This window comes from Algoriphagus taiwanensis, from assembly GCF_036245645.1.
Classification (GTDB): Bacteria; Bacteroidota; Bacteroidia; order Cytophagales; family Cyclobacteriaceae; genus Algoriphagus; species Algoriphagus taiwanensis.
In genome coordinates this window covers 1-57,671 of sequence record NZ_BTPE01000019.1, presented here as the reverse complement: position 1 = coordinate 57,671, position 57,671 = coordinate 1, and the positions used below count along the sequence as shown (strand labels likewise).

The following is a 57,671-nucleotide window of genomic DNA, read 5'->3' as shown; positions in this document are numbered from 1 at the left end:
ATCACTATTTCCTTTTTTTCCTGAGGCCGGGGAGTAAGAATCACATAATTTCCCTTGGTTTTGAACTGCACCTCTCCCTTGAAAACCGTCTCCAAAATCTCCCGAAGTGGTCGGTCTTCAAACTTCCCCGAAAAGTTCTGCTTCACATCCAGCACAGAAGGACTGTAAGAAAAACGACATCCAGCCTCCTGCTCCACCTTTTTCAAGACCGATTCCACGGACTCCCGCTCAAAGGATATGCTTAGCTTCTTTTCCAAAAGGGGAATTTCTTGAGCCTGCACATTGAGACAAAAAATCAATCCTCCCAAGAGAAGAATCAGGCGTACCGGACGTTGAACCCATGGATTATTCACAGCCTTCACCTTGGATACGGATTTGATCGGAATCGTAAACCACCTCCAAAGATAAGGTCTCTGCAATGATGCCTAGGATGGTCTCCAAGTCCTCGTTTTCAAAAGTCACAGTCAGCCTGCAAGTGGCCAAGTTGGGAGCCAAAACGATCTTTCTCCCAAAGCCGGACTCCAAATCCTCCACGACTTGAGCCAAGGAACTTTCCTCGAAAAAGAATTGCCTGCTTCTGAAAGCAGCTACATTCGGGTTGGCGGGTTCTTTGGTGAATTTTTGCGTCTGCTTATCATAAATTCCCTTTTCACCCGCTTTCAGGTCAATCCCCTGGTCCTCCGAGAGAAAAAATCGCACTTCTCCCTCTTGGACGGATACTTCCACCGTCCCGGCCTCTTCAGATCCTTGCACATGGAAAACCGTGCCGATATCCAAAATTCTCAATTCGCCGACTTCCACCATCCATTGGACCTTTTTGGTATCGGGGATAGAAATCAGTGCTTCTCCCTTCAGTTGGATCAAGCCTTTCTTTTTCCGCTCATTGTATTCCACTTGGACTTCTGACCCCTGTTTGAGGGCCAACTCGGTCTGATCCGGCAAGATTTCGGTCCTATTTTCCTTTTCGCTTACGAAAGAAAATTCCTGAGCGGGAAGATTTTGGTAGAAAACATAAGCCAAGGCAAAAACCAAAATCAAGCCCGCTGCTATCCCCCAAGGGAGAATCAGGAAGCGGGTTTTCTTTTCATTTCCGCTGATTTTTCGCCTTACTTTTTCCCAAGCAGCATCCACATCCACCTGTACATCCTCAGAAAGCTGCGCCTTTTCAAAAATCACTCGGGCATCATCCAGATATTTTTGGTTTTCGGGAGAAAGGGCACACCAGTCCATCAGCTCAGAAACTTCCCTTTCTGAGGCTTCACCGACCAGGTACTTGCTGATCAATTCTTCAATGACTTGCTCGGGAATATTCATGGCTCCAAAAATCCTTTCATTAGTAGTGCAATCAAGGGCAAATACTCCTTGAGATATCCCCGCATCAGTTTCAGAGCCTTGCCCATCTGATTTTCAACGGTCTTGATGGAAATCCCCAGCTGATCGGCGATTTCCTGGTATTTCAGCTCTTCAAATCGACTCATGGTGAAAATCAGGCGACACTGCTCGGGAAGTTTTCCGATGGCTTGATGGATTTTACTTTCCAGTTCGCCTTCCAAGGTGAGGTGATCTGCAGGGGAAGATATAGGTTCATCCAAGGCGACCTGCTTAGCCTGATAGGCCAATTTGACCCGCTCATGCTTGAGCTCGTTCAGGCAGGAATTGCGGACCGTTCGATAGAGATAGGCCTTGAGAGAAGAGTCAATGTGGATTTCTGCTTTTTTCTCCCAAATCCCGATAAATGCAGCTTGCACCACTTCCTCCGCCCAGTCGGGGTCCTTGAGGTAAGTGCCTGCAAAACGGCATAAAGAAGGGTAATGAGTCTTGAACAGCATCTCGAAAGCAGGAATTTGGCCTGACTGAATCTGAAAAAAAACCTCCTTATCCGTGATTTGCATGGGATCAAAAAACAATCCCCGCAAGATAAGCTTTTGGTTTCTTTTTTTAGAAAAGACAACCGAGAGATGCTTTACCCCTATTGGGAGCAGTATTTTTTATTGAGTTTTTTAAAAAAATAAAGGGGGAAAATCCCCCCTTCAATTAATTCCATCCTCCACCCAAAGCCCGGTACAATTGCACATGGGACTGTAGGCGGGAAGCTTTGAGTTCTGCCAGCTCAATGGCTGATTCCAGTGCTCTACTTTGGGCGTTGATCACCTCCAGGTAATTGGCATAGCCCACAGAAAAGAGCGTATTGGAATTTTCAACCGATCGCTCCAAGACGGAGACTTCGTACTGCTTGAGCTTCAGCTGATTGTCAAAGGTCTGGATCTGATTGACCAAATCGAGGACTTCCAGATAAGCATTCAGAGTTCGCTTTTCATAATCCAAAAGGGCAATCTGCTGATCCGTACGGGCAAGTTCAAACTCCGTCTTGATCACTCTTCGGTTGAATATCGGCGCGGTCAGTCCGGCCCCAAACTGATAAATGGTAGAAGCAGGATTGAAGAAAAGCTTGGAAAAGTCAAAGGCATTGAATCCGGCCATCCCGAAGAGGGTAATGGAAGGATAAAAGGCAGCTTTGGCAGCATTGACATCAAACTTGGTAGCCTGAAGGTTGAGTTCAGCCTCTCGCACATCGGGTCGATATTGGAGCAACTGAGCAGGCAAACCTACTTCAAGCACTCTTGGCCGCTCCACCGCGCTGTCCAGCTCGATTCTTTCCAAAGGAATATCCACTGTCCCCACCAATCGGGTCATTTCGTATTCGGCGCTTTTCTGCTCTCTGAGCTTGGCCTCCAGTTGCGACTTGGAGTTGAGTACCAAGGCCTCAAACTGATCAATGGCCAGCTGATTGGCTCGTCCGCCCTCCTTCAGCTCGATGATGAGCTGAAGGGCCAGTTCTTGCAATCGGATATTTTCCTTGAGAATGTCGATTTCCGCATCGAAAGCCAACAATTGATAATAGGTCGAGGCTACTTCGGATATCAGCCAGGTCCGCACGCTTTTGGAAAATTCCTCAGAGGCGAGGTAGCGTGCCGCAGCAGCTTTTTTCCGGTTTCTCAACTTTCCCCACACATCGATTTCCCATTCGAAGTTCGCCCCGACAATAAAATCCTTGTATGGGTCAGGAATCAATTGATCTTCGGTAAGATCGGGAGAAAGGTTGGTATCGAAATTACCCACTCCATCCATGGTAAAATCCCCAAATTTACGTTGAGCCGCCCCAGCCATTCCGGAAATTTCCGGAAGCAGACCGGCCTTGGCTCTCAGAAGGGATGCTCGGGCAGCTTTGATCCGTTGCAGGGTGATGAGATTATCCTGATTGTTGGCCAAAGCACTTCCAATCAAACCCCGAAGCCGGGGATCGGAGAAGTAATTTTGCCAGGCTATCTGGGCCAAAGTGGAGGTAGAATCCGACTCTTCTTCGGAATACTGTCCGGGTAGGCGAAGGGAAGATTCCGGATCGGCAACATTATTCACAGACTTGCATCCTGAGATCAAAATCAATCCCAGGATGCTCAAAATCATTATTTTTTTCATGCGTGTACTTCTTGGCTTTGGGTGGTGATTTGGAGTCTTTTGGCTTTCTTTTCTTTGAGTCGAGTATCTATGGTCTCAAAGACCACATACAAGCCCGGAATCAGAAAGACTCCAACCAAGGTTCCGATGAGCATTCCTCCAGCTGCAGCTGTACCGATGGTTCGGTTACCGATTGCTCCTGCACCGGAAGCTAAAGTCAGCGGAATCAAACCGCAGATAAATGCAAAGGATGTCATCAGGATAGGACGCAGACGCTCCACTCCCCCATTGATCGCACTTTGCAAAATGGACAATCCTTTGGCTCGGTTTTGAATGGCGATCTCGATAATCAGGATGGCATTTTTCCCCAACAGACCAATCAACATGACCAGCGATACCTGTGCGTAGATGTCATTTTGCAAGCCTACCAGATTGAGAAAGAAATAGGAGCCAAAAATCCCCGCAGGAAGGGAAAGAATCACCGGAAGCGGGAGCATGTAACTTTCATACTGAGCAGAAAGCAACAAGTAAACAAAGACCAAACAGATCAGGAAAATATAGACTGCCTGATTTCCCGACGCAATCTGCTCCCGAGTGATCCCTGACCAATCGATGTCAAAGCCTCTTGGCAGGATTTCAAGGGCTACTTCCTCCACTGCCTTGATTGCATCACCGGAGGAAAATCCGGGTGCCGCATCTCCCGTGACCAAAGCTGAGTTGAACATGTTATACCGCGTCAACTGCTCAGGACCATAGACCCGCTCAAGACTGACAAAGTTGGAATAAGGCACCATGCATCCTTCCTTATTTTTGGCATACATGTCCAAAAGCGACTCAGGGGAGGTTCTGTATTCAGGAGAGGCCTGAATCATCACCTTGTACATCTGTCCGTAGCGGATGAAATTGGAGGCATAGTAGGAACCGATGTAGCTCTGCAGCGTCTCCATGGCATTGTCCACTGACACGCCTAATTTGGCTGCCTTGTCATGATCCACAGTCAATAAGAACTGAGGGAAAGAAGGGTCAAAATTGGTAAAGGCTCCGACGATTTCCGGACGTTCATTGAGTGCGGCGATAAATTCCTCATTGACCCGGGCCATATTGTCCAAAGTCCCTCCAGACTTGTCTTGAAGCCGCAGCTCAAATCCGGAAGCATTTCCAAAACCGGGAACCGGAGGTGGTGCCAAAAACTGAATATCTGCTCCCTTGATGTGCGAGGTCCGCTCGGAATACTCCGTCATTAGCGTATTGACATCCTTTTCCCTATCACCCCATGATGCCAAGTTGATCATGCCCATTCCATAGGAAGCACCTGCGGTTTCGGTCAGGAGGGAGTATCCGGCCAAAGTAGATACAGTCTCCACTTCCTCCAAAGGAAGTAAAGCCGCCTGTACCTGATCCATGATTTCGGAAGTTCGGTCTACTGTCGCACCCGGAGGGGTAGTCACGTTCACGTAAATCATCCCCTGATCTTCATTGGGGATAAAGCCAGTCGGAGTGATTGTCAACATGCCATAGGTAAGTCCAAAAAACAAAACCAAGGATCCGTAGGTGACCACTTTGCGGTTGGCAATTCCTTTGATAATGGTCGCATATTTCCCTGCCAAGGCTTCATAACGGGCATTGAACCCGTTGAAAAACTTTTGCAACCAGCTTTCTTTCCCTTCTCCAGCATGATGCATAGGCTTTAGCATCATGGCACAAAGGGCAGGAGAAAGTGTCAAGGCATTGATCCCCGAGATGACAATGGCAATCGCCAAGGTCAGGGAGAACTGCCGGTAGAAAATCCCCACGGGTCCGGAAAGGAAACTCACCGGGATAAACACCGCAGACATTACCAGGGTAATGGCTACGATCGCGCCGCCGATTTCTTTCATCGCTGCAATCGTGGCGTCAAAAGCATTGAGCTTGAGGTCATGCATTTTCACATGGACAGCTTCCACCACCACGATGGCGTTGTCCACCACAATCCCGATAGCCAAAACCAGAGCAAACAGCGTCAGCAAATTGATGGAAAAGCCAAAAAGCTGCATAAAAAAGAGGGTTCCAACCAAGGATACCGGTACCGCGATCGCAGGAATAAGCGTAGATCGGAAATCCTGAAGGAAAATAAATACCACGATAAATACCAGAAGAAAAGCCTCAATCAGGGTCTTCAACACCTCAAAAATCGAAGCATCCAAGAATCGGCTTACATCATAAGACACGTTGAAAGTCATTCCCGGAGGAAAGGAAGAATCCTGAAGCTCGGTCATTTTGGCTTTGATGTTGGAGATTACATCTCTCGCATTGGAGCCGGGTCTCTGCTTGATCATGATGGATGCAGAGGGCTTGCCATCCGTCATCGACACCATGGAGTATTCTAAGGCATCAAACTGAATATCTGCCACGTCTTTAAGCTTGAGCAAAGAACCGTCAGGGAGGGCCTTCAGGGTGATGTTTTCGTAGTTTTCTTCCTGATTGAACTTTCCCGTGTATTTCAATACATACTGTAAGGCCTGAGGATCTCTGTCAGAGGAAATTCCGGATTTTCCCGGAGCTGCTTCCACGTTTTGGGCACGGATGGCCTCAGTCACGTCCTGAGGAGAAAGGTCATACGCCGCCAATCGATCCGGCTTGAGCCAAACCCGCATCGCATAGTCTTTCATCCCCATGATTTCGGCTCGTCCTACACCGTCGATACGCTTCAGTTCGGGAAGGATATTGATATCGGCAAAGTTGTAAACAAACTTCTCATCCTGAGTGGTATCTGAAGTGGTCAGGTTGAGATAGAGAAGCATAGAGTTGACCTCCTTTTCTGTTTGCACCCCTGCACGGATTACTTCTTCCGGGAGTTCGTCAAGTACGGTGGCTACCCGGTTTTGGACGTTTACTGCAGCTTGGTCAGGATCGGTACCGACTTTGAATACGATATTGATCAGGGTAATCCCGTCATTGGTATTGACCGAAGTGATATATTCCATCCCTGGCACCCCGTTGATGGCTCGCTCCAAAGGCGTAGCTACCGCTTTGGCCAAAACTTCGGCATTGGCCCCGGTATATCGAGCAGTCACCGTCACCGCAGGGGGTACGATATCCGGAAATTGGGTGATCGGCAAAGAAGTCAAAGCCAGAATACCCAAGAGAGTAATAAACACAGAAATGACCGTGGAGAGTATCGGCCTCCTGATAAATAGCTCAAACATGTCGTGGAGAATTTAAGGCTTCAGATTATCGGGCGCTTAGCAAGTTTTGGTAAACGTCGGCGGCAGCAATGGACTCTGGGACCACTTTTGAACCGTCTTTCACCTGCTGAATTCCTTCAAATACAATCCGATCTCCCGGTTCAAATCCATCTGCGATGTAGTAGATATCATACCGCTGAATAGGCTTGAAGCTTCTTACTTTAACTGTGTTTTCTTTGTCCACTACATAGACGTATGTGAAATCCTGGATTTCGAAGGTTGACTTCTGAGGAATCAGGAATACCCCTTCCATCTTGGAAAGCATTTCGATCTTGCCTGAAGCCCCATGCTTAAGCAAATTGTCCGGATTGGGAAAACGAACCCTGAATCCAATAGACCCCGTGCCTGACTCGATATCTCCTTCTGTGGTCTCCAACTTGCCTTTTTGCGGATATTTTTCTCCATCAGAGAGAATCAAAGTCAGCTGCTCAGAAAAGCTATCCGCATTTCCTCCTTCAATCTTGCTTCTCATGAAGTTGAGGTATTCGTTCTCGTTTACTTTGTAGTAAGCAAAAACTGAGGAGACATCGGTAATGGAAGTCAGTAGATCGTTTTCAGTGACCAAGCTTCCGATTTTGTGAGGGATTCGGTCCACAATGCCATCGAAAGGAGCTTTCACCGTGGTGTAGGAAAGACCGGTCTGAGCTGCTTTAAGCAGAGACTCTGCCTCAGCGATTTGAGAATCCGCTATTGCCTTTTTGGATTTGGCCAGTTCCAGCTCGGAAGGAGAAATGATGTTTTTATCCACCAAGATCTGCAGCCGTTCCATTTCCACTTTTGCAGCAGTCTGTTCTGCCTTGGCACGAGCCAGTCCTGCCCTCGCGGAATTCACCATTTCATTGTACTCTGCAGAGGAGAGTTGAAAGAGCTTTTGGCCTTTGTTGACAAACTGTCCCTCGTCAACAAATATCTGGTCCACAAACCCCTCCACTTTGGAACGGACTTCGACAAACTGTATCGCCTGAATGTCTGCGATGTAAGTCTGAGGCACATCCACGGCTCTGGGCTGAAGCTCAAGCACCGGCACGCTGATGGCTTCACTTTCTTTGTTGTTTTTGGAATTTCCTTCGGTACAGGAAGCAGTAAGTCCTGCAATCAGAACCAATACTGCGAGCGAGGTCAATGGTTTAATGGCAAATGTTTTCATGGCAGAAAACACAGATGTTTTTTCAGTTTTCATGGAGTTAAGAATATAAGATGGGTCCTGTCTTCCGATCAGAAGCAGGCAAAGGGCTTAGGCAAAAAAATAATAATCAGGGCGCGTTGACCTGAATGGCAAACTGAATGAATAATTTAAAATATCGCTGAAGATGGATTTCAGAATAGGATTTAGCAATCCTACAGGTAAAAAAGACCAAACCCTTGGAAGGAGAGAGGTCGAAATTTCTTTCATTCTTGATTCGCTGGCTGGAGGACTGGGAGGCTCTGACTCGGGCCTCTGCAGGCACATGATCCGAAAAGTCAAATTCGAATACATTGTACGACTCATATCCTGTCCATGCTTGGGATTCAGGCAATGCCTTCGACGGAGCGTAGTCTTTGACAGAATAAACGCCCAAAAAAAGTAAGAAAACAACAACACCAAGTATTCTTTTCATTTTTCAGTCAAACAGGCTGTAAGCAATGATAGATTTTAGGCAATTGAAATCGAATACAAAACAAAGGCTAAACCGAGGATTGTTTCAATAAGTTTCAAAATTATCATTATCATTTTTTATATAAATGGTAAAAATGATTGATTATTTGAAAGGGTGAATTCCCAAATCCTGACAAAATCACAATAGGATCAGCGAGGATTTAGAAATCTCACATTCGGGCATTTACCGAAGATTCTACTTTGACATTCCCGTCCTCCCGGGTATGCTCATCAAAGCGTTTGGCAAACCCGGAATCCTCTGTTTTCATCCAAACATCCCAGAACGTAAAGTAAAGGCCGTAGTTGCAGCGGTATTTCAGGTGGTGCTGATCGTGATGGGTAGCGCCTACCATCCATCGGAAAAATGAATTGGACTGAGCCCCTTCCGGATACACTTCAATCCCCGAGTGGTTGATCACCGCCGTGACAGACATGGTAATCAATAGCGCGATCAAAACGAAAAAGTGCATGGGTAAAACCAGAATCAAGACGGGCAGAAAGATTGCCTGAAGGCCCGCCTCTATCGGATGGAAGGAAAAGGAAGTAAAAGAACTGGTGTAAAGACTATTGTGGTGAATGTGATGAAAGTGCCTCAGCACTTTGGGCTGATGCATCCATCGGTGAAGCCAGTAGTAATACGTTTCATGGATAAAGAGAGCCAGGAAATAGCTTATCGGAATCCAGAAAGTATCCCACCAACTCAATTGGGTGTACAGCTGGGTGAGTCCGGACTGCCAAAGAATCAACAAGACAACCCCGGCAAAAGCGAAAATCAGTCCCCCAAGGAAAGAATACCAGATTTCCTTTTTCACTTGGGGAAGGCGAACCTGCTGATGAAGCCTTCTAAAGGGCAAAGAGTCTCCCAGTTTTTTGTAAACCAACTCATGATACCCCCAGGCCAAAGCCAAGTATCTGAGAAAAATCCCTGCAAACAGGATGGAGAAGATCAAAAGAAAATTCCCTGGCTTGCTGTAATCGGGGCCTAATAACCAATCAAGATTGAAATCCATTTCTTTCCGAGTGAGTCCTCAAAATTAGCAAATTACAGGCGGGGCCATCCATCCGCTCAGCCCAATATTTTGCCAAAAGCAAGAAAATGAATCAAAAAAAGCCCAGACAAAAAATTGTCTGAGCTTTAGTAGGGTTATTGGTTCAGGAAACAGGAAAAGTCAATTTCCTCTCAAAACCTTTATTTTCAAATTAGAGCTTATTGAGCAGTGCGGGAAAAAAACATCCGGGTGATGAAGATCCCCTGACCGTCTTCGGCACCTGCATCACTTTCCACTCCACTCGTCACAAAGCGAAGATCCCAACCCTCACCCATCAATTCCATGATTCGGGCTCCAATCATGGCATCATTGCTGGCCACGTTTTGGAAGTTGATCCCACCAATGGAAAAGAAGTTGAGAAGCTTGGTCTCGTCAAATTCATCCACTTTGATATCCTGACGTCTTACTGACCCTTGGTTGGATTTGGTGCCATTGGTTCTTGATGTTCGGAAATCCTCGGTATTGATTTCTGTCATGTTTTCGATCATCCGGCTACGACCGATTCCGGCAGGGACGATGGATTCCACTACAGTGACCACCTTCCACTCGGAGATATCCTGAGCTTGGGATTGCTGAATTATGGCCAAAATGACCAAAAGAGAAAGCATTGCTTTTTTCATAGTGTAAATTGATTTGAGTTGATTTGATTTTGTACGGAAGGAAATAGGTTGTGGTGAGGCAGTTTTGAAGAAAAGATAGAAGCCCACTGGTTTTTTTGGCATATCTGAGCCAGAGAATTTTTCACCCTTCAAAAAAATAAACCACCAGCATTTTAGCGACATCTTGTCCCAAATTGATCGGGTTATGCTCCATTTTTCCATCGAAAAGCATGGAATCCCCTTCATTTAAAAGAATCTGGTGATCTCGGAATAAGTACTGAACAGAACCTGACAAGATGTATTTGTACTCGAAGGCATCCGTTTGAACAAACTCCCTGGTTGCACCAGGCTGGATTTCAAGAAGGACAATGTCGACCGTGGAAGAATTAATTTTCTTGGTGAAAATCCTGAAATAGTCATATCCCTCTGCTGCCTCTTTTTCAAACTTCTGATATTCCTCTCTTCGCTTCACCAAGATCTTTCCTTCTTTGCTGTATCCATCCAAATCATTGAAAAAATCATCCAATCCCACTTCCAGTGCTTTGATGATTTGAATGAGAACCAACAAGGATGGAATGGTTCTGCTGTTTTCAATTTGCGAAATCAGGCCCTTGGTTACTCCCGCTCTGTCTGCAATATCCTGGAGGGTTAAATTTTTTTCTTTTCTGATACTCTTCAGCTTATTGCTGATTTGGGCTATTACTTCCTGTTCCATTCCTGATTGATCACCAAAAGGGTAAACTTTCTCAAATAAACAGAAAATAATTAATCAGAAAAGTCCAGAGACTGGTGCACTACATTTTCTTTTAGAGAAAAAGAAACATTCTGACAAATACTCCATCGGATCAAAAACTCAGGGCTTTTAGCTTAAAAATTAAATGGAATTCATTCATTCATTAAAGATCCTTTACTACCTCTTCACCCAATCCAAAAGAAAGGGTCATTCCGGCGCCTCCCAAACCATTGACAACTGTTACTACCTGATCAACCTGATGAATAAATTCAGTCGTTCCATTGGTCATTTTAGGGTAGATTCCATGCCAGGCTGAGTCGATTCTCCAATCTTTAAACTGGGCAAAACTTTTCAAAAAATCCAAGATCATTTCGTTGACCTCTGTCCTGTCAAATGGAGAAAGTTCCAATCCATACTCATGACTGTCCCCGATCGTCAATTCCCCGATTCCATTTTGGGAAACCATCACGTGGATTCCCCATTGGATCAAATCGGGATATTTTTCCTCATAAACCTTTCTTAGTTCCTCCAAAGAGGGAGCAACCTGAAAGCCCTTGTAGTGAATGAAACTCAAACCTGCGCATAAGGGTGGTCCAATTCTCCAATTTTCAGGCTGCTTGACCAATCGCATCATCTGCAGCTTGCACTTGGTTATGGATATGGAATGAAAAAGCTCCGGATACAGCGTCTCAAAATCAGCGCCTGAGCAAACAAAAATCCGATCGGCTGACCAATGTTTCTGTCCTGAAAAAGCCGTATTTCCTTCAATTCTGTTCACCGCCCTTCCCCAGACAAACTCTACCCCGGGGAGGGTTTCCAAATAGTTTGCAGTTTGAAAAATAGCCTCCCGGGGATCAACAATCACTTCTTCTTCTGTCCACAAAGCTCCTTTCAATCCTCGAAGTACCGCAGCAGGACTTTTGGACTGAACTTGCTCAGGAGTAAACACCTCCGCGGATTTTAATCCCTGCATCGCCTCGCAATATTCCTCCACTACCTGCATTTCCAAATCCGTGTAGGCCAAGTGCAAAGCACCCGTTTTCTCAGCAAAAAACCCGGCTTTTTGACTCATCTCCAGCCATAATTCCCTGGATCTCATTGCCCGATCAAAAGTGACGCCCTGAGGCTGCCCTACCGGCCAAACCATTCCGAAATTCCTCACAGATGCACCTTGGGCACGTGGATGTCTTTCAATGACTGTGACAGTCCAACCTTTTGCCTGCAGGGCTCGGGTGATGGAAAGACCGACTATTCCGGCACCGATTACAATAGCTCTTTGATTATGCATGAGGAAAGGAAATTTGAAAGGAAGGTGTTCCTTTTTGTCTTTTGAGTTTTTTCTGAAAATAAATGAATGAACCTGTCATCAGGACCAAGGAAAGACACATAAACAACAGAAGCGTTCCGATGTAAAAATTCAGCCAGCTCAGGTTTTCAAAGCCTCCAAACTGCTTAAAAACCATCACCATACTACTGCCGAGATAACCAAAACTATCCACCAGATACATCAAAAAGCCCACATTTCCAGCGTATCTGAAGGTGGCAATCATCCGGTCAAAAAGTAAACTATTGAACGGAATGTAGGCCATATACACTCCTGTACCCACCAAAACCATCCAAAGAAAAGGATTTACCCAGTTCAGCTGCAATCCAAGAGTCGAGAGAATAGCCAAAGCAAATCCTGAGAGAATAATCCAGTGATTGAGGAAGAAGGCCTTCTTGTTGCTTTTGATCAGTACCAGACAGGACATCAGGACCAGAAGAAAAAGGGTGATCGGAATTTCGGTTTGGGTCAAAAGTTCGGGTGCCACCTCTACATTCATTCCCTGCCAGATTTCCACCACGAAATTATCCCGGAGATCCCGGAGCCCGGTCAGCATCATGTATACCAAAATCAACATCAGTATCCCAGGACGAAACTTTCTGAAAAGCCTTTTTCTACCCTCCTTGTCCATGGGAGGTCTGGGGCTTCGCATTTTGATATCCTCGGCACTAGGTGCAGGGGTGTGATTGAGTAGGAAAACCCCTCCCAAAAGCAAAGGAAAAAACAAGGCGCCAGTGGTAAAAGGCATCCAAAATTCCCCAATCCCCCAATTTTGCATAAAAAAAGTCCCCACAGACTTGACAAGGCCGGAGGAAAATACAAAACTGGCAGCAAGCATACTTCCCATCATCTCCGTGAATCTTCTACCCTCCATGTAATGAAAAACAATCCCCCAAATCAAACCCAAGGGAAAGCCATTGAGCACAAAGCAAAGAATATTCAAAGGAGTAGGAAGTAATGCAAATCCCAATAAAGCCAACCAAGAAACAGAAATCAGTCCGACGATAAGCCATGCCCTGCCTTGGTCTTTGAGCTCGGATATCATTTTGATTCCGTAAAACTTACTGGCCATGTAGCCAAGAGTCTGTGCCAAAATGAGCCAAACCTTCAAATCCAATCCCAAAAAATCTTCGCCTTCAAAAGTGGCTGAAGCGAAGGGCTTTCGAAAGGAGTACATGCTACTGTAAACCAAGAACCCCATCAGGGCGGTAAACACACTCATCCAAAAGGAAGAGACATGCTCCAACTTGGCCGATAAAGCAGGAATACGGTACATTTTAATCCTGATAGGCCAATTCGTAGGCTTTCACTATCTCCAAAACCTCTGAAAGGCTAGCTACCAGATGGGTAGGCCGGTGAGGAATAAGTTCTGCTTCAGAAAAGACCCCAGAAGTAAGGCCTATACTCATCAGGCATCCTGCGTTGTGACCTTCATTGACATCTACCTCGGTATCCCCAATTTTTATCACGGACTTGGGATCATTGATGCCCAGTTCGCTCATTATTTTTTGAATCATGTGGGGATATGGACGACCCTTTTCTACCTCATCGCTTGCTGCCGTGGCATCCACCAAATTCCCATTATCCCATCCGACTCTTTTCAAAATCAGGTCTGTGATATCCCGGCTAAACCCAGTATCCAAAGCAACCAGAATCCCCATACCATGCAATGCCTCAAAAACAGCCTCAGCATCCTCCACAGGACGAACCGATGGGTCCTCGGCATAAAAGTCAAGCATCCCCTGGACAAAGGAATCATGGATGGTCATGATTAGCTCTTCAGTAATCTTTTCAGGATCAGGCTCATGGATTTCCAGCAACTCCCGGATGGCCTGAGGCTTGGAATAGCCCATTTTCTCGTTGGCTTCCTGCAAAGTCACCAAAGGATATCCATGTTGGTTTAGTGCTTTTTGGAAAGATTTTGCCACGCTGTTTTCGTCGTGGATAGTTGTACCGGCCATGTCGAACACGGCCAATTTTATTCTGGACATTGAAAATTATTTTTCCGGACTGCATCAAAAAAAGAGGGATCAACTAAGGTCAACCCCACCTTTCCTTTAAATGCAAAACCAATTCAATTACTGTTTAGTAAAAATAAACATTGTCAAATATTCTTTCCTCCAGAAAACCATTATGGTTTTGTTAAACCATTGTTAAAATCCACGCCAAGCAGATGCTGAAAATCAAAAAAATTGGAAATCAGAATAGGATGACCCTTTTCATTATTCTCGAAAACTTAATCTCCTCCATTTCTCCAAAAGTAAAGATTTATTGATTTTAGTATTTGTAAACAAAAAGACAATGAATCAGCACTTTCTTAGTCTCCCGGAAAAATTGGATTTTATTTTTGGCCTTTATGAGAAATTTGGAGGACAGGATTATATCGGAGAGCCTGTTTCCCAAATTGAACACATGTGCCAGTCTGCTCAGCTCGCTGAGGAACAGGGATATGATGAGGAGGTGATTCTTGCGGCATTTTTCCATGATATCGGACATTTATTTTCCCATCTGGAGGAAACAGAATCGATGGGTGGATTTGGCGCCAAGCGGCACGAGCAGATCGGGGCCGACTGTCTTCGGAGCTTAGGCTTTCCCGAAAAAATTGCCAAACTGGTCGAAAACCATGTCCAGGCCAAAAGATATCTGACTCACAAGTATCCGGAGTATTTTGAAAAACTATCTGAGGCAAGTAGACAAACCTTAGTCTACCAAGGAGGTCCAATGAGCGAACCTGAAGCAAGGGAGTTTGAGAGGGGTCCACTTTTTGAAGCCTCACTAAAAATGAGAACCTGGGACGAAGAAGCCAAATTGGAATTCATCCCTCTCCCCGATTTGAAAAAATACCGGGAAATGGCAGAAAAAATACTGATGAAAAGATATCGTGAGATTTAAAAAATACCTGATTTTACACGATTCTGCCAGTAGACGAATATCCCTCTGATTTTTGGCTGGAAGACCGATGACAGAGGACCGAAGATGTCCAAAATTTGACCCAAACTTGACCTTCTTCCCATTAAGTAAGCTTTCGGCAAAGTTCCGTTTATCCATTTAAAAACACCCTTATTTTTGAATCCGAAAATGATCCAAAATCTCTCCTTCTAATCCAAAAACCTCCCATTCGAAGCTTTGATTGCCCATTTCCAATATCCCGAAATGATGTTTTTTGATCAACAGGTCCATTTCTGGCTTTGGAGAAATTCTCCCTTGAGGCTCCAATCCCCCTCCCGCTCCACCAACAATCAAGAAAGTAACCGGATATCCCGAAAAAGCCGTGGTCAAGCGCTCATAATCATGAGTATGTCCGGCAATCACCACGTCAATCAGCCCCTGATGAAAATAGGGTTCAAGCAGTTCCCGAATGCTTTGCTCCCCTTGGTATCCCGGCCATCCTTGCGAAAAAGGGGGCTGATGAAGAGCGATTATTTTCCAGGGTCTATTTCTCCATTCTTCAGACTTAAGAGTCGATTCCAAAAAATCTCGCTGACTTGAGCCTTCAGGGATACTAACCGGGAAAAACTCATTCGGATCCAAAGTCAAGAGGGCTGCTGGCCCCAGAAAATTCAGTCCGAAAGTAGCCTTTTCGTTTATGAAAAGGTGATCCTTCATTTGCTTGGGATTCAGATCTTCATAGTAACCATCGTAATCATGATTCCCGGGAACGGGTATTTGTACCGTTTTCATTAAAGAGACCGCATGGAGAAATCGGACATAGGACATCTCTTCCGAGCCATTATTTACCAAATCCCCAGCCCCCAGACTGAAATCCGGACTCAAATCTGAGATTTGCTTACTGATGTGATCAAAGGTATTCCAACCTCCCTGGGAATCACCCCAAACTGCCAACCGAACCTTCTCTTTTTGTTCAGGCAAAGAAAAACTAAACCTACCCTGATAAGCTTCTTGCTGAAAAAGATCAAACTCAAGCGATTTTTGATCAGTCTCTAAGGTGAAAATTCCATTTTCAGAGATTAGCACTTTTTCCTCTCCATTTGTCATCAGCAATCGGGCTTCTCCTGATTTTTCACTTACCCATCTGATGAAATAAGAACCCCTGTCTCCTAAAATCATGACCGGGGCAGTGAAAAGGATGGGGTATTGATCCAAAATTTCCAACCCTTTCTTTTGGATACTTTTTTTCAGTTCCTCATTTTTAACCAACTGGTTTTTTGAAAAAAGCAGCAAAGAGTCTCTTCTTGTTTGGGCTCCAGATTTCCAATGATCAAAATCCCTTTTCCTTGCCCAAGTCACTCTTCGCAAACCTCCAGCCATGGCATTGTTGACTACACGAATCAGGATTTTCTGCTGACCATTTTGGGAAATGGGAAAATACTCCCCATCTGTGCTTCTTGGAACTCTTTTTCCATCGATCCAAACCTGGGCTCCGTCATCAGCATCTACCCAAAGAATTCCTTCTTGCAAGTCAGTTTCTGTCCTATACCACATGGAATGATTGGGAAAAGTAAGCCTATGGGGTAGGTTGATCGCCAAAAATGAGTCAAAATCCGGTATATCCCGATGAATACCGGGAAGGGAATCCTTACCCAAATATTCCCATCCTGAATCCAGAGTTTGGATCAATCCAGTGTACCTAAACGTCTCGGAAAAAGCCTGGGCTAGGGTTGGGTCCGAAAAAAATACCTCTCCGAAAGTCGGAGAGGCAGTGTTTTGGGCTTTGGCATTCAAATTCCAAAGCGCTAGTAAACTAATCAGGTAAATAAGTTTTTTCATCGGAACATTTCCTTGATTGCAGGAGCGGCCTTTTCATTCGGGTAGTCCATTCCCAGAAGCTGAAAAATTGTCCTTGCCACCATAGCGGATTGCCATTGACCTTGGTTTTTCATTTCACCCAATGCAGGAGTATCCGGGCCAATAGCCATCATCCAGATTTCACCTGCATCATGAACAGAGGCCCCGTGGCTTTTCCAGCTGCTTTTATTTGTACCCCGCCCATGGTCAGTGGTGATGATCATAGTGGTTTTGTCCTTGTACTGAGGATCGGATTGGATCATTTCCCAGATTTCACGGATATAGGCATCTGTCTGACGGGCAGACCAGATATATTGGTCATACTTCCCTCCATGAGCCCAATCGTCCGTCTCTCCATAGGCAATGTAAATTACCTTGGGTTTGTACTTTTTGATCCCTTCCATAGCAAAGTGATGGGTAAAAGGATCCAATCTCACGCCTCCCCAAGGTCCACGGATTTCCTGCTGCATTCGATTTACAGTTTTCTCCACATCGGTAAGATCATCGCCTTCTGCCAGGTCAAATCCTGCATTGACCGGAATTCCGCTTCTCCCTTCATTGATGATGTAGGGAAAGACATCCCAGCTTCCAAAAGCCATGACCTTCCCTTTGTATTCTTCCATTTGGTTGAGATATTCCAAGAAAGTCACGTTGGGATTGTTGATTTTAGAGTTGGAATTGATCCGCTCGTCATCTGCAAACCCGCTCAATACTTCATTGTATCCTGGATAGGAAAACCACATTTTGTTTTGATTATCCACCCGGTTGCCAAAAGCACGGTTTCCGTAAATCTGCCCTTGAGTAGCAATGGTGCTCCAAAAGAATGGGAAGAGCATTTCTCTGCGCTTCATGGGATCAGGATGCCAATAATCAGCCAGTAACGAACCAGATGATTCAATCATTCCTGTATCGTCGATCATCAGAGAATCCGCGCCTTTGAACAACTCCTGCCAGCGTAAACCATCAAAAGTGATCAATACGATATTTTCAGTTTTGGTTGTTTTCTGAGCCCAAAGCGGCCCGGTCATCCAAAACATAAGAAAAAGGGGAAGAAATATTTTTTTCATAAGTAGCTAAGGATAAGCTACCGGACAAGAGTGCCCGATTGCCGTTAAGTCAAATTAAAGTAGGTAAGATTTTCTTTATTTCACATCCCACCAAACCCGGGTAGTGATCTCATCCTCTCCCTGTCTGGCAATTGCAGCCTTGTACTGATCCCCGTTCAGGGCTTGCACACTGGAAGGATACATATATCTTACCGGAACAGAATTGATAAATGCAGCTGGACCAGGAATGATCTCTGGGTAGCCTGTCCTTCTCCAATCGTACCAGCCTTCCATTCCTGAGAAGAAAAGAGCCAGCCACTTTTGGGTACCAATTTTAGAGAGCTTTTCCTCTCTGGTTCCAGTGTAGGCAACTCCCTCTTGCTGGAAATAGCTAGAATCCAATACCAGCTTCTCGGCGATTTGAGGAAGATTGATCAGTTGATATCTTCCCCGGAAATAATCCACGGAAGCATTGATTCCATTTTGATAATATTCCTCGGCAGTGCCGGTAGAAATAAAACCTCTCTCCCTTGCCTCAGCTAAAATAAACTGCAACTCGGCGTAGCTCATCAGCATGGCCTGAGCCCCGATGGGATTGGCCAAAGAAGTACAAGCAGAACAAGACCAAAGCAATCCTACTCTCGAAATAAAATTGGAACCTCCTTGGGCAGGATCACCTGAAGGAGAGTATTGAAGTGCTTCTTCATCACCCAAACCATTGGGAACCCCCTGATAATCTTCAAAATTACCAATAATTCCAGCACCGGAATTGGTCGTAGGCTGCGCATAGGCATAAATCCTCGGATCATTGAGATCCTTAAGCACATTCTCCATTTTCTCGCTCAATCGGTATTCATCAAATGAACCAGATCGGGTTGTGTAAAGCGGATGCTGGTTTGGCACATCTTGAAGGTATTGAAGTGCGGCTTGATCACTCTCTGACTCGAAAATCGGAGATTGGGAAGGATTGCTCAGGATAGCCTGCATGACTGCTGATGGATCCTGACGATCAGATAGGCGCATCAGTATTCTCAAGCGAAGGGAATTGGCGAATTTTTTCCACTTGTTGAGATTTCCATTGTAAAGAATGTCTCCATTTACCTGCTCAGAAGTAGTCCCGATCAGATTATTAGCTTCCTCCAGTTCTTTTAAGATCCCGGCATAGATTTCCTGCTGCTCATCAAATTTTGGATAATTGACGTCAGATTTAGCCTGAATCGCTTCAGAATAAGGAAGATCTCCGTAGGCATCTGTCATGAAGGAAAAAAGATTGGCCCGGATAATTTTTGCTATCGCGACATAATTTTGCTGATTGGCTTCACCGGAGATCAGAATCACATTATTCAAATCTCTCAGGGAATTATAGAATGAATTATAGGGATTTCCCTGAGGCCCCCAGTTATATCGATCCTCATTGGTAAACTGGATTTTGGCAGTTTGCTGCATGACCACATTTCCATATCCCCAAGCCCTTCCGGCTATTTCATTGGTGGTTGACCTTAAAATATTAGGAATAAGAAGGTCAGAAGATACTCTTTCCGGGCTATTGGGGTTCATATTGATTTCCTCAAAATCCTGATCACATGAGCTTATCCCCAAGACCAAGACCAGGGAAAGTCCGGCCAAATGTTTTTTACTGATTTGCATGATTTCTTTCATTTATTCGGTTTGATACGAATTAGAATTTCAGGTTAATGTTAAATCCGATGCTTCGGGTAGATGGAAAAGACATGTCTTCTACACCTGGGATAAGGGTGCCTCCACCCATAGAAAGTGTTTCTGGATCAAAATGTGGGTTTTCGGTCCAAAGTGCCAGATTTCTACCTACCAATGATATCTTCAAATCTTGGATCGGAAGTCTCCCCAAAACACTTCTAGGAATCGTGTACCCAATGGTCACTTCTCTAAGCTTAAGGAAAGTAGCATCGTACTTCGCGGCTTCCACATTGTTTCGCTCATAGTAGCGGTTATGCCAGTTTCTGGAGGTGATTTTCACCGTATTTGGTGAGAAAGAGCCATCTGCATTTTGAACGACCCCTTCACTGATGATCCCATTGCCTTCCACGCTGAGGTCATATCCGTTTTCACGCCCAAAGAGTGTTTCTTCCAATTGACCGGAAGTGGATCCGATGGTTTTGGTACGGGATACCACAATACCTCCGTATCGGAAATCCAAAAGGAACCCAAGAGAAAGGCCTTTGTAGCTGAAGGTATTTTGGAGACCGAGCATCCAATCCGGATTATAATTTCCCTGGAGCTTCAACTCAGGATCTCGTAGAGGAGTACCTGTGGTATTGTGAATGATCTGTCCAAAGAAGGGAGAATTAGGGTCTTCAACTCTCGCAAAACCCACCCCGTAGATATTGCCCATTCTTTCTCCAACCCGTGCCTGAATATTGGCTCCGTTCCTTCCGGTTAAGGTATAAGTATCCAAGCCCTCGGTCAGCTCCAACACATAGCCTCGGGTTCGGGTGAAATTGGCCATGAAGTCCCAGTTGAATCCAGAAGGAGACTGAACTGGCCGTCCACTGAGCACAACTTCAATCCCTTTGTTCTGAATTTCCCCCGCATTGATGATTCGGGATGCATAGCCAGTAGCGATATCCAGTTCAATTGGGATAATCTGATTTCTGGTCCTGTTGTCGAAATAGGTAAAATCCAATCCAAGTCTTCCGTCAAAAAAGCGGACATCCAGACCTGTTTCAAAGGAGGCAGTTCGTTCCGGTTTCAGATCGGCATTGGAAAGACGATTGGATTCTGACTTAGCCTGTATGGAGCCCCAAGCCACCGCAGGATTAAACACGTTAGTAAGGGCATAGGGATCTGTATCATTTCCGACTTCGGCATAGGCAGCTCGAACTTTCATAAAGGAGAAGAGACTAGGAAGCTCTACCATATCCGAAATGACCGCACTCAGGGTAGCAGAAGGATAGAAGTAGCTATTGTTGTCTGCTGGCAACGTACTGGACCAGTCATTTCTTCCTGTTACATCCAAAAAGAGAATGTTTTTGAAACCAATCTGACCAAACCCATAAATTGAGTTGATTCTCTTTTCAGAAGTAAACTGGTTGACCTGTAGATTTACCGCCGTATTGGTGAAGTTGTAGATTCCAGGGATCAAAAGCTGAGGAGCTACAGTTTGGACGTAGCGGTTTTCCTGTCTCATCGCATTACCTCCCAAAGCCACACTGTAAGACCAAACAGGCTTAGTAGTCTCGGAATAGGTCAAGAGAAAGTCGGAGTTTTGCTCGTTGAAGAACACATCATCTTCACGATAATTCCCTCTTGGGAAACGCTGAGTACTGAAAGCCCGTCTTCGATCACGAAGCTCGTTGTAAGTATCCAAGCCGGTTCTCAGCATCAAGCTGAGTTTAGGAGTAAACTGATAGGATATAGAAACATTTCCAAAGATTCGGTCCTTGCTTTGTCCATTGGTGTTTTCATAGACATTGAAGTAAGGATTGTCATGGTAATTGTAGTTGTAGTTGAATTGCTGTACTCCTTCCAGTCCCGGCATCCAATAATCTCTAAGATTGCGGGTATTGATCTGACGACCATACCAGATCCACAGATACATAAGGTTCTCAGTTCCGTAGGAAATATTGGGTCTGTTACCCGAGTTGGTTCTTTGATAATTGACAATGGAATTTACTTTCAACTTATCCGTCACATTGATCCCTCCGTTCAGAGCGAAGGTGTTTCTATTAAGATCAGTGTTGGGTACAATCCCCTTTTGATCCAGATTGGTAAAAGAAAGGCGGATGTTGGATTTGTCATTTGCTCCTTCTATCGAAACATTATTGGCAAGCGTCAACCCGGTTTCAAAAAAATCATTGATATTATCCGGCTGAGAAACCCAAGGTGTAGGGGTAATCGTACTTCCTACAGGAGCATTCAAATCTCCCCCTCTAAAACCAGAAACAGATCTTGGCGAATCAAATTGGGGAATGAGCAATCCGGTGTCCATCTGAGGACCCCAGCTTTCATCTACCCCGTCTGCAATCCCTGCTCCTGCCCCGTTGACAAATTCAAACTGTCCATTATTACCTTGACCGTATTTATCCTGCCAATCCGGCAAAACCAAAACATTGTCAAATGTGGTATTGGAATTAATTTGCACTCCAAGACCTTTTTTACCTTTTCCAGATTTGGTAGTGATCAAAATTGCACCATTGGCAGCTCTCGACCCATACAAAGCGGCAGCAGCAGGCCCCTTCAGCACAGTCATGGATTCGATATCATCCGGATTGATCTCTCCGGCCGCATTTCCGTAATCCACTTCTTGGTTACCAGACCCGGAAGAACCTACAATATTGTTTGAAATCGGCATTCCATCCACCACAAACAAGGGCTGGTTGGCATTGATATTCAAGGAAGATTCCCCACGAATGACCACCCGGGAAGAACCGCCCAAACCTGCTGAGCTATTGGTAATCTGCACACCTGCGACCCTGCCGCTCAAGGAATTGATCACGTTGGTCTCTCTAGCCTCAGTGAATCGGTCTCCATCCACAGCCTGAACAGAATACCCAAGCGCCTTGGTTTCTCTTTCCACACCCAAAGCAGTCACCACCACCTCATTTAATGCTACTCCTTCGGTGAGGACTACATTGATTCTGGAGGAGCTGCCAACAGTAATCTCAACTGCCTCGAATCCTACAAATGAAAAAACAAGCGCTTCACCGCTTGCCGCCTGAATGGAATAGCTTCCATCCACATCTGTTACAGTTCCTCGGGTAGTACCTTTCACCAAAACGGTGGCCCCTGGGAGGGGTTGATTGTTTGCGTCACTTACCTTTCCGGTGATCAACTGCTGTTGAGCTAAGGAAAGATTGAGGATGAATAACATTCCAAATGTCAACATCCCCGTCCAAATGCTTTTTCGGGCAATCATTTTGTGTAGAAGTTTTTGATAGATTTAGTATTAAAAATTTTACCAAAGCTAAACTTCCACTATTCCCTTGAGATTAATCTGGAATTATCAAAACGTAAATTAACTTTCTGTTAAAGAGTGAAAAAATTTAAAAAATATAAATTTTAAGCCATTAAACGAAGATAAATTTCTTAACATGATTTCCAGTGATTATTATTTTGTTATTCATTCATTAAGAAAAAATGTATATAAATATTAAACTATTGAAATTAATAATAAACCTTCTTCCATTACAACAAATTAAACCCACCCTTCACCAATATCTTGGTCTCTGAGGTGATTCCCTCCATAGGCTTGATGGAAATCATCCCTTGATTTCGCACTCCGGGTTCCACTTCGATTCGCTCCAGCTCATATCCCTCCTCGGTTTTGGCTTTTTGGATCAAAATAAAATAGGCCCCATCCACCTCTGTGACCGCCTCTTCAGGAAGGGTCCAGCCGTTTTCGGAATCCAGATTTACCCTGGCCTGGACAAACATGCCGGGAATCAGATTTTTCCCCAAAGACTCATCCACCAAGTCAGCATGCACATTGATCTGCCGCTGCTCATTCACAGTCTGCCCTACCACATGGATTTCTGCCTCATAAACCTGGTCTGCACGGTCCGGCAGAGTAAAAACCAAACGCTGACCAATATGAATCAAGCTTGCATCCTTCTCAAAAAGCACCAATTCGATATGCAAATGATCCTTGTTCAAGAGGCTCAGCGCCTTTCCAGAAGCGGGTAAAAACTGCCCCGGAACCACATGAACCTCCTCCACAAATCCATTGATGGGAGATACTACAGGTACTTTGGAGCGGATATTTTCCGGAGTCAGTTGATCGGCTGAAATCCGAATCAGGCTCAATTGCTTCTTTAGCCCCTGACTCTTTGCCAAAGCTCCCCGGTAATCGGCCTCCGCCTTCAGCAAGTTCTTTTGTGCTGAAATTTGCTCAGCAAAAAGCGTCTTTTGACGCTCATACTCTGCTTTCAGGTAATCCAACTGACTGGCTGTTTCCAGATAATCCTGCTGCAGGCGGACAAAATCCGGGTTTTCCAGATTGAAAAGCACCTGCCCCTGACGGACAGACTGCCCTTCGATCAAGGTCAAATCACTCACATACCCCCCGAAATAAGCAGAAACCTCCTGCATACCTTCCACGGGAATTTTCACAGTACCCTGCACGGTAATCTGCGAGGAGAAATCACCCGTCTTGATGCTTCCCCATTCCATTTCCATGGTGCTAAATTGAGTGTTGGAAAGAGAAATGAGCTCTTTGGATTCCTCCACTTCAGTGACCTGAATTCCTTCTTCTTGGGATGCTTGCTTTTCTCCACAGCTAAACAGCAAACTGGCTCCAAGAGCCGGAAAAAGGAAAAGACTTCGGTTAAATAGTAGGGATTTCATCAGTTATTGAGGTAAATGAGTTCTAATTGATTGAGTTGATAGTCCAGCTTGGCCTGTAGGTATTGCAGGGTGATCATCCGAGAATTTTCGATCAGCTGAACGTACTGAAGGAAGTCTATTTCGCCTTCTTTGAAAGATCGGATAGCTTGCTCTCTCAACTGTTGAGAAAGGGTTTTTCCCTCGGATTCGTAGTAGGCGATCACCTGCTCATTTTGAGCCAAAAGAGTTTCTATTCGTTCATAATTGGTCTGCAGCTTTTGGCTGTAGGCTTCGGATTCGAGCAGAATTTGCTCCTGCTCATACTTTCCTGCTTTGATTTTTGCACTTTGGCTTCCAAAAAAAAGCGGAATGCCTACCCCTGCCTGAAACCCGGGGTACACTCGGGCATCCGGACCGGGATTGGTCCCCCGAAATACGTCCAAATGAATATCCGGAAGGAGAGTTCTTCGCTCGGCTTTGGTCTGGCTTTCCGCCTGAAGATAGGCTGCCTGATAGAGCAGAGTTGAGGGATGACTTTCCCAATCCATGGGTTCAGGAAGAGAAATCGGAGAATTGTCCAGTTCAAAATCAAAGTCAATATTCAAGAGCTGCTTGATTTGTCCTTTGGCGATTTCAAAATTCCGGACAGCTTCTTCTTTTTTCAGGGCGATTTCCCGCTGCTTGCTTTCAGCAGTCAATTTCTCCAGCAGATTACTTTCTCCGGTCTGCAGCCTACGGGTAGCAGCTCTCGCAAACTCCCCGTACAAACTATCCAAAAATGAATAGTTACGAGTCAGTTCCTCCCAGTACAGCGCGGTGACAAAGGCCTGGCTGACCTGCTTTTTGAGTTGCATGGTGCTTAGCTGAAAACGGGCGGACTCCTGCAGTTCGGCAGCCTGAAGCACCTGCTTTTGGGCAGAGTAAAGGGTCGGAAAAGCAATACTTTGCCTCAAGCCCCAAACCCGGTTGTAGACTCCGTTTTCGGCGATGTCATTTTCATCTTGGGCGTAGTATAGCTCGGTTTTACCCAAAGTCCAGCCTGATTGACTTCTTGCTGCGGCAGATTCCACCCGCTTTTGGGCGGCCATGATCTCCAGGTTTTGCTCTTCGGCCAACTGAAGAGCCTGATCGAGACCAAGCTTTTCTTTGTCAGTTTGAGTAAAAGCCGGGAGAGAAAGGAAGAATACCAAAATGAGCGTTGTTATTCCTTTATTGGAACTTTGAGACTCCTCTTTGGGGCGGTTGAAAAGAATATACAGCACAGGCAGCACAATTAAGGTAAGCAAAGTGGCAGAGATCAAGCCACCCACCACTACGGTGGCCAAGGGTCTCTGAACCTCAGCCCCGGCAGAGTAGGAAATCGCCATTGGCAAAAATCCCAAAGCAGCAGCAGAGGCGGTCAGCAGTACGGGACGAAGCCTTTCCTTTGCCCCGTGAATGACCATCTCCTGAAAAGAAGAATAGTGGTGTTTCATGGATTTGAAATGTTCGATCAATACGATTCCGTTGAGTACCGCAATTCCAAAAAGGGCGATGAATCCTACTCCTGCTGAGATACTAAAAGGCATATCTCTGAGCCACAACAGAACCACTCCACCGATCGCGGAAAAGGGGATAGCGGTGAAAATCATAATGGCATCCTTGGAAGAGGAAAAAGCGAAGTAGAGCAGGACAAAAATCAAAATCATCGCAATGGGTACTGCGATAAGCAGTCGGGAACGGGCCTGCTGGAGATTTTCAAATTGTCCTCCGTAGTCCACCCGGTATCCCTCCGGAATATCGATTTTGGCTACAATCCCCTGAATATCATCCACTACAGACTGCAAATCCCTATTTCGCACATTGACTCCAATGACCACCCGACGCTGCGTATTATCCCGGGAAATCTTCGCCGGCCCTTTGGTGTAGGTAATCTTCGCCAACTCTTGGAGAGGAACACTTCCTCCCGTGGGCAATTGAATGGAAGCATTTTCGAGGTGGAAAATATCTTTTCGGTATGGTTCGGCAAATCGGACTACCAGGTCAAATTGCTTTTCTCCTTCAAAAACAATCCCTGCACTTGTCCCTGCAAAGCCCATGGTTACCACCTGATTGAGATCCTCCACATTGAGACCGTATTTGGCGATTTTGCTGCGATCGTACTCGATCTTCATCTGAGGCAAGCCGTCCACTTTTTCCAGAATGATATCCGCCGCACCTTCTACACCCTGAATGGCTGCTTCGATCTTTTCTGCAGTCTGCAGCAAAACATCCAAATCTTCTCCGAAGACCTTGATCGCCAAGTCAGCCCTTACCCCGGTGATCAACTCATTGAAGCGCATCTCTATGGGTTGGGTAAATTCATAATCCAGGCCGGGAATAGCCGTGAGCGCTTCTTTAAACTTCTCCGCCAATTCGTCTTTGGTCTCCACCGTGGTCCATTCGGATGGAGGATGAAGGGTCACTATGACATCACTTTCCTCCATGGACATGGGATCCGTGGGGATTTCGGCTGCCCCGATTCGGGTCACCACTTGGTTGACTTCGGGAAATTGGAGGAGGATCTTCTCCATTTTGGTGATGGTCTCCACGGTATTGGAAAGGGTGGTTCCGGTCTTCAATACCGGCTGAATCACAAAATCCCCCTCATCCAAAGTAGGCACAAACTCTGCCCCAAGGGTAGAAAAAAGAAGTATCGCAGCTGCCAAGACTCCCCCTGCTCCGATCAGCACTACGCGTGTATGCCGGATGGCCCACTGCAAAGAAGGCTCATAGATTCGGTTGAGAAAACCGATCAGCCTAACAGAGACATTTTTCGGGCCTGGAGGATTGGATTTGAGAAAAATGGAGGAAACTACCGGGACATAAGTCAGGCCCAAAATCATTGCCCCAACCAGGGCAAAGCTGAATACCTCTGCCATTGGCCGGAACATTTTTCCCTCCACTCCGGAAAGGGAAAGAATGGGAATGAATACGATAATGATAATGATCTGACCAAAAATGGCCGAATGCATCATTTTTGAAGCTCCGGTGAAGGCGATTTTGTCTTTTTCTCCCTGCTTTTCAGTCTTGGATAATCCCTGAAAAACCGAGGAAGATTTGGCAAACTGATAGGCGATATACTCCACGATGATCACCGCCCCGTCAATGATGATCCCAAAATCTATCGCTCCCAAACTCATCAAATTGGCATCTACTCCAAATAGATACATCATTGACAAAGCAAAAAGTAAACTCAAAGGAATCACCGAGGCCACAACCAGACCGGAACGGAAATTTCCCAAAAGCAAAACCACCACAAAAACCACAATCAAACAGCCGAGAATGAGATTTTCCGCAATGGTAAACGTGGTCCTCCCGATCAGGTCAGAACGATCCAAAAAGCCATTGATGACAATCCCCTCGGGCAGGGTGTTTTCCATTTCGGCAATTCGCTCCTTGACCCGGTCAATGGTCCGCTTGCCATCTGCACCTTTGAGCATCATCACCTGCCCGAGCACCTTTTCTCCCTGTCCATTGGCCGTGATCGCTCCAAAGCGATTGGCATGACCAAAGCCTACTTGAGCAATGTCACGGATATAAATGGGCGTCCCTCCACGCATTTCCACCACGATATTTCGGATATCTTCCAGATTGGCTACAAGACCTTCTCCCCGGATGAAAAAACTCTCATTGGTCTTTTCGATGTAGCTTCCGCCTGCAATGGAATTGTTTTTGGCCAATACTTCATATACCGCCGCCAAGTTGATATCCATGGCTTTTAGCCTTTCGGGATTGATGGCTACTTCGTACTGCTTGAGATATCCCCCCCAAGTATTGATTTCCACTACCCCCTCGATTCCGGCCAGTTGCCTACGGACTACCCAATCCTGAATTGTCCTGAGATCAGTGATCGTATATTTATCCTCAAAGCCCGGCTTGACATCGATGATGTATTGGTAGATCTCTCCCAAACCGGTAGAAATCGGCCCCATAAACGGAGTCCCAAATCCCTGCGGAATCCGCTCCTGAGCCATAATCAGGCGTTCGGAAATCAGCTGACGGGGAAGATAAGTCCCCATATCCTCCTCAAAAACAATGGTCACTACCGAAAGTCCAAACTTGGATACGGAGCGAATCTCTTTCACCCCCGGAAGATTGGCCATTTCCAACTCCACAGGATAGGTCAGGTATTTTTCTACATCCTCAGTGGCGAGATTTCTGGAGGTGGTGATGACCTGCACCTGATTGTTGGTGACGTCGGGAACGGCTCCGATGGAAAGTCTCGTCAGGGAAAAAATCCCAAAGCCTATCCAAAAAGCAGTGAAAAGGAAAATCAGGAGCTTGTTGTGGATACTCCATTGGATAATTCGGTCAAGCATGAGCTGGATAATTTGACCCTAAAGGTCAAAATCCAGCATTAGCACTGCCTTAGGCGATTCTTAAGATTTGCTTAAGATTGGGAAAAGTCCAGACGAAATACACTTCCCGCCGAGGGGCTACTTTGGACAGAAAGGCGGATTCCAGACTCTTGAGCGAGTTTTTTGACAATAGCCAAACCTAAGCCAGTCCCGGGAATTCCTTCATCCACTGCTTTCTTTTCTCTGAAAAAAGGATCGAAAATCTGTTCCAGATTATCCTGGTCAATGCCTTTTCCCGAATCGGCCACTTCGATAAAAGCCCCATGATCGGATTTGCCCGTTCTCAGGATGACTGGGGAGTTTTCATCGGAATATTTGATGGCATTCTGGAGCAGATTATCCAAAATCATCTGGAGTGTCTTCTCATTGGCTTTGATGTAAATGGGCACGCTCACCAGAGACTGAAAGCTCACCTCCCTCTGATGATCTTTGGCTGTCTGATCGGCCAGTTCTTCCAAAAAGGTGATCAATTCCAGTTCCTCTCTCACCAGATTTTTGGAACTCTCCACCCTAGCCAATGCCAAAAGTTGATCAATCAGTGAGCTCATCCGATCGATGGTTCCCAAGGCAGTTTTTATCTTCTGCTCGTATTCTTCAGGACTTCTGGACTTTCGAATCAGCACTTCCAGAGTACCTCTGAGCACAGAAAGTGGGGTTCTCAGCTCATGAGAAGCATCCGAAGTGAACTGCTTTTCTCTTTTCAAGGATTGCTCCAATCTTCCCAAGAGCTCATTGATGGACCGGGTGAGTTGTCCGATTTCATCATTCAATTCGGGCTCGGGGATTCGCTCATTCAGATTTTTCTGGGTGATCTGATTGGTTTTGGCAATGATCTGCTGGATGGGCTCCATACTTTTCCCCGCCAGATATCTCATCGTGAGAAAGAGGGAAACCAAAATCATCGGGTAAAAAACCAAAAGAACATTTCTCAGGTTGTCCAAAAGCTCCCGGGCATCTTCAAAGGACTTGGCCAAAAGAAGATAGCCTTCGGGCTTGCCCTCGTTGTAAAGGGTAATTTGCCGCTGACGGACCTCCTGAGCCCCTAACTTCTGAGTCCATGCTTCATTTTTCCTTGATTTCTCAGGAGAAAAACTCAAATGGTTTTCCCGGAGATTGGGAGATCGGTCCATGGATTTTCCTTCCAAATCCACAATTTCGATGAATATCGGATTGAGCTGAATCTGACTGTGCTCCATCTCCTCCCACTCGTCCTTATGCAGAAAGCGGATTTCGCCCTTGACCAAAAAAATCTGATCCTGATGCTTCTCCGTTTCCAGTTGAAGTTCCCGGTCGATATTTTGGATCACGGTGAATCCGGCCACTCCGTAGATCAGGGCAAAAACAACCAAAATGATCAATGCAGTGACCCAGGTCAATCTCCAGGCAATTCGCTCTTTGTAGGCTGTCTTCATGCGTCTTTGGCCATGTACCCCACTCCCCGGATCGTCTGAATCCAATCCTCCTCCTTGCCAATATCCAGCTTTTTGCGGAGAGAATTGATAAATACATCAATCACACCGGTATTGTATTCAAAATGAATGTCCCAAACACTTTCGATGATTCGGGTCCGACGGCAAACCTTGTTTTTGTTACGTATCAGGTATTCCAGCAAGGCAAATTCCTTCTGGGTAAGCTGGATTTCTTTCTCATCCCGCATGACCAGATGCCTGTCTGGATAGAGGCTGATCGGACCAAGCGTGAGTTTTTCATCGGTACTTGCTTTACCTCTCAGCTGCACACGAATCCGCATCAGTAGCTCTTCGAAGTGGAAAGGCTTTTTGATGTAGTCATTGGCCCCGCTCTGTAGGCCAAAGACCGTTTCGTCCAAGGTGTCTTTGGCGGTAAGGAAAATGATAGGAGTCGAAGGAAAGTCTTTTCTGAAAATCCGGGTCAGTTCTATCCCACTGATTCCGGGAAGCATCCAGTCCAGAAGAAGGAGATCGTATTCCCCGGAAAGAGCCAATTCTAAACCTGTTTTTCCGTTATCCGCTGTATCTACAGCAAAGCTCTCCTCCTCCAGCCCCTGCTTGAGAAAGTTGGAAATTCCGGGTTCGTCTTCTACTACTAAGATTCGCATAGCCCTAGCAATATCCTATCTATCAGGGAGGGAAAGAAAAAAGAAGGCTTAATTTTTTCTTAAAAAAAAGACTCCCCGAGTGGAGAGTCTGAATTTTAGACAGCTTCAGCCATTATCGGCTCTTTTGTTTTCTTCTTTGCTGACTTTTTCTTGCGCTTATTCCACCAGATGAGCGTTCCGGTTACAGGAAGCGAAGTAGCTACCAAGCAGGCCAAAAACCACAAAAACTTGGTGAACTGACCGAATATCTCCCCGGTATGCAAAGCCTTTACGGAGCGACCGATCTGCTGACGCACCGGTAAATCCCCAAATAGATTGGCTTCATTTACTTCCAAATTGGCTGGATTCAATTTCAGTTGATCGGCTCCAGATCGTGCAAAAAAGCCGGTTCTGTACTTGCTGACTTGGATGTCATCGCCTGGTTTTTCCGGCAAATTGATTCGAAGATTCCCTCGGTAATCCAGTGCTTCATTTCCTGCCAAAACTACCTCATCGAGGGAGATGTACCCTAAAGGAGCCAATTCCTCGATTTCTTCAACTTCTTTGGGAGTTTCTGATGCGGCTGTGTTGGTTTTAGGGGCCTGATAGGTATCCCAGGTCTTCTGCCAACCTTCTCTATACCACTGATAGGACCAAAACGGTCCGGTCACGGCCATCAAAAAAAGGAAAATCAAAGAGTAAAATGCCAAAGTATTGTGTAAGTCATGGTTGACCCGCTTCCAATTGCCTGACCATTTTATTTTAAGTCCCTGCTTCCAGTTTTTTACTTTCTGAGGAAACCAAATCACAATTCCCGTCAAAACTCCCAAAAGGAAAAGTAAAGTCGCTACTCCATTGATAAACCGACCCAAATCCCGGTTGCCCATGCTTTCCATAATCGGCTCCTCCACTCGATCCAATAGCAGCCATCGATGCAGGGAAAACATATAGCCCATGAATTCTTCGGTAGAGGTCTTTTCGGAATTATCGGCCAGAATGGCACCTGTGTAAGGATTCACATAGTAGGAAACAGCCCTCTCCTCCCCTTCTTTTTTGGCACTAATCTGAACTGTTCTATTCTCCCCAGGATAAACCTGAACTCCGGTAACCTCCGCATTCAAATCAGCTTCTACCTGGGCTCTCAGTTCATCCAGGCCAAGCTTTTGGCCTTCTACTTCTACGAAATAGCGTTCCGAATCAAAAAATTCGCGGATTTCAGTGTTGTAGACATAGATGGTACCGCTGAGACAAACGGCTATCACAATCAGACCGCAGGTAAGCCCTGCGTAGAGGTGAATATCATTGAAAAACTTCCGGATGGACTTCCACATGGAACTCTTGTTTTTATTTGGAACAAATCTAAACAAGAGTTTTATTATTTGGAAATAATCTAAAAAAATATAGTACCCTTTTTTGATTTTAGACCCTACCTGCCATTTCGAAAGCGCAATGATTGAACTCAAGCAAGAAAAAAAATCCAACAGACGCGTATTGATCTCCCTGCAACCCTAAATCTTTCAAATCTCGGTATTGCGTCTGAGTATATCTTCCGATTTCATAGCTACATCCCTTATCAAATCATCGATCTCTTTACAGGAGGATTTCATGATCTGAAGAAGTCTTTGAATCTCATCTAAAGAGATGTCACTTTCTTCAGAGATCAAATTCAAAACCCCCATCAATCTCGCCACAGGAGCTCGAATCACGTGGCTTTGTATCCAGGAAATTTCTCTAAACCGATCATTGTGAAGTTGGATTGTGGCAAAAAAATTCTCCAAATCAGTAACATCCTTTGCAAAAACGGAAGCACCAATAATTTCCCCGCCCGAAAAAATCGGATTGAGATTCATTCTATAATACTTCTTACCGCTTTCGGTCAGATATGTCTCTGTGCTTTCAAAAGACTCTCCACCCAATGCTTTTTGATAATTTCTTATCCAAAACTCTTTTTTATCCGGTTCTACAAAATCGATTACATAATCTCCCACATGAATTGGACGCCCAAGAATCGAATAACAGGATTCAATGAATTTGGTATTGGCAAATCTCAATTTCATATTTTTATCGATTGACCAAATGGACTCAGAGGAACTTTCCATGATGGACTTGAGCATACCGGCCTTTTCTTTCTCCTGCCAGCGTAATTCCTTTAGAGTAGTGATATCCGAAAAGGTCACCAAAACCTGATCTACCTTTTTCCCATTCTCATTGAGTTCAGGAATGGCATCAATCATGATCCAAGTTGTTTTTATGGATTTCCCAGGCCTGATTCCCATGACTACATTTCTTATAGGCTTTGCCGTTTTCAAGGCTAGGTTAACCGGATGTTCCGCACCCGGAAAATTTTCCCCGTTTTCACGAATCGATCTCCAATCGGGATCAAAGGAAGTTTTACCGAATATCTGATCATGAGTCAATCCAAGGATTCGCTCAGCGGCTGGATTTGCATAAATGATCTTTCCTGATGAGTCATGATACACCACTCCCTGTATCATTGTGTGCAGCAGGCGCTGAAACTTTATTGGGTTTATATGCATATCTAACTCCTGTTTATCCTAAGAGCTTGGGATAAATAATTTCTTCTGGAATATTGGAAAAGAATGAATGAAATTACTCCTTACATTTTCATTTGTGCCTTGCCCCAAAGAAGCCGGTATACTTTGATTTGAAGCTACATTTTGGCTCCTATGCTTTTCCGTTCCAAGCTTTATCTCTGAGTAAAGTACATCGAATGACATGCTTTTATCCCCTTCGAAATCAATGCTTTTCATTCTAGAAAAAATTTTTGGACTACTCAAGACTAATGTTTTGACCACCTCTTTGGGAATAAATATCCAGCTCGATTCATCCTTTGGGAAAAAGTACCAAGAGTCAGATGCTGATTTGCGTTCCGTCCCGGTATTTACGACCCTATCCCGAATCTCCTCCCAATGGATATTTCCTAAAAAAGAGCTTTCATCAACAAATCCTTCTATCACGATATTTTTTTTTCCAATCTAACTCGAGCAAATCAAACTACAAATCAATTCCTTACAAAAAGCATCTTGATTTATATGATCCTTTGGAATGCTCCACCTCGATGATTTTTCTTGATCCAAAAAATCATTTGGCCGATAAAAAAATGCCTATCAGCAAAAACCAAAAAAAGGGAGTGGAGGAGATAAATTACACCAATGGAATAGAAGGTATAATTTATTCGAAGCCCGAAAATTGATTCCTATTGGTATATTTCCAAAAAAAACCAGTCTATGCCAGTCCAAAGATTCCTGTTTTTCCTGCTAAGCCTAATCATTTTTGCCGCTTGCGAAGAGAAAAAATCTGAGCCCGATCCCCGATTGGAGCAGCCGGAGGAGTTTAAGCAACTATTGAATGCCCATGGAGAATGGGAAAAGTGGATCAATGCCAAGGCTTTTTCCTACGCCATGATCCATGAGACCAACCTTGCTTGGGAGAATCACTACATCGATCTGGTAGGCAGAAAAGTAAGAATCGATGCCGACACCTGGCAAATCGGCAACGACGGAGAAAAAGTCTGGATCAGCCCCAACCGGCAGGCATTTCAGGGCCGATCTGTTCGCTTCTATCACAACCTTTACTTTTACTTTTTTTCTATCCCTTACATTTTCACTGACCCGGGAGTCAAGGTAAAAAAGACCGAAAACAAGCTGTTAAACGGGATTTCCTATGAGGCTTTTGAAGTGAGTTTTGAATCCAATGTGGGCGACAGTCCGGACGACAAGTATTTCATGCTCGTGGATCCTGAGACAGGCCGCTTGGCTTGGGTGCTGTATAAGGTGACCTTTTTTGACAAAAACAACCAATCCATGAATGCCCTCAAATACGAGGACTATCGGGATGCCGGCGGATTGGTATTCCCACGATTGATGACAGGCTATGAATTGGAAAATGATTCCACCCGAAAGATCCGCTATCAAGTAAGTTTTGCAGATGTGTTTTTGGTGGACAAGGCCCTTGATGACGAGCTTTTTGCCATGCCGGAGAAAAACGCTGTCGTAGCCAATTGATTACTTAGAACGATGTAGCAGCTTGATGTCCACTCTGGCTTTGAGTTTGGATTGAGCTGTTCCGGCAAAGGTCCCCTGAACAGGCAAAGTTCGCTGAGGGTCAGGATGTGAGGCTAATGGAATGTAATGATGGTCCGTAAGCAAGCCCAAACTCGGGTCTAAGCCTACCCATCCCGCGCCAGGAAGAAATACCTCCAGCCAGCCATGAAGCTCATGCCCTGCTTCCAACTCCGGGTTGAAGGCATAGCCGCTGACAAAGCGAGTAGCCAATCCCATTTCCCGAAGCATTTCCATTTCCATCAAGGCAAGATCCCGGCACGAACCTGTCCTTTCGGCATAGGTAAAAGTCGGTTCCCAGATATCCTCTTCTTCCCTGACCTGATGTTTCCAGTTTTGGTAAATGGCCTGAGTCAGTCTGACCAAAAAATCGATCAATCCATTGGATTGGCTTCTAATCCCTTGGATAAATTCAGTGAAGTGAAAATCTTCCGTGGAAGAAAGAAAAGGAATGAGAAAGGCTGTTTTTTCCTCATAGGAAAACTGAAAGAGCGGATCGGTCCAGCCTCTCTCTTCAAATGGCCTGTCCAAAATAAATCCGAAAGGGTTGAAATCCCGAAGCTTGAAAATCCATTCGGAATGAATCTCCATCTGCTCAGTCTGGGCCGAAAACCAACACTGACTGTACCAATTACCCGCTAGGTCCTGACGGAAGTTCTGTCCGTCTGGATTGGGTAAAACATCAAACTTCTGATGCTCAATCCGAAAGTAAGGTCTATGCTGAGGCTGAAGATAGAGCTTATGAATCCCCAAAAAAACCGGGGAGGAATACGTATATCGGGTATGATGCCAAACCTGAATCAGCATGTTCAGGTATTTTCAAGAATCTGTTCGAAATCCTCAAAAGCGCTGCTGAGCACTTGGGAAGGCAATTCTTCAATGGCTTTTTTCAGTCGATTATTCCAAAAAGCAGAGATATGCTCCAGTTCTCTTTGCTCGAATCTCTTTTCCTTGGTGAAATATTCGTCATTTTTCAGGACCACGGTATCGATCGGAAAGTCCACATCATTGGCTGAAATCCTGGTAGCATCAAAGGCCAAAAAGGCGCATTTGAGAGCATAATCCAAGGAATCCTCATAATGAAAGGATCTCTTGAGCACCGGATGCCCAAAGCCGGAATTCCCGATAATCACAAAGGGAGTTCCTTTCCGGATCTCAATCCAGTTGCCCTGAGGATAAAGCAGATACAATTTCGGTTCAGGATCATCTTCCAGCTGTCCACCGATAATGGAAAACAAGTTGAATTGAAGTCCAGACTCTTCGAGATTGGCTTTGTCCTCTTTGGCTACGATTTTCACCTGATTGCCAAACTCATTCACTGCCTGATATAGCTTGGAAAATGAGTCGTCCTGATGGGCGATGACTTCAGAAAAATACGTAATGGCTTTGTCCCGAACTGAACGAAGTCCAGAAGTCATGATGAAGAAAGAGTGCTTACGCTTGTTGACTGTGTAGACTTTTTTGGAAGTAGTGGTCTCACTACCGGAAGTAATCCGGGTATCCGAGAGGCCTACAAGGCCATGTTTGGTTTTTATTCCTAGACAAAAGGTCATCCGTATGATCAGGGGTTTTCGGTGAAATTCAATTTCAGCTGAAAGAAATTCTCCGAGATGAGGTCCGAAATATGGTTAATTTTTAATTGGAGTCCATCCAAATATTCATGAAGCCCCACAGAAATTATATCATCGACCTCTGAGTATTCCAGGCGGGACTTCATTTCTCCAATGGCTTTTTCTGCGGAATTTTTGAATCCATCCCCGGAATTATCCGAGATGCAGTGCAAAAACCGCTCAGCCTCTTTCAGGCAATAGTAAATCGATCTGGGGAAGTATTTGTTCAGCACCAGAAACTCAACCACGCCTGATGGATCTATGTTCCCATACAACCTTCGATAGGTATTAAATCCGGTCACAGACTTCAGCAAGGCTGTCCAATGCAGAAAATCCAGCGGAGTTCCCACCTCATTGGGTGATGGTAAAAGGATATGGTACTTCACATCCAAAATCCGGGAAGTCTTATCGGCTCGCTCCAGCATTTGCCCGAGCTGACGAAAATACCAGCCTTCGGTTCGGGCCACGGTAGCATCAGCCAATCCGTAGATCAGGAGAATTTGGTTTTTCACGGATTCAAAAAACTTCCTCGGATCTTCCTTTTTCCAAACCTTCTTTTCATAGCCTTCGGTCAGCATGTAGTACAGCTCATTGGCCTTTTCCCAAGTTTCCTTACTCAGGTTTTCCCGGATGATCCGGGCGTTCTCCCTGGCCTTGGTGACAGCAGAAAGCATAGAATTGGGATTATCAGGATCAAAAGCCAGGAAGTGCATCACTTGATGACGCTCAAAATCCTTGTGTTTGGAAAGGTACACATCCAAATCCCCCGTCGCAGCTACCAAAGGCTGCCATTGCTCCTTCAGGTCCATGGGCAGATCCTGCATGAGATTGAAATTCACATCGATAAATCGGGCATAGTTCTCTGCCCTTTCAAGATATCTTCCCAGCCAATAAATGTGGCTTGCTACGCGGCTTAACATATTTTTTCTTGATTATTTGTACAAAACCCAGGTATCCTTACTTCCTCCACCCTGCGAACTGTTGACCACAAGTGACCCTTTTTTGAGCGCAACTCGGGTCAGTGCTCCGGGGATTACTTCGATTTCTTCCCCGTACAAAATGTAAGGTCTCAAATCCACATGCCGACCTTCGATTCCCTCTTCGGTAAGGCAAGGAACCGTAGAAAGTGAAAGCGTGGGCTGTGCGATATAATGCTTGGGATTATTTTGAATCAGAGTCCTAAACTTTTCATGCTCTTCATTGGTGGCTTTGGGTCCGATCAGCATTCCATAGCCTCCTGCGGCATTGGTTTCTTTGACCACCAGACTCTCGATATTTTCCAATACATACTTTCGATCCTCTTCTTCCCGGCAGAGATAGGTTGGTACATTGTTGAGGATGGGCTCTTCATCCAGGTAGTACTTAATGATTCGGGGAACATAGGCATACACGGCCTTATCGTCGGCCACACCTGTACCCGGGGCATTGGCCATGGCAATATTTCCTGCTTTGTAGGCTTCAAATATCCCCGGAATTCCCAGCATAGACTCGGGATTGAAGGTCAAAGGATCGATAAAGGAATCGTCAATCCTTCTGTAAATCACATCGATCTGCTGAAGTCCCCTGGTGGTTTGCATGTAGACTTTCTTGTCTTTCACTAGCAAATCCACCCCATTGACCAACTCTACCCCCATCTGAAGGGCAAGGTAGGAATGCTCAAAGTAGGCCGAATTGTAAATCCCGGGAGTCAATACGCCCACCACAGGCTTCGGCTTGTCCGAGAGAAACTGCAACATCTTGAGCAGCTTGGTCGGGTAGTTAGATACGGGCATCACGCCCTCGTCATTGAAGAGTTGGGGGTAAGCTCGCTTGATGATTTCCCGGCTTTCGAGCATGTAAGATACCCCGGATGGACAGCGGAGATTATCCTCCAGAATGTAATATTCCCCATCCTTATCCTTGACCAAGTCTGTGCCTGTGATATGGCACCAGATACCCTTGGGAGGGGTAAGCCCGATGCAGGGTTTGAGGTAATCTTTGGAACCCAAAATCAAGTCAGAAGGCACCACTCCGTCCTTCAGAATCTTCTGCTCATTATACACGTCCTGAAGAAAAAGATTCAGCGCATGCACCCGCTGCTTGAGTCCGGCTTCCAGCTTTTTCCACTCGGAGTTGGGAATAATGCGGGGAATGATATCCAGATGCAAAATCTTCTCCAAGCCCTGATTGTCATGGTAGACATTGAACGTCATGCCCATGGCCTTTTGGGTCTTATTTGCCGAAAACTGAAGCTGATGCATTTTTTTAGGCGAGGTCTTGCTCAAAAATTGCTGAAACTCCAGGTAGTGGTTCCTTATTTGCCCAGAGGCATCAAACATTTCATCGTAATGCTCTCCGCTTTGATATCCTTCTGTTTTCATTCTTTTAAAAATTTACCTTAAGTTAAAAAAGAAACCGGGAAATCAAATTTTTTCAAAAAACTCTCACTTTATCTATTTATTTGGCACTAGTTCGGCTATTTTATTTTCAATTCTTCAGTAAAATTGAGCAAAATATTCACGCAAGGTCAGTGATTTCGAATTCTTGCAAAAGAAACCTGCCAACTTCAAACTTGGGTAAAATCATCCCTTTGATCTACCTTTAACTATGCCGAAAAGAATCATCGCCTTAGGAAATACCGCATGGGCGCAGAAAGTGACCCTTTGGAGAAAAGTAAAAGACACCCTATTCATAGGCATTGGGGTGGTCATGGCAAGTATTGGTTTAAAGGGATTTTTGCTTCCCAACGACTTTTTTGACGGAGGCGCGATGGGGATGTCCCTTTTGCTGGAGATTGTGACCCCCTTGGACCTCTCTCCATTGATCGTTTTGGTTAACCTGCCCTTTATTTACCTGGGATACAAGCAGCTCAACCTTCGCTTTGCCATCAAAAGTACCTTAGCCATTTTAGCTTTGGCGCTTTTGGTTCACTATATCGAACTGCCAGTAATCACAGCGGACAAGTTGCTGATTGCCGTTTTCGGAGGATTCTTTTTGGGAAGCGGGATTGGATTTGCTATTCGGGGCGGGGCGGTAATCGACGGGACGGAGGTTTTGGCCATACAAGTTTCGAGAAAGTCCAGCCTGACCGTCGGTGACTTTATCACGGTTTTCAATGTCTGTTTATTTATTGTGGCCGCCATATTGGTCAATCTGGAGACGGCGATGTACTCCATGCTGACCTATTTCTCGGCTTCCCGCACGGTGGATTTTTTGATCAACGGGGTGGAAGAATACATTGGCGTGATGATTATTTCCGAATTTAACGAAGACATCAAAGCCAAAATCACTTACGATCTGGGCCGAGGAGTGACGGCTTTCAAGGCTGATGGGGGATTTGGGGAAAAAGCCAAAAATCCAGATCGAAACGTGCTATTCTGTGTGGTCACCCGGCTGGAAGTAACCCGGGTTTTGACCGAAATCGAAAAAATCGACCCCAAAGCATTTGTCATCCAATATCCAATCAAGGATACCAAAGGGGGAATGATTAAAAAGAGGCCCTTGCATTGATTTGGAGAAACAAGATTCGAGATGTCAGAGACAAGACGCTTGTCTAGACACTTTGGAAGTAAATCAAAAAAAAGCCATTGGATTCTTACCAATGGCTTTCAGAAATATCTAGGCTCTCGATTCTAGCTTCTTGTCTCTTGATTCTAATATCTTGATACTTGATACATTTATCTTGATACTCAAGAAATCGTCGATCCACTCGCTGTGCCCTCATGAGGCACCAAAAGCTTCAGCTTGCCGTCTTTGTCCTCGGCCATCAAAATCATTCCTTCTGAGTCGATTCCCATCATTTTCCGTGGAGCCAAGTTGATCAGCATGGTCACTTGCTTTCCTACCAAAAACTCAGGAGTAAAATGCTCTGCTACTCCACTCAAGACTGTACGGTGACCCAAGCCGGTATCCACTTTCAGCTTCAGCAATTTCTTGGATTTGGGCATGGGCTCAGCTTCCAAAACGGTCACCACACGCATATCCAACTTGGCAAAGTCATCATAGGAAATGATCTCCTTCATCGGGGTCACAGGGGCATTCGCAGCTTCATTCATCTTTTTGGCGTCTAATAATTTTTGTACTTGTTTTTCTACAGTTTCGTCTTCGATCTTTTCAAACAAAAGACCCATTGGACCCAAGGCCCGGTTGGCTCGAATCAATTCTCCATTCCCGGCCTCAGACCAGTTGCCTTTTTCGATTCCAAATAAGTCAAATAACTTCTGGGCAGTGAATGGCAGGAAAGGTTCGGATACTATGGCCAGATTGGCCGCAATATTCAAGGCGATATTCAGGATGGTTTTGGTGCGGGCTTCATCGGTTTTGATTTCCTTCCAAGGCTCGGTATCTGCCAGGTATTTATTACCCATTCTGGCCAAATCCATCACCAAACTCAAGGCTTCCCGGAAGCGATAACGCTCTATGGAAGCTTCGATTTTGGCAGGAAACTCCGCCAACTCCTTCAATACTTCCTGATCGATTCCTCTCAGTTCACCCCGCTCCGGCACGATTCCCTGGAAAAACTTCTGATTCAGTACCACAGCTCGATTCACGAAGTTCCCATAGATCGCAACCAATTCACTGTTGTTTCTACCCTGAAAGTCCTTCCAGGTAAAGTCGTTGTCCTTGGTCTCAGGTGCATTGGCAGTAAGCACGTAGCGAAGCACATCCTGCTTACCCGGAAACTCTTCCAGATACTCATGCAACCAAACGGCCCAGTTTCGGGAAGTGGAGATCTTGTCTCCCTCCAAATTCAAAAACTCGTTGGCAGGGACATTATCCGGAAGCACATAGCCTCCATGCGTCTTCAGAATCGCAGGGAAAATGATGCAGTGAAATACAATGTTGTCCTTGCCGATAAAATGCACCAGCTTGGTTTCCTGATCTTTCCAGTAGGGTTCCCAATCGATGCCTTTTTCTGCCGCCCATTCTTTGGTGGAAGAAATGTAGCCGATCGGCGCATCAAACCATACATAAAGCACTTTTCCTTCAGCATCCTGCAGAGGCACTTTGATCCCCCAGTCCAAATCCCGGGTCATGGATCGAGCCTGCAGGCCATCTCCAGCTTCCAGCCAGGATCGGCATTGGCCCAACACGTTGTTTTTCCAGTCCTCACCATGCTCTTCGAGAATCCATTTTTTCAGGAAACTCTGATACCTCGCCAAATCCAGAAACCAGTGCTTGGTTTCTTTCAGCACAGGAGTATTTCCGCTCAGCTTGCTTTTAGGATTGATCAGGTCGGTGGGCGAAAGGGAGGTTCCGCACTTTTCACACTGATCCCCATAGGCATTGGGATTACCGCATTTGGGGCAAGTTCCCTCAATGTATCGGTCCGCCAAAAACTGCTTGGCCTCCTCGTCGTAGTATTGCTCGGTGGTTTGCTCGAGAAATTCCCCTTTTTGGTACAAATCCATAAAAAACTCCTGAGAAGTCTCATGGTGGACCTTAGCGGAGGTACGGGAATAATGGTCAAAGCTGATCCCAAAGTCCTGGAAGGCCTTTTTCATCATCCCATGGTAATGGTCTACTACTTCTTGGGGAGTTTTACCTTCCTTTTGGGCTTTGATGGTGATAGCCACCCCGTGCTCATCCGAACCGCAAATGTAAGCTACATCCCTTCCTTGGGATCTTAGGTAGCGCACATAAATGTCCGAAGGCACATAGCAACCTGCCAAATGACCAATATGTAGAGGTCCATTGGCATAGGGCAAGGCCGAGGTAATCGTGTATCTTTTGAATTGTTTATTGCTCATGGGTGAAATAGATGGAAGACAGAAGACTGAAGACCGGAGTGGACTACGCTAAGCCCTCTAAAATCGTGGTCAAAGATAGGAAAATCAGATGAAGGAGGGCTCAGGCATTTTGAAATTCACTCCGGGCTTCTTCTGTCAAAATCCCATTGTAAATGATGCTGATGGCCTGATCATAAATATCGGAGGGAGGAATTTTGATCCCTTTTTGCATGGCTTCAGGAAACTGGGAGTAAAATTTAGGATCCAAAAGACTCTGAACAGCCGCCGCATACAGCAGAACTACCAAGCTGATGTTGATTCGGGGATTCACCAGACCTTGGGAGATTCCCTGCTCGATCAATTTGGCAAATCTCAGGTAAGCCGACTCGTTGATATAGGAGGTCAAATCCTCCCAAATCTCAGGAGCGAACTCCCTCAAATCCTCAAACAATTCGGGATTGATTGGAGCCAAATGCGTAGCTACGACGGTAAGAGATGACTTGAGCTTCAGAGGAAAAGAAATGTAACTGTTATCCAAGATGGCTTCGACCTTGGCAGTAAGCTTGGTTTTCAGGATTTCAAAAGAAGCGGAAAGCAACTCCAATTTGCCATCGTAGTATTTGTAGAGGGTCTTTTTACTCATGCCCAATTCTGCTGCTATATCATCCATAGTGGTGTGCCGATAGCCTTTTTGCAAAAAAAGGTGATAGGCAGCATCCAGAATTTTACCCTCAACCGAGCTCTTTTTACTCATTTCCTAAGTTTTAAGAATTTTAATACCAAGACTACTCTCAGCATCAGCCTGCGAATTACGACATTTTTATTTACGAAGTACGATTTACGAATTACGCCATCAACAGGATCTTCAGTTCTTATCTCCTTACTTTAAACTCCCGTTTCTCCTCTTTACTCATCGGACATTCGACAATATTTCCGCCTTCCGTCTTCTGCCCCCATACTTTCCGGCCTTACAACTTTGAAACTTACTAATCTTCCTTGCCTCCACAACTTCCTTACTCCCTTACTCCCCTTCTCCCAGACTCCCATACTTCCTTGCTCCCCAACTTCCTTACTCCCCTTCTCCCAAACTCCCCAACTTCCTGACTCCCCTTCTCCCCGACTTCCTGACTCCCCTTCTCCCCGACTTCCCGACTTCCTTGCTTCCAACTCCCACACTTTCCTCTTCCAAACTTCCCCCAATCCTTTTACTTTTACCCTTCTTAAGTTTTTACTCATGACTCACGCAGAAGCTGCACATCGGATCGCCCAACTCACCAAAGAAATCAACCACCACAATCACCTTTACTATCAGGAAAGCCGGATCGAAATCTCAGACTTTGAATTCGATCAATTGCTTGAGGAGTTGGTTCGATTGGAAACGCAGTTTCCGGATCTATTGAAGTCGGATAGCCCCAGTCAGCGGGTTGGCGGTACGATTACCAAGGAATTTCAGACCGTGGAGCATGAATACAGGATGCTTTCCCTAGGAAATACCTACACAGTCGAGGAGCTCAGCGCCTTTGATGAGCGGGTAATCAAAGGTCTGGGTCATCCAAACTATGAGTATTTCTGCGAGATGAAGTTTGACGGAGTGGCTATTTCTCTCGTGTATGAGAACGGCCAACTTGCCCGAGCAGTGACCCGAGGAGACGGCACCAAAGGTGACGATGTTACGGCCAATGTGAAAACCATCCGGAATATCCCCCTTTCCATCAAAGCAGCGAATGTCCCGGTAAAATTTGAGGTGAGAGGAGAGATTTTTCTCCCGATCAAAGAATTTGAAAAAATCAATGCCGAACGGGAGCAAAAAGGGGAAGCCCTACTCGCCAATCCCCGAAATGCAGCTTCCGGAACCCTCAAAATGCAGGACAGCGGAGTAGTGGCCAAGCGCAGGTTAAACTGCTATTTCTATCAGCTTTTGGGAGAAAATATCGGAGTTTCCAAGCATGATGAAGCCATCCACTTGATCGAAAGCTGGGGATTCAATGTCTCCCCTACTTACAAAAAAGCCAAGGACATCGATCAGGTTTTGGACTACATCGAGGAGTGGAGAGAAAAACGTTTCTCACTCCCACTCGATACCGATGGGGTGGTCCTGAAAATCAATGACTACGATCAGCGGGAGGAATTGGGATTTACCGCCAAAAATCCCCGTTGGGCAATCGCGTATAAATACAAGGCTGAGAGCGCTGAGACGGAATTACTTTCGATCACCTATCAGGTCGGCAGAACAGGAGCGATTACCCCTGTAGCCAATCTGGCACCCGTGCAGCTCGCCGGCACCACGGTCAAGCGAGCTTCCCTCCACAATGCCAATGAAATTCTTCGCTTGGGCATCCATGAGCGGGATTTTGTCTTTGTAGAGAAAGGAGGAGAAATCATCCCAAAAATCACAGGTGTGAATACCTCCCGAAGGAAGGCAGGAGCCCCACCAATCCACTACATCGAGCATTGCCCGGAGTGTGGCACTGAATTGATCAGAAAAGAAGGGGAAGCCAAGCATTACTGCCCCAACTCCCAAACTTGCCCCCCTCAGGTCTTGGGAAAAATCGAGCATTTCGTCAGCAAGAGAGCCATGGATATCGACTCCATGGGTACCGAGCGAATCCGAGCGCTGATTGACCAGGGCTTTATCCGGAGCTATGCGGACATCTATGATTTGGAGCAAAAGCAAAGTGAACTTCTCGGACTCGAAATGAGTCAGGATCAATACGAGCGTGAAGCTACTGGACTGCTTTATATTTCTTTGGAAAAGGCCCTTTTTGCTTTGACAGAAGGGATTTCCTTCAAGCAGATTCAGGATTTTCTGGCAGAAACAGCTCATCTAACACTCAGGGAGCAACTCAGAGGATTTCAGGGGCAGATTCGGGCTTGGAAGAAAAAAGTCCCTTCCAATGTGGGCATGATTGACTATCTACTTCAGAATCTGGACCAGCATGCCGATCTCATGAAGGTGGAAGACTACGTACCTGTGGCGGTAGTTTTGGAAATATTTCTGGGCAGAAGAGTTTCCTTCGAACAAATTCTAGAAGCCAGCAAAAAGCATGGTACAGTTCATATGATTTTGCTGGAATTGGACTTGGACTTGCCTTCTGAGATTCAGGAAAGAATCAAAAAACTGAAGGCCAATACCTTTCAGGAAGGAGTCATTTCCAATATGATGGAGGGGATTTTCAAGTCTAAAGAACAGCCATTTGAAAAGGTGCTCTTTGCTTTGGGGATTCGGAATATCGGAGAAAATACCGCCGCACTATTGGCCAAGCACTTTGGAAGCATCGAAAAGCTTCAGGAAGCTAGTGATGAGCAATTGCTGGAGATCAATGGTGTGGGAGAAACTTTGGTGACCAGCATCCGGGAGTTTTTTGCTCAGCAGGAAAATTTGGACCATATCTCCAGACTTAAAGCCAATGGACTGAAATTCGAGATCGAGCAGCGGGAGGAAAAGGTTTTGGGAAATGCACTGGCCGGAAAGCGGATTTTGGCTTCAGGCAAACTGCAAAACTTCAAGCGGGACGAGATCGTGGACTTTGTTCAGGCACACGGCGGGCAATACATTTCCTCCGTTTCCAAAAACTTGGACTTTATTATTGAGGGAGAAGAAATGGGCCCTAGCAAAAAAGAAAAAGCTCAAAAGCTGGGAATTCCCCTCATTTCAGAGGAGGAGTTTTTGAAGATGGTAGAGGGGTAAATGCTATTTTGAAAAGATATAGCATTCTCCAAAATCCAGCTTTAAACGCACTAAACCCGTTTTTTTCTTTGAGCGGGGCATAAAACCCGCCTAAGGCTGTATCTTTGCACCCTAAATTAAATTCTTTCCATGAACGCATTCAAAGGTACCGGAGTGGCTTTGGTCACCCCTTTCTTAGACGATTATTCTATTGACTTCGAAAGTCTCCAAAGGCTTATTGACCATGTGATCTCCGGAGGAGTGGATTATCTGGTCGTTTTGGGTACCACAGGAGAAGCGGCAACTTTGACATCATCTGAGAAAAAAGAGGTTATCAAAGCCTGTCTCCAATACAATCAGGGAAGAGTGCCTGTGATGCTGGGTATCGGCGGTAACAACACCCATGCCGTGGTCAATGAGATCAAAAACACGGATTTTTACGGCATAGCCGGCTTACTCTCCGTGAGTCCCTACTACAATAAACCTACCCAGGAAGGAATTATTGCTCACTACACTGCCATCGCAAATGCTTCTCCGGTGCCGGTTATGCTTTATAATATTCCCGGCAGGACCATGTCCAATATGAGCGCTGAGACTACCTTGGCACTTTCTCATCATCCCAATATCATAGGCATGAAAGAGGCAAGCGGAAATCTGGAACAGTGCATGCAGATAGCCTCCCAAATGCCTAAGGACTTCCTCTTACTTTCAGGTGATGATCTGTTGACCAAGGCAATTCAAAGCATCGGAGGAAGTGGAGTGATCTCTGTATTAGCCAATGCCCTCCCGCAGACCTTCAAGCATCTAACCCATGGGACTGAGGAGGAAGCCCTAAAAGCTGCTTTTTCTCTCCTTAAAATCAACGGATTGATGTACCAAGAAGGAAATCCAGTGGGGATCAAAAACCTGCTTTTGCATCAGGGAATCATCCAAAGTGATCAAGTTAGGCTTCCGATGCTGAGAGCGAGCTTGGAACTGAGCAATAAGATCAAGCAAGTCTTTCCAAAATAATCTAAAATGAGTCATCTGTCTGTTTCTCAACTGACTGAGCAGATTCGGTACACCCTTGAATCTTCTTTGGAGCCCCTGTATTGGGTGGTTGGGGAGCTGGCAGATTTCAGACAGGCACCGCAAGGGCACGTCTATTTTGAATTGGTCGAAAAGCAAGGCAATCAGATTCAGGCAAAGATTCGGGCCAATCTCTGGCAATTTACCTACCGAAATGTAGCAGCCAAGTTTGAATCTGCAACGGGCACTTCTCTGAAAAACGGGATGAAAGTCCTCGCTCAGGTGGCGGTTACCTACCATCCGGTCTATGGATTAAGCATCAATGTCAAGGACATTGACCCCTCCTTTTCTCTGGGAGAAAGAGCGAGGCTGAGGCAGGAAACCATCGACCGACTCACAAGGGAAGGATTGCTCCGACTCAACGGAAGGTTTGAATTGCCTGCGGTTGTTCAAAAGATTGCGGTGATTTCCAGTCCTACCGCCGCAGGATATGGAGATTTCATTAATCAGATTCAAAACAACCCCTACGGATACCACATTTATCACCGCCTTTTCCCCTCACAGATGCAGGGCAATGAGGCAGTAAACAGTCTGGTTCAGGCGCTAAACAGAGTAAAAGAGGAGTCAGAAAAACTGGATTTGGATGCGGTGATCATTATCCGGGGTGGTGGTGCCCAATTGGATTTGGATTGCTTTGATGAATATCGGCTGGCAGCAGAAATCGCCAATTTTCCATTGCCTGTATTCACCGGAATAGGCCATGAGCGGGATGAAACTGTCGCCGATTTGGTTGCCCATACCCGCTTGAAAACCCCTACCGCAGTGGCTGAGTTTCTGCTTTCAGGCTTTAGGGAGTTTGAGGAAAATTTGGGAATACTACTTCAGCGCCTTGACCGGGCTACAAGAATTACACTTCGGGAGGAAGAAAACAGGATTCATCAATACAGTCTAAGTACCAAGTCATTAGCTGGGAATCGGCTGATTTTGGAATCCCAAAAAGTTCAAACTCTGAACAACCGAATCACCCAAGCGGGAAAAAACCTTTGCAAAATCCAATCCTTGGCCCTGGATAATCTGGAAAAAACTCTGAGAAAAGCATCCGGCACTTTTCTTCAGTCCCAAAACGAGAATTTGTCTAAAATCGAGCTCCAACTCCGTCAACTCGATCCCCAATCTATACTAAAAAGAGGCTATACCCGTTCAGAATCGAAGGGAAAGCCTATTCACCTCAGCACACCAGAACTGGGAGCAGAAATGATTACCTACTCCCTTCAGCATAAAATAAAAAGTACCATCACCGAAATCGAGACCAAAAATGACTGAGACCAGCTATACCCAAGCCATGCAGCGACTGGAAATGATCCTTTCCCAACTGGAAGAAGGAAATAAAACCGTTGATGAGCTGTCAGATTTAGTGAAAGAAGCCGCATCTTTGGTGAAAATTTGCAGAGAAAAACTGCGCACCACGGAAGCCGATATCCAAAAAGCCTTTGATGGAGAATAGTATTTTATCCATCTGATAAAACCCGCTTTGGCACATTTGTTGAACCTGAGCGAAAATCCAAACCAACACATTATCAGTCTATTACTTTATGTACTCTTTCTATCGATTGATCCTCCTTATTTTTATGTTCGGTGTCTCGAGCCTGACCTTTGCCCAAAGCTTTTATAAAGAAAGAATTTCCAGAGACAATATTTTGACCGTTGGGCTAGGTCCTTCCTTTGCCTATTTGGACAACGGTGGACAATACAGAAGTTTCAACTTTGCCATCAAACCGGCTATTTCTGTGGCTTTGACAAAAAAAATGGCCCAGAATATCGAGCTGAGAACCACCGCAGGAGTTCAATGGATCAGCAGTGGGGGAAATCCAAGTACTGCAGTGACAGATGCCTGGTTTTTTTCAAACTCTTCCTACACTGCCAAAGGGCCTGCTTACTTTTTTGACATCATGCCCAGTTTTTATCTGATTCCCTTTACCAATCATATGCACCGTACGCAATTTAATCTTTACGGAGGAGTGGGATTGGGAATCATGCAGGTTAATACCAAGCAAACTAAGTCCTTCAGCCCTGAAGAAACTCCTATTTCCAGCAATATCACTACAGGCTATGTCCCTGTACGGGCAGGCTTGAGCTACCGAATCGGTCCTTATTCCGATATAGCCGGCGAAGGCACCATGCTTTGGACTTTTTCGGATAATCTGGATGGAAATGTGGGATTTAACCGCTTCGGAGACCACCTGTTCCAAGCACAAATAGTATTCAGAAGATACTTTGTACCCAGAAGCCAGGATTAATCAATCCATTAAACTTTCTGTGATTCGATGACTTGGAGAAATTTGCGGGGAATGCTGATCAGCATGTTCTGATAAATTCCCGGGATTCGGATCATAAAGTAATCTTTGTTGCCCTTTTCGATACATTCTCCGATCATATCCTGAAGAGGACCACCCATGACTTTGACTTTTTCTCCCGGCTCGATCTCCGAGCCATCAGTTTCCACGGCTACACCGGTAGTGACTACGCGTTGGATTAGCTCTATTTCTTCTTCCCTGACGGTAGCATGCTGTCCTGAAAAGTGAACAAATTTCACCGCTCCGGGCACCTGAAGGCATTCCCAAAGCTGATTTCTAGAAGTTTTCACAAAGACATATCCATTAAAAAGTGCTCGCTGTACTTTCTTTTTCCGGTCGGACCATTGGCGAAGCTCCTCTACGATAGGCAGGTACACTTCCCAACCGCGCTCTCTCAATCGATCTGCTACTTTCTTCTCAGACCGTGATGCCGTGTACATCACATACCATTTCATTTCTTGCATCTCTACTAGTTCTATTTGGGATTTCAAAATTACAAAATCCATACCTAACCCCGGCTTAAAAAAGCAAAAACCCCCGGAACATCATTCCGGAGGTTTTATCAAAAAAAACCACCAACCTTAATCAATCATGCTTTGATCTTGCGCAGCCTCATTGCGAGTTTGTCTGCCAGCAAATACATGACTGGTACGATCACTAACGTAATGAGGGTAGCAAAGGTTAACCCAAATATTACTGTCCAGGCCATAGGGCCCCAGAAGGCTGCATTATCACCTCCCACATAGAACTGTGGATCAAAATCGCTCAACAGGGTGCTGAAATTGATATTCATCCCAATGGCCAAAGGAATCAAGCCCAGGACGGTCGTGATCGCTGTCAGCAATACAGGACGAAGACGGGTTTTACCCGATTCGATGATACTTCCCAATAGATCCTCGTAGTCCAAAAACTCATCCGGAAGAATTCCTTTTTCCTCTCTTTTTCGGCTTCGGACCAGATTGGTATAGTCAATCAGTACGATGGCATTATTCACCACTACCCCGGCAAGGGAAATAATCCCGATTCCGGTCATGATCACCACAAAGTCCATATTGAAAATCACCAAGCCCAAGAATACACCGATTGTACTGAACAAAACCGAAGTCATGATGATAAACGGACTGATTACCGAGTTGAACTGGGCGACAATGATGAGGAAGATCAAGGAAACTGCAATTGCCAAAGCTCGAAGTAGGAAGGCCTGAGATTTAGCCTGCTCTTCCTGCTCACCGGTAAACTTCACCGTGATTCCGTCTGGCACTTCAAAATTTTCCATCAACACCTTAATCTGAGCGTTGATTTCTGTTGGGTTATATCCATCAAGCACGTTGGAGAACATGGTGATGGCCTTTTCCAAATCCTTTCTTTTCACAGACCCATAAGTTGAGCTGTATTGGAAATCCGCCACTGCCGAGATAGGAACTTCTCTTTTGTCGCCAAATTTATCTCTGAAGCCAATTTTCTTATTGACCAAGGTGTTGATATCGTACCTGTATTCTTCATCCAGACGCAGCTGGATGGGATAATCATCCTCCCCTTCTTTGTATTTGGACACTTCCAATCCGAAAAGGGAGGTTCGCAGCTCAGTTGCAATGGTGGAAGTGGACAAACCAAACCTTCTTGCTTTTTCCCTGTCTACCTGCACAATCAATTCAGGACTACCTGTAGAAAGGTCCGTTTTCAATTCTTCAAGGCCTGGAATATTATTGGACTCAAGGTAGTCCTTGGTTTTTTCCACATAGGCAATCAACTGCTCGTAGTCTTCTCCAACGAATTCAATATTCACCGCTTTTCCTACCGGAGGACCATTTCTCTGCTTGTCCACAGTGATCAAAACACCAGGATATTTTTCAACCAAATCACGGATTTTCTCCATTGCACCGTTGGTATCAATCCCTTGTCGGTCGATGTAGTCCACAAATCCGATCGTGATTTTGGCCTTGTGAGGTGTAGCTTGCTGACTTGGCCCTTCGGTGGGGTCACCTGTTCCTTCACCTACTTGAGAAATTACAGATTCAATGATGCCGTTGTAAGGTTCCAAAGCCACCATCATTTCATCTTCCATCTTGTCCACAAAGGCATTGGTGTATTCAATGTCTGTTCCTATCGGAAACTCCACGAATACATTGACCAATTGGGGCTGATTGTCGGGAAAGAAAAGGATTTTTGGAGAGCGGATCCCCAACAGTACCAGAGAGAAGATCAATAGACCAAATGTCCCTGAAAATACGATATAGGGCTTTTTGCCGTGTAAAGCATAGCTCAAGGTCGCCTCGTAGGCATTTTCCAACTTGACCAAAAAGACCGTCTGAAACCATCGAATCGCACCGCGAAGCACATACACATTGAAGAGGGTAAGCAAAGCAGCCACCATAGCCAATGAACCCAAAGCAGTCACTCCCAAGAGATAGAAAATGGCAGCTACAACCACAAAAATCAAGGCTACTACCAAGAACTTTTTCTTTGGCTTATCCTTAGTCACATCCTCCACCTTCATAAACAGGGAGGTCATTACCGGATTGATCACTAAGGCCACAAACAGGGATGAGGACAAGACAATGATCAGTGTGATCGGAAGAAACTTCATGAATTCACCCACGATATCTTCCCAGAAAGCCAAGGGAAGAAATGCCGCAAGGGTGGTAGCTGTAGAGGTGATGATTGGCCAAGCCACTTCTCCTACCCCTTCTTTGGCAGCTCTCATGATAGGCTTGCCTTCCTGCATCAGTCGGTAAATATTTTCCACGACCACGATCCCGTTGTCCACGAGCATCCCGAGGGCTAGAATCAGGGAAAACAACACCATAAGATTCAGGGTAATCCCGAATGCATTCAGAATCAGGAAGGAAATAAACATGGAAAGCGGGATCGCCGAACCCACAAAAAGAGAGTTTCGGAAGCCCATGAAAAACATCAAGACCAAGACTACCAGAATAATCCCGAAAATGATGGAGTTTTCCAGATCACTGACCTGAGTCCGTGTCTGCTTACTCTGATCGTTGGTAATGGTGATTTCGAGATCTCTCGGGAATCGATTCTTTTGCGTGGTTTTGATGATCTCTTTGATCTTATCCGCCGCGTCTAGTAGGTTTTCACCGCTCCGCTTGGTCACATTGATGGTGACTACGGGGAGATTTTTGCTTCGGGCATAGGTGGTTCTGTCTTTGAAGGTATCCTTCACCTCAGCCACATCGCGGAGATAGACGATCTTTTGCTGATCGGTCTTTACGATAATATCCAGCAATTCCAAGGGATCTGAGAATTCCCCATCGACCCGGACGGTTCGCTCAAAATCTCCGTTTCGGATATTACCTCCGGAAATGGTGATATTCTCGGCTTGAATAGCCCCGGAAATATCCCCAAAGCTTACTCCCACTGCCTCCATTTTGTAAGGATCTACATTGATCTGAATCTCCCTCTCGATTGTGCCTGCAAGGTCTGCTTTGGAAATCTCAGGGAGCTTCTCAATCGCATCTTCCAAATACTCCCCAAACTTCTTGAGCTCTTGCTCGGAATAAGGACCGGAGATATTCACATTCATGATTGGAAAATCTGAAGTGTTGATTTCCAACACATTAGGATCTTGGTCCAAATCCGTAGGAAGCTCACTTTTGGACTTATCTACTGCGTCCTTAACATCCTGAATCGCCTTGGAGATTTCCACTCCGGGGTTGAATTCGATCACAATGGAAGAAAAATCCTGTACCGAAGTGGAGCGGATATCCTTCACATTATTGAGTGACTTCAGCTCTTTTTCAATCGGTCTGGTGATCAGGTTTTCCATATCCACGGGCGAGTTGCCCGGATAGGGAGTACCTACATAAACTGTAGGGATGACGATCTCGGGAAAGCTCTCCTTGGGCATGGTCCGGTATGCACCTAATCCCAAGACGGTAATGATCAAGGTTAAAATCACCACGGAAGTAGCATTGTCCACACTGAAGCTGGACAATCCAAATTCCCGGATGGTGCTTGGTTTTTTAGAGTCTGTCATGGCTTAGAGTTGGGCAATATTGACACTGAAATTATCTCCTACTTCTCGGAAACCTTTGTCAACCAAAGTCTCCGTGCCGGCAAGGCCATCCACAATTTCTGTTTCGGCGTCGAAGCTGAGTCCTCTTTTCACATATCTCTTCTTTGCAGTTTCGTTTTCAACGATGAAGACATAATCTCCTCTGTTATCTGACAAAATCAAGTGAGAAGGTACGATCACAGAGTCCTCGTTTTTGTAATCCTGAATTTTCAGGACTGCAATCATATTCGGCTTCAGGTCGGCCATATTGGGCAAGAAGACCTCCACTTTGAAGGTTCTGTTGTTGGGATTAATAATCGCTCCGACAGCAGACACCTTGGTGGTCAGGTTTTTCTTCAGGGATGGGAAAGATACTTCTACCGAATCTCCTTTGGCCAAAACGCCTACATAGGATTCGGATACATCAGATTCGATAAACAAATCACTGTCTCCTACAAACTGGAACATGGGCATTCCCGGCTGAACCAACTCACCCAATCTCACCTGAACGGATTCGATGGTTCCGCTGAATGGAGCGCGGACGTAGGCTTTATCCAACTGGGTTTTGAGAGAAGCCAGACTTTTCTCCAATCCTTCTTTTCTGTTTTTGGCTTCGAGGTATTGGATTTCGGTACCGATCTTTTGTTCCCAGAGTCTTGCCTGCTTTTCAAAGATAGTTTTGGCCAATTCCAGAGAATTTTCCATTTCAGCGATATTACGCTCAATCATTTCTGAATCGATAATCGCCAAGATCTGTCCTCTATTGACCCGCATCCCTTCGATGGCAGGCACTTCCATTACGCGTCCGGCAGTTTCAGCACTGATATTCACGTTCTTTTTGGAAAGAACAGAACCTGTCACTTCCACGAAGTGGGTGAATTCACCCTTACGTGCAGCCGCAGTGGTGATCAAAATGGACTTTTTGTTTTGCTCCGCATACTCCGGATCCAAGTCTGAAATCTCAGCTTCCAGCGCCTTGATTTCGGTATTGATCTTAGCCAAGTCTCCTTTCAAAGACTCAAGCTTTTCTTTTTTGGCTGTCAAGTCATCCTGGGCACAGGAAACGGTCAGCAGAACTGCTGCAGCCAAGCTTAAAAGTTGGGGAAAGTATTTCATAAGATTTGAGAAATTTTGGAGAGGGAAAGTGTTGGTTTAGTTAGTCAAATCGGCCTTCAGTAGGCCCAGGGCTTTTTCAAGATTTACTTTAGAAATCAATCCGTCGTAAAGGGCGGACAGATAATTAAATTCAGCTTCGATCAGGTCTGAGTCAGCCTGTACCAATTCCAGGTTGGAACCGACGCCCTCCTGATATTTGATCCGGGCAATGTCGTAGACTTCCTTTGCAAGCTGCAGGTTGGCAGTCTGTACTTCCAGGATATTCAGGTCATTTTTCAGATTAAAACGAGCAGTAAGAATTTCATTTTTAAAACTTTCATTGAGGAAAACCCGCTGGTTTTCGAGCTGATTGATCTGCACCCGATTTTTCTGGATTCGGGCAGACTTGGACAATCCGTCAAAAATCGGGATGTTCATGCTGACTCCGATAAGGGAGCTTCCAAACCAGTTAACCCCATCGAAAACCGTGTTCAATTCATTTCCCGCACCTGATCTGCGGATATTTCCCACAAAATCAATGGTTGGCATGTATTGGACTGTATTGTTTTTCAGATCGAGTTGGGTGAGTTCCAGTTGCGTGTTCAATTGGTCAAGCTCTATTCGGCTTTGCCCTTCTTCAACTAGCAGGCGCATCAATTCTTCCTGAGGGTTTAATTCAGACAGATTTTCTGTGACTGTGATTTCGTATTCCGTAGGCAAGCCCATCTGAAGCTTGAGCAGCTCTTTGCTCACCTGCCAGGAGGTTTTGGCACGCTCCAGTTGAGTGAAGGTGTTGTTTCTTTGCACCTGAATTCTTGACACATCGATTTTCTCTGCAAATCCAGCCTCGTTGAGAGCTTTAGTCTCTTTTAGCAAAGTGTCTGTTCTGGCCAAGTTGGCCTCAGCCAATCGGATTCTCACTTCATTGACCAAAACTCCGAAATAGGCCTTTTTGACATTTTCGATGACGTCATTTTCGGTTTTGGTCAAATCGTACTCCGTGAGTTGCTTCAAGGTCTGTGCAGCACGTAAACCAACAAAGAAGGACCCGTCGAAAATCATCTGAGAGAAATTGATCCCCAATCCGGAAGAATAGCTAACACCAAATCGAGCCGGAATCACATCACTGGGAATAGTCGGATCTCCAAAAGGCGGTTCGTTGGGAAGGAACACCACAGGAATCTGCGGATTGTAATCCAGATTAAACGACCCATTGATCTGAGGAAGACCTGTGGCCGTGGTTTCTTTAACCGTAGCCTTGGAAATCAACATTTCCAAGCGGGCATTTTTTGTATTGACATTGTTTTCGATGGCATAAAGGATAGCATCATTCAAAGTGAGTTCTGCTATTTCTTGAGCCTTCAATCCTGAATGACCAAGGAAAATTGCCAGGATTGCAAAAAGGTATTTTTTCATAGGTAGGTTTGTTTTCAATTTTGAAATGCTTTTTGGGAATGATAGGCCAAGCGGCCCTTTTCGGTAAATATCCCGTGTAGAAAATGATCCATCAGCACCAATTGCTCCTCTACAAAATTGTACTCGGGGTTGGCAAAATTTGCCGGATCAAAAGCAGAAGTGATCTGATCCATCCGGACTTTAGCAAGGATGCTGGTGTCAATTTCCTCGCGGAAATACCCCAAACGCTTGCCTTTTTCCATGACATTGATCAAGTCGGCTTTTATAGCCTGCTGCTTGAATTCTTCAAACATTTTCCAAGCCTCAGGAAAATACTTTTGGATTTCCATAATGACCATGGGATTGATACTGGATAGTCGCTCACGCATCATTTGGGACATTTTCACCAAATGGTCAATGACTCCGTCTTCCTGCTCAAGAATATGAACCATTTTTTTTCGGTCTTCCTCAAGAATCTCTTTGAAGACCTCTGTCACCAAGTCTTTTTTGTCCAAAAACTCCTGATAGATCGTCTTTTTAGAAATTCCCACCATTCGGGCTATTTCCTCCATAGTCACTGTCCGCACACCATAGCGGGAAAACTGATCCCGAGCTACCTCCAATATTTTTTTTCGTGTCTCCAAATGCTTTAGAATTTGAGTGCAAAACTATGGAAACTTTCAATTGGTTCGAGGTTTCCGAAGTTTTTTTAAAAAATTTTTAACTTTTCAATCTATCAGAATGAAGGGTAAATAGAATTTTATTTAACATTTCTATACTATTTCAGAATTAAATTTCAATTTAGAAATTATCACAGCTCATATGAGCGACGCATTTCTTACCTTTAAAATAAAATTTTTCACCCTTGGACTATTTCAAACACAGCTTGGGAAATCTAGCCTACCGGGAAATCGGTAAGGGACAGGAAGTCACGTTACTTTTTCATGGCTTTGGGCAGACTCATCGGGACATGCTTCCTTTTGAGAAAATCCGGAAGAAAAATCAGCGCTTCATCTTTATCGATGCTTTTTACCATGGCAGAAGCACCTGGAAAGACTCCGGGAAATCGATGGACAGGAAAAATTGGTTGGAATTGATTGGTGGTTTACAAAACCATTTGAACTTCACGGATTTCCACCTGGTAGGTTACAGTATGGGAGGGAAAATTTCCCTGATTACCTATGAACTGTTTTCCACAAATGTACTCAGCCTGACTCTGCTTGCTCCTGACGGCATCAAAACCGGCCTTTGGTACAGCATGAGCAATTACCCCGACTCCTTTCATCCTATAATGAAGCAGGTGGTCTTCAAACCCCAAGGTTTGTTCAGAATTATGGAAGGTCTTGGCTCTGTAGGGTTGATTCAATCCAGTCTGAAGAAGTTTTTTCAGACCCAAATGGGGACCCGGTCTCAGAGAGCCCAAATGTATTTTACATGGAAAATAACGGGAGGTCTCCAACCCCGGCTTGGACAAATCATCCAATCAGCCAGAAAACTCAAAACCCCCGTTTCCCTTTTCCTGGGTGAGTTTGACCAAATGATCACAGAAGACAACCTGAAAAAATTCAGCTCCAAAATCCCTCAGATTCAAACAGTCGTCCTTCCCGTTGGGCATGGAGGCCTGATCGAGGCCACTGCGGAATACCTTTTGGAACAATTGAAGGGAAAGTAAACTCTTCTTTATTTACGATTTACGAGGTACGATTTACGACACTCTGAGGAACCTCAGTCCTTGGTGTCAAAATTACTTCCTGACTTCCCTGCTCCCATACTCCCTAAACTATTTCCGATTTACGAGGTACGACACTTGTCCCTTCATCGGACTTCGGTCATCCGACATCGGACAATACTTCCCTACCTCCATGCTCCCCCTGCTTCCAGACTTCCTTGCTCCCATTGACTTGTCCTGAATTGAGTTTACACAAAGTAAACTACTATGAAACGACAAAAAGAACAAAAAACAAGAGGAATAGGATCTCTGAGTTGGGCTGAACGGGAAGAAATGATCAAAGAGTATCTGTCGGGGAATTACTCAAAAGTTGAGATTTGGAAGAAATATACCGGTCAGTCGGTAGAGCATGGGAAAATGCTTCAATGGATGCGAATGTTAGGTTATTCTGATAAAATTGAAAATCCAATTAAAAGACATTTATCTTCAAGTTTCACCAAACAAGAACTACCCATTTTGGCAA

General features: G+C 45.3%; 45 protein-coding genes (1 of these 45 running past the window's edge). 10 read left to right on the top strand and 35 right to left on the bottom strand.

Annotation, left to right across the window (positions count from 1 at the left end; translation table 11 throughout):
- The 13 genes from AAA938_RS18795 to AAA938_RS18735 all read right to left on the bottom strand — a co-directional run.
- Window positions 1-419, bottom strand: partial view of a peptidase associated/transthyretin-like domain-containing protein gene (locus AAA938_RS18795; protein ID WP_338230316.1) — the 5' end (the start) only. The gene continues 1,285 nt to the left of window position 1, outside the view; 419 of the gene's 1,704 nt are visible here — the first part of the coding sequence; its start codon is at window positions 417-419; the stop codon falls past the left edge of the window.
- Window positions 346-1,314 carry a FecR domain-containing protein gene (locus AAA938_RS18790; RefSeq protein ID WP_338230315.1) on the bottom strand — a complete coding sequence of 323 codons (969 nt, stop codon included), beginning with the start codon at window positions 1,312-1,314 and terminating at the stop codon, window positions 346-348. Before AAA938_RS18790 ends, AAA938_RS18795 begins: the two co-directional genes overlap by 74 nt.
- Window positions 1,311-1,892 (bottom strand): RNA polymerase sigma-70 factor, encoded by a 582-nt coding sequence (locus AAA938_RS18785; RefSeq protein ID WP_338230314.1) that lies wholly within the window; start codon window positions 1,890-1,892, stop codon window positions 1,311-1,313. Before AAA938_RS18785 ends, AAA938_RS18790 begins: the two co-directional genes overlap by 4 nt.
- Before the next feature lie 142 nt (window positions 1,893-2,034).
- Window positions 2,035-3,477: a TolC family protein gene (locus AAA938_RS18780; RefSeq protein ID WP_338230313.1), complete on the bottom strand. Its 1,443-nt coding sequence runs from the start codon at window positions 3,475-3,477 to the stop codon at window positions 2,035-2,037.
- Window positions 3,474-6,641: an efflux RND transporter permease subunit gene (locus AAA938_RS18775; protein ID WP_338230312.1), complete on the bottom strand. Its 3,168-nt coding sequence runs from the start codon at window positions 6,639-6,641 to the stop codon at window positions 3,474-3,476. The genes AAA938_RS18780 and AAA938_RS18775 overlap by 4 nt, the downstream gene beginning before the upstream one ends.
- 25 nt (window positions 6,642-6,666) lie before the next feature.
- Window positions 6,667-7,860, bottom strand: coding sequence for an efflux RND transporter periplasmic adaptor subunit (locus tag AAA938_RS18770; RefSeq protein ID WP_338230311.1), 1,194 nt, complete (start codon window positions 7,858-7,860; stop codon window positions 6,667-6,669).
- A gap of 73 nt (window positions 7,861-7,933) precedes the next feature.
- On the bottom strand, window positions 7,934-8,278 hold the full coding sequence (locus AAA938_RS18765; RefSeq protein WP_338230310.1) for a hypothetical protein: 345 nt from the start codon (window positions 8,276-8,278) through the stop codon (window positions 7,934-7,936).
- A 208-nt stretch (window positions 8,279-8,486) separates the two neighbouring features.
- Entirely contained in the window at window positions 8,487-9,326 is an 840-nt protein-coding gene (locus AAA938_RS18760) for a sterol desaturase family protein (protein ID WP_338230309.1), read from the bottom strand.
- A 197-nt stretch (window positions 9,327-9,523) separates the two neighbouring features.
- Window positions 9,524-9,985 carry a hypothetical protein gene (locus AAA938_RS18755; RefSeq protein ID WP_338230308.1) on the bottom strand — a complete coding sequence of 154 codons (462 nt, stop codon included), beginning with the start codon at window positions 9,983-9,985 and terminating at the stop codon, window positions 9,524-9,526.
- Window positions 9,986-10,106: 121 nt separating this feature from the next.
- Complete coding sequence (locus AAA938_RS18750) at window positions 10,107-10,679, bottom strand: helix-turn-helix domain-containing protein (protein ID WP_338230307.1); 573 nt, start codon at window positions 10,677-10,679, stop codon at window positions 10,107-10,109.
- A 181-nt stretch (window positions 10,680-10,860) separates the two neighbouring features.
- On the bottom strand, window positions 10,861-11,985 hold the full coding sequence (locus tag AAA938_RS18745; protein WP_338230306.1) for a TIGR03364 family FAD-dependent oxidoreductase: 1,125 nt from the start codon (window positions 11,983-11,985) through the stop codon (window positions 10,861-10,863).
- Window positions 11,978-13,297 carry a DUF5690 family protein gene (locus AAA938_RS18740; RefSeq protein ID WP_338230305.1) on the bottom strand — a complete coding sequence of 440 codons (1,320 nt, stop codon included), beginning with the start codon at window positions 13,295-13,297 and terminating at the stop codon, window positions 11,978-11,980. Before AAA938_RS18740 ends, AAA938_RS18745 begins: the two co-directional genes overlap by 8 nt.
- A 1-nt stretch (window position 13,298) precedes the next feature.
- Complete coding sequence (locus tag AAA938_RS18735) at window positions 13,299-14,012, bottom strand: HAD hydrolase-like protein (protein ID WP_338230304.1); 714 nt, start codon at window positions 14,010-14,012, stop codon at window positions 13,299-13,301.
- A 310-nt stretch (window positions 14,013-14,322) separates the two neighbouring features.
- On the opposite strand from AAA938_RS18735, the gene AAA938_RS18730 reads away from it, so the two are divergent.
- Window positions 14,323-14,913: an HD domain-containing protein gene (locus AAA938_RS18730; protein ID WP_338230303.1), complete on the top strand. Its 591-nt coding sequence runs from the start codon at window positions 14,323-14,325 to the stop codon at window positions 14,911-14,913.
- 168 nt (window positions 14,914-15,081) lie between these two features.
- Here AAA938_RS18730 and AAA938_RS18725 read toward each other — a convergent pair whose 3' ends face one another.
- From AAA938_RS18725 to AAA938_RS18680, 10 genes are all read right to left on the bottom strand, one after another.
- A complete protein-coding gene (locus tag AAA938_RS18725; protein WP_338230302.1) occupies window positions 15,082-16,749 on the bottom strand; it encodes a metallophosphoesterase family protein in 1,668 nt (555 codons plus the stop codon).
- Window positions 16,746-17,834: an alkaline phosphatase family protein gene (locus AAA938_RS18720; RefSeq protein WP_338230301.1), complete on the bottom strand. Its 1,089-nt coding sequence runs from the start codon at window positions 17,832-17,834 to the stop codon at window positions 16,746-16,748. Before AAA938_RS18720 ends, AAA938_RS18725 begins: the two co-directional genes overlap by 4 nt.
- Window positions 17,835-17,909: 75 nt before the next feature.
- Window positions 17,910-19,472, bottom strand: coding sequence for a SusD/RagB family nutrient-binding outer membrane lipoprotein (locus AAA938_RS18715; RefSeq protein WP_338230300.1), 1,563 nt, complete (start codon window positions 19,470-19,472; stop codon window positions 17,910-17,912).
- 19 nt (window positions 19,473-19,491) lie between these two features.
- Window positions 19,492-22,707: a SusC/RagA family TonB-linked outer membrane protein gene (locus AAA938_RS18710; RefSeq protein WP_338230299.1), complete on the bottom strand. Its 3,216-nt coding sequence runs from the start codon at window positions 22,705-22,707 to the stop codon at window positions 19,492-19,494.
- A 269-nt stretch (window positions 22,708-22,976) separates the two neighbouring features.
- Window positions 22,977-24,134: an efflux RND transporter periplasmic adaptor subunit gene (locus AAA938_RS18705; RefSeq protein ID WP_338230298.1), complete on the bottom strand. Its 1,158-nt coding sequence runs from the start codon at window positions 24,132-24,134 to the stop codon at window positions 22,977-22,979.
- Window positions 24,134-28,453: a CusA/CzcA family heavy metal efflux RND transporter gene (locus tag AAA938_RS18700; RefSeq protein WP_338230296.1), complete on the bottom strand. Its 4,320-nt coding sequence runs from the start codon at window positions 28,451-28,453 to the stop codon at window positions 24,134-24,136. Before AAA938_RS18700 ends, AAA938_RS18705 begins: the two co-directional genes overlap by 1 nt.
- Window positions 28,454-28,524: 71 nt before the next feature.
- Window positions 28,525-29,904, bottom strand: coding sequence for a sensor histidine kinase (locus AAA938_RS18695; protein WP_338230295.1), 1,380 nt, complete (start codon window positions 29,902-29,904; stop codon window positions 28,525-28,527).
- Window positions 29,901-30,569, bottom strand: coding sequence for a response regulator transcription factor (locus AAA938_RS18690; RefSeq protein ID WP_338230294.1), 669 nt, complete (start codon window positions 30,567-30,569; stop codon window positions 29,901-29,903). Before AAA938_RS18690 ends, AAA938_RS18695 begins: the two co-directional genes overlap by 4 nt.
- Before the next feature lie 95 nt (window positions 30,570-30,664).
- Window positions 30,665-31,879, bottom strand: a complete 1,215-nt coding sequence (locus tag AAA938_RS18685) for a PepSY-associated TM helix domain-containing protein (RefSeq protein ID WP_338230293.1) — start codon at window positions 31,877-31,879, stop codon at window positions 30,665-30,667.
- Window positions 31,880-32,065: 186 nt separating this feature from the next.
- Window positions 32,066-33,085, bottom strand: coding sequence for a PAS domain-containing protein (locus AAA938_RS18680; protein WP_338230292.1), 1,020 nt, complete (start codon window positions 33,083-33,085; stop codon window positions 32,066-32,068).
- Between the two features lie 711 nt (window positions 33,086-33,796).
- Here AAA938_RS18680 and AAA938_RS18675 point away from each other — a divergent pair.
- The gene (locus AAA938_RS18675) at window positions 33,797-34,573 is read left to right on the top strand and encodes a DUF6503 family protein (protein WP_338230291.1); all 777 of its coding nucleotides are present in this window, start codon (window positions 33,797-33,799) and stop codon (window positions 34,571-34,573) included.
- Here the strand turns inward: AAA938_RS18675 and AAA938_RS18670 are convergent, their stop codons facing one another.
- The 4 genes from AAA938_RS18670 to AAA938_RS18655 are packed head-to-tail and all read right to left on the bottom strand — an operon-like array spanning window position 34,574 to window position 38,600.
- Window positions 34,574-35,437 carry a transglutaminase family protein gene (locus AAA938_RS18670; protein ID WP_338230290.1) on the bottom strand — a complete coding sequence of 288 codons (864 nt, stop codon included), beginning with the start codon at window positions 35,435-35,437 and terminating at the stop codon, window positions 34,574-34,576. It lies immediately after the preceding gene.
- A 2-nt stretch (window positions 35,438-35,439) separates the two neighbouring features.
- Window positions 35,440-36,183, bottom strand: coding sequence for a proteasome-type protease (locus AAA938_RS18665; RefSeq protein WP_338219431.1), 744 nt, complete (start codon window positions 36,181-36,183; stop codon window positions 35,440-35,442).
- 8 nt (window positions 36,184-36,191) lie between these two features.
- Window positions 36,192-37,160, bottom strand: a complete 969-nt coding sequence (locus AAA938_RS18660) for an alpha-E domain-containing protein (RefSeq protein WP_338230289.1) — start codon at window positions 37,158-37,160, stop codon at window positions 36,192-36,194.
- Between the two features lie 12 nt (window positions 37,161-37,172).
- Window positions 37,173-38,600 (bottom strand): circularly permuted type 2 ATP-grasp protein, encoded by a 1,428-nt coding sequence (locus AAA938_RS18655; RefSeq protein ID WP_338230288.1) that lies wholly within the window; start codon window positions 38,598-38,600, stop codon window positions 37,173-37,175.
- A gap of 226 nt (window positions 38,601-38,826) precedes the next feature.
- On the opposite strand from AAA938_RS18655, the gene AAA938_RS18650 reads away from it, so the two are divergent.
- Window positions 38,827-39,729, top strand: a complete 903-nt coding sequence (locus AAA938_RS18650) for a YitT family protein (protein WP_338230287.1) — start codon at window positions 38,827-38,829, stop codon at window positions 39,727-39,729.
- Between the two features lie 179 nt (window positions 39,730-39,908).
- Here AAA938_RS18650 and metG read toward each other — a convergent pair whose 3' ends face one another.
- From metG to AAA938_RS18635, 3 genes are all read right to left on the bottom strand, one after another.
- Complete coding sequence (gene metG / locus AAA938_RS18645) at window positions 39,909-41,969, bottom strand: methionine--tRNA ligase (RefSeq protein ID WP_338230286.1); 2,061 nt, start codon at window positions 41,967-41,969, stop codon at window positions 39,909-39,911.
- A 100-nt stretch (window positions 41,970-42,069) separates the two neighbouring features.
- The gene (locus AAA938_RS18640; RefSeq protein WP_338230285.1) at window positions 42,070-42,702 is read right to left on the bottom strand and encodes a TetR/AcrR family transcriptional regulator; all 633 of its coding nucleotides are present in this window, start codon (window positions 42,700-42,702) and stop codon (window positions 42,070-42,072) included.
- 152 nt (window positions 42,703-42,854) lie between these two features.
- Window positions 42,855-43,184 carry a hypothetical protein gene (locus AAA938_RS18635; RefSeq protein WP_338230284.1) on the bottom strand — a complete coding sequence of 110 codons (330 nt, stop codon included), beginning with the start codon at window positions 43,182-43,184 and terminating at the stop codon, window positions 42,855-42,857.
- On the opposite strand from AAA938_RS18635, the gene ligA reads away from it, so the two are divergent.
- The 5 genes from ligA to AAA938_RS18610 all read left to right on the top strand — a co-directional run bounded on the left by ligA (window position 43,183) and on the right by AAA938_RS18610 (window position 48,920).
- Window positions 43,183-45,636: an NAD-dependent DNA ligase LigA gene (gene ligA, locus AAA938_RS18630; RefSeq protein WP_338230283.1), complete on the top strand. Its 2,454-nt coding sequence runs from the start codon at window positions 43,183-43,185 to the stop codon at window positions 45,634-45,636. The genes AAA938_RS18635 and ligA overlap by 2 nt on opposite strands.
- A gap of 129 nt (window positions 45,637-45,765) precedes the next feature.
- Window positions 45,766-46,626, top strand: a complete 861-nt coding sequence (gene dapA, locus AAA938_RS18625) for a 4-hydroxy-tetrahydrodipicolinate synthase (protein WP_338230282.1) — start codon at window positions 45,766-45,768, stop codon at window positions 46,624-46,626.
- Between the two features lie 6 nt (window positions 46,627-46,632).
- Complete coding sequence (xseA, locus tag AAA938_RS18620) at window positions 46,633-47,946, top strand: exodeoxyribonuclease VII large subunit (protein ID WP_338230281.1); 1,314 nt, start codon at window positions 46,633-46,635, stop codon at window positions 47,944-47,946.
- A complete protein-coding gene (gene xseB, locus AAA938_RS18615; protein ID WP_338230280.1) occupies window positions 47,939-48,127 on the top strand; it encodes an exodeoxyribonuclease VII small subunit in 189 nt (62 codons plus the stop codon). The genes xseA and xseB overlap by 8 nt, the downstream gene beginning before the upstream one ends.
- Before the next feature lie 88 nt (window positions 48,128-48,215).
- Window positions 48,216-48,920, top strand: a complete 705-nt coding sequence (locus AAA938_RS18610) for a hypothetical protein (protein WP_338230279.1) — start codon at window positions 48,216-48,218, stop codon at window positions 48,918-48,920.
- 8 nt (window positions 48,921-48,928) lie between these two features.
- Here the strand turns inward: AAA938_RS18610 and AAA938_RS18605 are convergent, their stop codons facing one another.
- The 5 genes from AAA938_RS18605 to AAA938_RS18585 all read right to left on the bottom strand — a co-directional run bounded on the left by AAA938_RS18605 (window position 48,929) and on the right by AAA938_RS18585 (window position 56,123).
- Window positions 48,929-49,441 carry a UpxY family transcription antiterminator gene (locus tag AAA938_RS18605; protein WP_338230317.1) on the bottom strand — a complete coding sequence of 171 codons (513 nt, stop codon included), beginning with the start codon at window positions 49,439-49,441 and terminating at the stop codon, window positions 48,929-48,931.
- Between the two features lie 125 nt (window positions 49,442-49,566).
- A complete protein-coding gene (locus AAA938_RS18600) occupies window positions 49,567-52,971 on the bottom strand; it encodes an efflux RND transporter permease subunit (RefSeq protein WP_338230278.1) in 3,405 nt (1,134 codons plus the stop codon).
- A gap of 3 nt (window positions 52,972-52,974) precedes the next feature.
- Window positions 52,975-54,105 (bottom strand): efflux RND transporter periplasmic adaptor subunit, encoded by a 1,131-nt coding sequence (locus tag AAA938_RS18595; RefSeq protein ID WP_338230277.1) that lies wholly within the window; start codon window positions 54,103-54,105, stop codon window positions 52,975-52,977.
- A gap of 36 nt (window positions 54,106-54,141) precedes the next feature.
- Window positions 54,142-55,500, bottom strand: a complete 1,359-nt coding sequence (locus AAA938_RS18590; protein ID WP_338230276.1) for a TolC family protein — start codon at window positions 55,498-55,500, stop codon at window positions 54,142-54,144.
- A 14-nt stretch (window positions 55,501-55,514) separates the two neighbouring features.
- Complete coding sequence (locus AAA938_RS18585) at window positions 55,515-56,123, bottom strand: TetR/AcrR family transcriptional regulator (protein ID WP_338230275.1); 609 nt, start codon at window positions 56,121-56,123, stop codon at window positions 55,515-55,517.
- A 221-nt stretch (window positions 56,124-56,344) separates the two neighbouring features.
- Here AAA938_RS18585 and AAA938_RS18580 point away from each other — a divergent pair, with 221 nt between their 5' ends.
- Together AAA938_RS18580 and AAA938_RS18575 are read left to right on the top strand one after the other, a co-directional pair.
- A complete protein-coding gene (locus AAA938_RS18580) occupies window positions 56,345-57,151 on the top strand; it encodes an alpha/beta fold hydrolase (protein ID WP_338230274.1) in 807 nt (268 codons plus the stop codon).
- 264 nt (window positions 57,152-57,415) lie between these two features.
- On the top strand, window positions 57,416-57,671 hold a 256-nt coding region (locus AAA938_RS18575), incomplete at its 3' end, for a hypothetical protein (RefSeq protein ID WP_338230273.1).

Bases quoted from the DNA above. Each gene is read 5' to 3' on its own strand.
- AAA938_RS18765 (WP_338230310.1), bottom strand. From the start codon at position 8,278: ATGAAAAGAATACTTGGTGTTGTTGTTTTCTTACTTTTTTTGGGCGTT.
- AAA938_RS18700 (WP_338230296.1), bottom strand. From the start codon at position 28,453: ATGCTTGACCGAATTATCCAATGGAGTATCCACAACAAGCTCCTGATT.
- AAA938_RS18685 (WP_338230293.1), bottom strand. From the start codon at position 31,879: ATGTGGAAGTCCATCCGGAAGTTTTTCAATGATATTCACCTCTACGCA.
- AAA938_RS18780 (WP_338230313.1), bottom strand. From the start codon at position 3,477: ATGAAAAAAATAATGATTTTGAGCATCCTGGGATTGATTTTGATCTCA.
- AAA938_RS18695 (WP_338230295.1), bottom strand. From the start codon at position 29,904: ATGAAGACAGCCTACAAAGAGCGAATTGCCTGGAGATTGACCTGGGTC.
- AAA938_RS18600 (WP_338230278.1), bottom strand. From the start codon at position 52,971: ATGACAGACTCTAAAAAACCAAGCACCATCCGGGAATTTGGATTGTCC.
- dapA (WP_338230282.1), top strand. From the start codon at position 45,766: ATGAACGCATTCAAAGGTACCGGAGTGGCTTTGGTCACCCCTTTCTTA.
- AAA938_RS18755 (WP_338230308.1), bottom strand. From the start codon at position 9,985: ATGAAAAAAGCAATGCTTTCTCTTTTGGTCATTTTGGCCATAATTCAG.
- AAA938_RS18655 (WP_338230288.1), bottom strand. From the start codon at position 38,600: ATGAAAACAGAAGGATATCAAAGCGGAGAGCATTACGATGAAATGTTT.
- AAA938_RS18610 (WP_338230279.1), top strand. From the start codon at position 48,216: ATGTACTCTTTCTATCGATTGATCCTCCTTATTTTTATGTTCGGTGTC.
- AAA938_RS18730 (WP_338230303.1), top strand. From the start codon at position 14,323: ATGAATCAGCACTTTCTTAGTCTCCCGGAAAAATTGGATTTTATTTTT.
- AAA938_RS18680 (WP_338230292.1), bottom strand. From the start codon at position 33,085: ATGCATATAAACCCAATAAAGTTTCAGCGCCTGCTGCACACAATGATA.
- AAA938_RS18670 (WP_338230290.1), bottom strand. From the start codon at position 35,437: ATGCTGATTCAGGTTTGGCATCATACCCGATATACGTATTCCTCCCCG.
- xseA (WP_338230281.1), top strand. From the start codon at position 46,633: ATGAGTCATCTGTCTGTTTCTCAACTGACTGAGCAGATTCGGTACACC.
- metG (WP_338230286.1), bottom strand. From the start codon at position 41,969: ATGAGCAATAAACAATTCAAAAGATACACGATTACCTCGGCCTTGCCC.
- AAA938_RS18650 (WP_338230287.1), top strand. From the start codon at position 38,827: ATGCCGAAAAGAATCATCGCCTTAGGAAATACCGCATGGGCGCAGAAA.
- AAA938_RS18690 (WP_338230294.1), bottom strand. From the start codon at position 30,569: ATGCGAATCTTAGTAGTAGAAGACGAACCCGGAATTTCCAACTTTCTC.
- AAA938_RS18640 (WP_338230285.1), bottom strand. From the start codon at position 42,702: ATGAGTAAAAAGAGCTCGGTTGAGGGTAAAATTCTGGATGCTGCCTAT.
- AAA938_RS18665 (WP_338219431.1), bottom strand. From the start codon at position 36,183: ATGACCTTTTGTCTAGGAATAAAAACCAAACATGGCCTTGTAGGCCTC.
- AAA938_RS18775 (WP_338230312.1), bottom strand. From the start codon at position 6,641: ATGTTTGAGCTATTTATCAGGAGGCCGATACTCTCCACGGTCATTTCT.
- AAA938_RS18720 (WP_338230301.1), bottom strand. From the start codon at position 17,834: ATGAAAAAAATATTTCTTCCCCTTTTTCTTATGTTTTGGATGACCGGG.
- AAA938_RS18710 (WP_338230299.1), bottom strand. From the start codon at position 22,707: ATGATTGCCCGAAAAAGCATTTGGACGGGGATGTTGACATTTGGAATG.
- AAA938_RS18785 (WP_338230314.1), bottom strand. From the start codon at position 1,892: ATGCAAATCACGGATAAGGAGGTTTTTTTTCAGATTCAGTCAGGCCAA.
- AAA938_RS18595 (WP_338230277.1), bottom strand. From the start codon at position 54,105: ATGAAATACTTTCCCCAACTTTTAAGCTTGGCTGCAGCAGTTCTGCTG.
- AAA938_RS18705 (WP_338230298.1), bottom strand. From the start codon at position 24,134: ATGAAATCCCTACTATTTAACCGAAGTCTTTTCCTTTTTCCGGCTCTT.
- AAA938_RS18635 (WP_338230284.1), bottom strand. From the start codon at position 43,184: ATGAGTAAAAACTTAAGAAGGGTAAAAGTAAAAGGATTGGGGGAAGTT.
- AAA938_RS18590 (WP_338230276.1), bottom strand. From the start codon at position 55,500: ATGAAAAAATACCTTTTTGCAATCCTGGCAATTTTCCTTGGTCATTCA.
- AAA938_RS18660 (WP_338230289.1), bottom strand. From the start codon at position 37,160: ATGTTAAGCCGCGTAGCAAGCCACATTTATTGGCTGGGAAGATATCTT.
- AAA938_RS18745 (WP_338230306.1), bottom strand. From the start codon at position 11,985: ATGCATAATCAAAGAGCTATTGTAATCGGTGCCGGAATAGTCGGTCTT.
- AAA938_RS18605 (WP_338230317.1), bottom strand. From the start codon at position 49,441: ATGCAAGAAATGAAATGGTATGTGATGTACACGGCATCACGGTCTGAG.
- AAA938_RS18725 (WP_338230302.1), bottom strand. From the start codon at position 16,749: ATGAAAAAACTTATTTACCTGATTAGTTTACTAGCGCTTTGGAATTTG.
- AAA938_RS18675 (WP_338230291.1), top strand. From the start codon at position 33,797: ATGCCAGTCCAAAGATTCCTGTTTTTCCTGCTAAGCCTAATCATTTTT.
- AAA938_RS18760 (WP_338230309.1), bottom strand. From the start codon at position 9,326: ATGGATTTCAATCTTGATTGGTTATTAGGCCCCGATTACAGCAAGCCA.
- ligA (WP_338230283.1), top strand. From the start codon at position 43,183: ATGACTCACGCAGAAGCTGCACATCGGATCGCCCAACTCACCAAAGAA.
- AAA938_RS18715 (WP_338230300.1), bottom strand. From the start codon at position 19,472: ATGAAAGAAATCATGCAAATCAGTAAAAAACATTTGGCCGGACTTTCC.
- AAA938_RS18790 (WP_338230315.1), bottom strand. From the start codon at position 1,314: ATGAATATTCCCGAGCAAGTCATTGAAGAATTGATCAGCAAGTACCTG.
- AAA938_RS18750 (WP_338230307.1), bottom strand. From the start codon at position 10,679: ATGGAACAGGAAGTAATAGCCCAAATCAGCAATAAGCTGAAGAGTATC.
- xseB (WP_338230280.1), top strand. From the start codon at position 47,939: ATGACTGAGACCAGCTATACCCAAGCCATGCAGCGACTGGAAATGATC.
- AAA938_RS18735 (WP_338230304.1), bottom strand. From the start codon at position 14,012: ATGTCCAGAATAAAATTGGCCGTGTTCGACATGGCCGGTACAACTATC.
- AAA938_RS18740 (WP_338230305.1), bottom strand. From the start codon at position 13,297: ATGTACCGTATTCCTGCTTTATCGGCCAAGTTGGAGCATGTCTCTTCC.
- AAA938_RS18770 (WP_338230311.1), bottom strand. From the start codon at position 7,860: ATGAAAACTGAAAAAACATCTGTGTTTTCTGCCATGAAAACATTTGCC.